Origin of the sequence: Bacillus multifaciens (assembly GCF_030756675.1) — a bacterium.
In the GTDB taxonomy this organism is placed as follows: Bacteria; Bacillota; Bacilli; order Bacillales; family Bacillaceae_G; genus Bacillus_A; species Bacillus_A multifaciens.
In genome coordinates this window covers 1-57,671 of record NZ_JAVBXD010000012.1, presented here as the reverse complement: position 1 = coordinate 57,671, position 57,671 = coordinate 1, and the positions used below count along the sequence as shown (strand labels likewise).

Below are 57,671 nucleotides of genomic sequence, written 5' to 3'. Positions count from 1 at the left end.
ACTATACGAGGTACTATACACTTATTTACTCATACTAAAAAAATCATGTATTCAAGAAAAAGGCTCCCTCAAAATACTACTTTTGAGGGAGCCTTCTATTTCTAATCTTTTTGATAATGTAACAATTCTTTTGCGGTATACTGATCTATAATTAACACATTCGCATATCCGCCTCTTAACGCACCATCAATTGCCTTTACTTTTCTAGATCCTCCAGCAACGAGAACAGAGCGTTTTTTTAATCGTAACTCTTCTAAATCAATTCCAATTGTACGCTGATTAATTTCTTCGCTACAAATGTTGCCGTCTCCATCAAAAAAGCGTGAACAAATGTCACCAACAGCTTGCTTTTTCAATAGATCCATTTCGTCCTTATCCAAATAACCTAATCGGAATAATAACGCTTCATCTCGAACAGTTCCGACAGTAAAAATTGCAATGTTCGCTTGTTTTCCCATTGCAATAATATGGTGGATATGTCTATCCTGTTCCACTAATTCCTTTGTCACTGCATTATCAAATATAACTGGGAGTGGTAAATTTCGCGGTGTCGTTTGAAAAGCATCTGCAAATAAAGCAATTGTCTCATTCGCATATGTATTTACACTTGAATGACTGATGCCCCCTTTTAATTGGACAACCTCCACTCCTTTTACATGCTGGGGTATAATTTTTCTGGCGATTTCATACATAGTCGTTCCCCAGCTCACACCAACAATATCACCATTTGCAACGGTCTTCTCCATATACTCAGCAGCAAACTTACTTATATACTCCGTAATGACCGTATATTCTGGTATTGGAGAAAATACGACATGTGCCTCTAACAAATTATATTTTTCTTTAAGTAAGTTTCCTACATTATCTAAATCAGCAAATGGATCAGCAATTTGAATTTGAACAAACCCTTTTTCTTTTGCATATTTTAACAATCTGGAAATAGTCGGCCTCGAAATGTTCAATTTATTTGCAATTTCTTGTTGACTATAATCGGATTGATAATATAACCTTGCGACTTCCACGCTCAATTGTTGTTTTTCTTTATCCATATTCGTTATTTCTATTCCCCTTCCTAACTTATTCTACCTTAATGGCATCATAACATTTCATGTTGTAAAATTCGACTATCTAAATGGGAAATTAAAACGGACTCTTCAATTGAAAAGTCCGTTTTTATAATATTAAACACCATGCTCAATTTGCTCCTTCTTCGCTTTATTCTTATGTCGTTTCCAATTCACCAGCTTCCTGACTGTTCCTAACATCCCTGTTGGAAGACCTAATAAAACGATGATGTACAATAAACCAAGAAAAATTGTCCATCGTTCAAATATTGGGTACTGCGCAGCAAGCTCTGACAAATAGTATTTCAACGATTCAATGATGCCTGCCCCTATGATCCCTCCTACTAATGTTCCAATGCCGCCGATTGTTGTCATTAATAAAGCATTTAGCGTCATGTCAATTGAGAAAACGGTCGTATTTACAAATCGAAGTGTAATAACAAATAGTGCACCGCTCACAGATGCTACAATTCCAGCTACAACACTCGCAATTACTTTATAATGGAGGATTTTATAACCAAGTGCCTCCACACGTTGTTCATTTTGCGAAATCGCTTTCAATACTTTTCCAATTGAAGATTTCGTAAACAGTTGTAGTGATAAAAAAATAATCAAAAGACTCATTAATGTAATATAGTAAAATGTGAAGCGGTCTCGAAATATATCAGGCACACGGAATGTAAAACCATCTCCCCCATGCGTGACGGTTCTCCACTTTTCAGCGAGCACAAAGAATAGTTGAGAAATCGCAAGTGTTAGCATCGCATAAAAGTGACTTTTTAATCGTAAGGAAAGCATACCAATCATATAACTAATAACTGCTGATAAAACGACTGCTACTATAATCCCTATTAAAAAAGTTGATATGGATGCTTCTTGTCGATCGAATAAGAGTGCGACACAATAAGCACCAATCCCGAAGAACATACAGTGTCCAAACGAAACGATTCCCGTATAACCTAATAAAATATCAAAACTCATTGCAAAGATTGCGAAGATGAAAATTTGTGTAAACAAGATTAACATGCTCCTTGAATCGTTTAAGAAAGGAAATATGATAAAAAAGAAAAGAACTGCACCTCCAAAATACAAACTAATTCGATTAGATAATGTGCTCATAACAATCTCACCCCTTTTCACCAACAATTCCTGTCGGCTTAACTAATAAGATAAATAACAGCATTAACATGTTTATCGCAAGTGATAAATCTGGCACATAATACGCTGTAAAAGCTCCTGCCAAGCCAACAATTAATGATGCGATTACCGAGCCTTGCACACTACCTAATCCGCCAATGATTACAACGATAAAAGCTAAAATAGCATACTGCATTCCCATTTCAGCAAAAATAACTCCTGAATAAGGTGCAAGAAGAAACCCACCTAACGCCGCCATTCCGGCTCCTAATAAAAACACGAAAGAAAAGATAGCCTTCACATTAATTCCAAGTGCTTGCACCATTTCTTTATCCATTACACCCGCACGAATCATAAGTCCAATTTTTGTCTTCCGAAGTAACAATACAAATCCGACGTAAACGAATAAACCAATTACAATAACAAATAAGCGATACTTGATTAATATAATCCCATCAAATGTAAAACTTCCTTGTAACCAATTCGGTAATTTAGCTCCAATCGGATTTGGTCCCCAAAATATTTTTATACACTCACTAAGCACAAGCATGCCACCAAGTGTAACTAATAGCTGTCGAACATGATTTCCATAAACAGGACGAATGAGAAACCTTTCTAATAGCAGGCCAAGAAACATGCCAATCACAATAGCACCAAATAATGCAAACATGTAATTGTCTGTTACTTGAAACAACCACACCCCAGTAAAAGCGCCCCACGCAAATAACCCACCATGAGCGAAATTAAGAACGTCCATCAAACCGAAAATAAGTGTTAAGCCAGATGCTAATAAAAAAATAAGTACACCTGTCGAAACACCATTTACAAATAAATTCACTAACACATCCATATCTTTCACCTCACCCATATAAAGGTTAAGAAATCCCTAAATACTTATGGCACGTTTCCTTATTTCCCTTCAGCTCACTCATCGGGCCATTATGCACAATCTTCCCATTATCCATAATGTAAAAATAATCACCAATTTGACTGGCCATCATAAAGTTTTGTTCAACAAGTAAAACAGTTGTTTTTTCCTTCATTTTCAAAATTGAGATCATCAACTTCTCGATCATAATTGGTGATAAACCTTTACTAGGCTCATCAATAAGCAGTAGACCTTCGCTATTAATATAAGCCCTTGCAATAGCAAGCATTTGCTTTTGCCCTCCACTTAATAATCCACTCTTTTTCTGCCAAAATTGTTTTAAGTCAGGAAAAAGATTCAGCATCCATTCCACTTTTTCATCTGTTTCTTCATTTTTTTTCGTTTGCGCAAGAGCGAATGTTTCTTCAACCGTTAAATCGGAAAATATCCCTTGATTTTCCGGTACATACCCCATACCTTTTCGAGAAATTACATGTGTTGATAGCCCATTTACTTTCTCACCACCAAAATAAACAGCTCCGTTAGAAATTGTATAAAATCCCATTATTGAGCGCAGCGTTGTTGTTTTCCCTGCTCCGTTTCTTCCAAATAAGACTGTAATTGTCCCTTTCTCTACTTCAAAAGAAACACCTTGTAAAATATGAAACTGATCTAAATACGTTTCGATATTATCCACTTTTAATAGTGTCACTGTATAATCCCCCTAAATAGGCAGTTTGCACACGCTCATCCTTCATAATCTCTTCTGGTAATCCTTCAGCTAATAACTCTCCCTGAAATAACACAACGAGATGATCAGATAATTGAAGAACCATATCCATTTTGTGCTCAATTAATACAATTGTTTTTTCACGATCATTTTTTATATTTTCAATCACTTGTAGAATTGCGGGAACTTCTTCAATAGAAATACCAGCTGTCGGTTCATCTAACAACAACAGGTCAGTTTTTAGTGCTAAAAGCATTGCAAGTTCCAATTTTCGCTTTTCCCCATGGGCTAAATCTTTTGCAAGTACTTCTTCCTTTTCATTCAGCAATACATCCTCGAGTAAATGACGCGCTTCTTCTTGTTGCTGCTTATATCGTGGTAATCGCGGAAAGAAACTATAGTAATCTTTCGCATAAGACTGTACACCGAGCCGAACATTTTCAAGAACCGTTAATTCTGGAAAAATGTTCGTAAGCTGAAAAGAACGTCCCATGCCAAGACGTGTTCGCTCTGGAACCGTTCGTTTTGTAATGTCACGTTCCTTAAAATAAATCTCCCCTTTTGTTGGAGAAAGTTGACCACTTAACAAATTAAAAAGGGTCGTTTTCCCTGCTCCATTTGGCCCGATAATGGAAATAAACTTTCCTTTTTGTATTATCAAATTTACATCTTTTATAACATGATGCTCTCCAAATGAAACTGACAGGTTGCGAGTCTCTAACAATTTCTCCACACTATGTCCTCCTCACAAAGGATTCCTTTATAAAGTGAAATTTTATCAGCGGTGGTTTTATTCACAACTTAAACTATACTAGTTGTTATTTCCTCTTTATCTATCCGTAAATCTTACGTAAGTTAAGAAGTTATCCATCCCTTTATATAGGAATGGATAACTATCATCCAATAGTCTTTATACTCAATTGACTCTACTAGATAATTTGTATACCTTTATTTTTCTAATTATTCTGATTATTTATTGCGAATTGGCGGTTCTGTTTCTGACATTTTTAATTCCCTCTCTAAAACTGGGACTGGATAATCAATCCCATCTTGTTTTTTCAATGTAATGGAATAAAGCGTTTGCAAAGCTTGATGATCTTGCGCACGGAATTTCATTGTTCCTTTTGGTGTTTCAAATTCCATTCCTTCCATTTTCTTAATGAGCGTATCAGCATCCGTATCACCTTTTGTTTTCTTTAAGGCCTCAACGACTGAAATAGCAGCTGACATCCCCCCAGCTGTAAACAAGTCTGGAACAGCACCGTTAAATCGCTTTTTATGTTCTTCTACTAACCAATCATTCACTTTATTTTTTGGAAGCGTATTATAATACACTGAAAATCCTTGCATGCCAACTAACGCATTCATTGTTTTTAACGCTGCAATATCAGGTGCACCCGTTGAAATTTTAATGCCTTGCTGCTCAACATTCATATCTTTTAATTGCTTCCACGGCGAATTTGCGCCTGCCCAAACAATAAATAAATAATCTGGTTTGGAGCTTATAATATTTTGGATATTTGCTGTAAAATCAGTAGAATTCGCATCAGCATATTGCTCATTTACAATGTTTGCGCCTAACTTCTTTGCTGCATCTTTAAATGCTGCAATCCCTTCTCTTCCGAATGCATTGTCTTGAGCTAGGGTCGCAATTTTTACATCTTTCTTGGCAATTGATGCTGCACCAGCAATTGCATCTTGAGATGAATTTCGTCCTGTTCTAAAAATATATTTATTCCAGTTCTTCCCTGTAATACTATCTGCTACAGCAGGCTCAACAACCATTATTTTTTTATATTCTTCAGCCAATGGTAAAACTGCTAACGTATCACTTGAACTAGATGAACCAACTAAAAAATCTACTTTATCTTCTTCTAATAGTTTCGTAGCCTTCTTAACAGCTACATCTGCTTTTGTTTCCGTATCTTCTACAACAAACTTAATCTTTTTCCCTTCTACTTTTCCTGTTCCACCTGTTGCATAATCAAGACCAAGCTCAAATCCATTTACTGTTTGTTTACCATACGATTCAAGCGGGCCAGTTAACGAAGCAAGTACACCTACCTTAACTGTTTCCTCATTACTTGTACTTGTTTTCTTTCCAGAGCACCCAGCTGATACAAGCAGTGATCCAAGTATACAACCCGTACACACCATCTTTAGCCACTTACGTCTTTTCACTGACATCATAATTCCTCCCCTATCATTTACCTTCCTAGAGAATTGAATACACTGAAGCGAAACACCCGTAATCATGACATTTATCAACCGCTACGATGAAACAAAATTTCTTGAAGTATCTCTAACTTCTCCAACCATTCCCAAATCCCTTCCAGTTCATTTATAAATATTCACTAAGAAAAAGTTTATATCTTAAATAAAAAAGGGAATGACTAAAAAATAAGTCATTCCCTCTTTATTAAAATATTCATCTAAAAACAACCGTACACAAACTTTACAATTCAACTTGTTCCAAAATTTCTAGCTCTTTCTTCAGTTTCGCCTTATCTAAGTTCTCTCCAATAATGACAAGGTTTGTAGGGAACCCAAAATCCTGTTCCAATAAAGATGGAACACCATATGAATATTGCAGCAAAGTTGGGTATTTATCGCCATGAAATTTCACAAATCCTTTTACACGATAAATTCCCTCAGGTAAATTAGAAAGCCATTCGTACAATTTGCCCTGATCAATTGATTTTGTAAATGGATAGGTCATCGTTTGAATATGTAAATGCTGTTTCACATGTAACTTTTCATGATTTTGATTACTAGCGAGTTTTACATCTTCGAAATCCTCTAAAGATATATTACAATACTGCGTTTCGTATAATTTTGCATGTTTATTTATTAACGCTACTTCCTCAACAATCTGTTTCTTCTCTTCGCCCTTAAGCAAATCTGATTTATTGATCAAAATATGACTTCCATATTTCATTTGTTCGTTTAGAAGTTGTTGTATGCTTTTACTTAATGTTTCCCGATTTAACCACCTAATTGCATCTAATACAACAATAATGGACTTCACTTCAATATAAGGAGCTAAAATAGGCGAAAGACAAGCGTCTAATACTTCAATCGGATGAGCCACTCCAGTTGTTTCTATATAAACTACATCCGGTCTTTCCTCTTGATATAAAGAATGTAACTGAATTTCTAATTCATCTTTCATCGTGCAGCAAATACAGCCTTTTAAAAGTTCTCTTAAAATATTTTCGCGTCCTACAATATCTGTATCTACGGAGTATTCACCGATTTCGTTCATTAGTACTGCTACTTTTCGATTTTTCTTCTTTTCCGCTAATAGAAGATTTTGAAGCAGCGTTGATTTCCCGCTCCCTAAAAATCCACCTAAAATATGAATTTCTACTTTGTTCATATGATCAACCATCCATTTCCATGTTTCTTACTATATAAATCCAAATTTTAAAAACGACAGGCCGTTTTTAATAAAACGGCCTGTTTACTATAAATCATTGAATTTCCTTACTTATTGCACGTCATATCCTTGATCTTCAATAGCTTCTTTCATTTTTTCTACATCTACTTTTGCTTCATCATATTCAACATTTACAGTTCCTTCTTGCAAGTTTACTTCTACTTGTTGTACTCCTGCTAACTCTGAAAGTGCATTTGTTACTGCCATTTTGCAATGATTACATGTCATTCCTTGTACGTTTAATGTAGTAGTCATATTAAATTCCTCCATATTTATATTTTAACGCGTTTCAAGCGAAGTGCGTTCGTCACAACCGATACAGAGCTAAATGCCATCGCTGCTCCGGCTACCCAAGGCTCTAATAATCCAAATACCGCCACAGGAATACCGATTGCGTTATAGAATAAAGCCCAAAACAAGTTTTGACGAATATTTTTCATCGTCTTACGACTTAACTCAATTGCTTTTGGTATATGTGATAAGTCACCGCCAACTAACGTAACATCTGCAGTTTCAATCGCTACATCTGCACCTGTTCCAATTGCCATACCAATATCAGATTTTGCAAGAGCTGGTGCATCATTAATACCATCACCTACCATTGCTACTCTCTTTCCTTGTTTTTGTAAATCCTCTACAATTTTCGCCTTATCCTCTGGCAATACTTCCGCAAATACATGATCAATATGAACTTGCTTTGCAATCGCCTCAGCAGTACGTTTATTATCACCTGTTACCATGTATACTTCAATTCCCATTTGTTTAAGGGTTTGGATTGCCGTCTTTGAACTTTCTTTTACTGTGTCAGCAACAGCGATGATTCCAGCAAGTTCCCCATCAATTGCGACAAGCATCGCTGTTTTACCTTGAAGCTCTAGTTCTTTCATCATTTCTTCATGCTGTGAAATTTCTACTAATTGTTCATTCATCAACTTGCGCGTTCCCACAAGAACTTTTTTGTCTTCAATGTTTGCTTCAATGCCGTGTCCTGGAATGGCTGAAAAATGCTGCAGCTCTTTTAATTCTATCTTATTTTGTTTCCCATACTCAACTATTGCATGAGCTAATGGATGTTCGGAAGCACTTTCAGCTGAAATCGCATAATGGACCATGCCATCTTGAAATTGTAACACGTCAGTAACTTCTGGTTTCCCTTTTGTTACTGTTCCTGTTTTATCCAACAACACTGCATTGATTTTATGCGTCCCTTCTAGGTATTCACCTCCTTTAAAGAGAATACCCTTCTCTGCTCCTTTTCCCGTACCAACCATAATCGAAGTTGGTGTAGCCAGACCTAACGCACACGGACATGCAATAACAAGAATCGCAATTCCTACTTCCAATGCTTTTGGTAAATCTCCTGATGTTATAAAGAAATACCATACAATAAAGGCAACCACAGCGATCGCTACAACAATAGGAACAAAAATACCTGAAATGATATCAGCTAATCTTTGAATAGGTGCTTTAGATCCTTGCGCTTCTTCAACAATTTTAATAATGCCGGCCAATGCTGTGTCCTTTCCAACCTTTTCAGCTTGAATCGTCAGCAGTCCGTTAGCATTAATAGTTGCTCCAATAACAGGATCTCCTTCTTTTTTATCTACTGGAATAGACTCTCCAGTAATCATAGATTCATCGACAGAAGATATCCCCGAAATGACAATACCATCTACGGGTATTTTCTCCCCTGGCTTTACAATAATCCTATCTCCAATCACGACATTTTCAAGCGGTACTCTTACTTCTTCACCATTCCGCACAACAAGCGCATCTTTCGCCTGTAAACTAAGCAATTTAGAAATTGCTTCAGTTGTCCGTCCTTTTGCCATTGTTTCAAAATACTTCCCGACCAAAATTAACGTAATTAACACTGCACTTGTTTCAAAATATAGATCAGGCACATATTCATGATTCCCTACTGTTTTCAATGTTTCATATAGACTGTAGAAATAAGCTGCTGATGTTCCTAAGGCAACTAACACGTCCATATTGGCACTTTTATTTCGAAGCGCACGATAAGCACCTACATAGAAGTGTCCTCCAATATAAAATTGAACAGGTGTTGCTAATAAAAGTTGAAACCACGGATTCATAAGAATATGCGGCATTGGTAACCCTGTATCAAACGGCATATGTCCAAACATTGTATAAAGTAACGGTAAGGACAAAAGAATCGAAATAATCAATTGACGCTTTTTCGTCTTAATTATTTCTTCTTTTCTATTTGAATGCTTTTCATTCTCGTTGCGTATTTGCGCCTTATATCCAATTTTCTTTATCTTTTCGACAATACTTTCTGTTGAAACTAAACCTTCATTGTATTCGACAACAGCGCTATTGGTAGCTAAATTAACAGTAGCCTGTGAAACGCCTTCCATTTTATTTAATACTTTTTCAATTCGAGTGGTACAAGCTGCACATGTCATCCCTTCAATATCAAGAGTAACTTTTTCTGCGGATACGATATACCCCAATTTTTCAATTTTTACTTTTATATTAGAGATTTCTTGCTGAGACGGATCATATTTAATACTTGCCTTTTCCATCGCTAAGTTTACGTTAGCTTCTACCCCATCCATTTTATTTAGTACTTTTTCAATTCGAGTGGCGCATGCTGCACATGTCATTCCTGTTACTCCAAGAGTAACATGTTTTTGACTCTCCATTGTATACCCCTCCTATTTTGAAAACTGCTTAATTACATTCATTAATTCTTGAATCGATTCGTCTCCATTTCCCTCATGAATTGCCTTTGCAACGCAATGCTTTGTATGACGCTCCAACAAAGAAAAACCGACCTTATTTAACGCTGCATTAATCGCTGAAATTTGAATTAAAACATCAACACAGTAGCGGTTATCTTCAACCATCTTTTGTACACCACGTACTTGCCCTTCAATACGTTTTAAACGTTTTATCACACTTTGAATTTCCTCTTCAGTTCGAGGAACCATTTTTTTATCTATATGATTTCCTTCGCAATGATCCATTACTATCACCTCATGTATTGGAATTATCAATCTTTCTATACATTATACGGGTAGGGGGTATAAAAAAACAACTGTTTAAATGCCTATTTTTTGAAATTTTTTCAAAGAAAATGTATATAAAGTGAAACTTTAATCAGTGGGGGTTTTCTTCATCCTCCACTGATTATTAGTTGAACCAATCGGGCTTCGCTTTCATCTATATTCTGCTTTAGAAGGCATGTTCTCCGGATTGATGGCAGGTATGATGGGGGCTATGATGACGAAAATGTTAAATGCGCAACAAGCACACAGTATACTTCTCACTAGCATCTTGCTCACAATTACTATTACTACGTCATGTATTATTCAATTCCTATCAGAAACTTATTCTTCTTATATTCACCGCCGATTTCTATTTTTTCTTTCAGTTAGCATCGGAATTCTTCTAACCGTTTTCATAACATTCCCAGAGCATACTTCACCAAATTCTTCACAACATGAGCAACATATACATAAACAATAGTACTTACAAACGATTAACGCTCCTTTTTACTTCTCCATAATTTCTTGATAATCATCTATTATACTTAGGGCGTTAATCGTATATTAGAAAGGAAACTAAACATTTGCAGAAATTTCTAATCAACAGTTTAGCTATTACATCCCTCTTGAGATTCTAAAGATCAAATCATATATATTTCACAAAACCCTCAAACTCCAGCTGAAATAGTATTTGCTAGGACTAAGACAAATGTATTTCTTACTACTAATAAAGAGAAAACATGGAAACAAATTAATAAAGGGGCTGACCTCAAAAGGCACCTTTTATCTTAATACATGCAAACGTTCATGGCAGAACACTCTATTCTTTCATTCTTCCTAAATATTTGATTCATCATTATATACATAAATAATCTAACACTTTTTTTCCTAATGTAATATAATTTGCACAAAGGAAAAATTTATGTTCAAATAAAAGAAATATAATTTACGTATTTGTATTAAGAAAATAGAACAAATTGCATCAAGTTAACGAGCAAAAGGGGAAACAAAACATGACAGAAAACACAAAAGAACGAGAACACCTTCCGCCAAATAATAGGACGATGCAATCGGCACAATTAGCTTTAAGCGGGGAAACAAAAGGATTGAAACGATTATTACCTTTTTTAGGCCCTGCTTTCATCGCTTCTGTTGCTTATATTGATCCAGGGAATTTCGCCACAAATATTGCAGCAGGATCCCAGTACGGTTATTTACTACTTTGGGTTATCCTTGTTTCAAATTTAATGGCCGTGTTAATTCAATCTTTATCAGCAAAATTAGGAATTGCTACTGGAAAAAACCTTCCCGAAGTTGCTCGGGAACATTTTCCAAAACCTGTTTCCGTCGGTTTATGGATACAAGGGGAATTAGTAATTATGGCAACAGACCTTGCTGAGTTTATCGGTGCTGCTTTAGGATTAAATTTATTATTTAATATTCCATTGCTACCCGCTGCACTCATTACAGCAGTAGGATCATTCATTATTCTAGAATTTCAACGCAGAGGATTTCGTCCACTAGAAGCAGTCATTACTGGGATGGTCTTTATCGTCGTTATTGCCTTTGGTGTCCAAGTCTTTTACGCAAAGCCAGAACTAAGTCCTCTTCTATCAGGACTTTTCGTTCCTCACTTTCAAGGTGTGAATAGTATTTTACTGGCGGCAGGAATTTTAGGCGCAACTGTAATGCCACATGCAATTTATTTACATTCTGCTTTAACACAGAGGCGTGTTGTAGGAACGACAGAGGCAGAGCGAAAGCAAATTTTCCGATTTGAGTTTATCGATATTGTAATCGCAATGGGCATTGCTGGAGCAATTAACGCAAGTATGTTAATTGTAGCAGCTTCCCTATTCTTCAAAAACGGACTACATGTTGAAGATTTAGATGTCGCTTTTCATCAATTTGGGCATTTAGTCGGACCTGCATCAGCAGCTCTTTTCGGAATTGGTTTACTAGCTGCCGGTTTATCAAGTTCTTCCGTTGGTACGATGTCCGGTGATATTATTATGCAAGGATTTATCCGTATGCACATTCCTTTATATGTGCGACGATTTATTACAATGGTTCCACCTCTTGTTATTATCGCTTTAGGTGTGAATCCAACTCATGCGCTCGTAATGAGTCAAGTCGTTTTATCATTTGGGATTGCATTTGCCTTAATTCCCCTCATTGTCTTTACAAGTAAAAAGAGCATTATGGGTGGTCTTGTCAATCATCGCTTTACAACAGCTCTTGCATCGATAATTGCCGCATTAATTATCGCTTTAAATATATTTTTGTTGTATCAAACATTTGCTGGTTAAAAAAGAGAATACCCTACAAATATAAAATATTAGATTTGTAGGGTATTCTCTTTTTATTTTGCTATTTATCGTTTCCTGTTAACGATCATGTTTTAGATTTTTATTCTTAATCTCGTAAAATATACCTTTCAGGTTTTCTCCATTAATACCAAATTACACCAAACGAATCTCTGCTATTGGGTAATATGCTCTAATAATACTCAAATAATCTCTTCCTTGATCAGCAAGATGCTTACTTCCCCACCTACTAAAATATCCAATAGGACAATCCCTTATTCTATTACAATACGGAATTAACACCGGTTCGATACTGTAAGGATTGGCAATATACTGGTTCAATACCTCATCAACGATATCATCTATTTCCACAAAAGTATTTTTGCCATGATTATAAGATTGATCAAATTGAGCAGAGCTACTAATTGTAAATCCTCTTACAAAATAATGCTCTCTATATATACGATTCAATACAAAAGATGTCATACAAACGATGTTAGCCTTAATAGCCTCTTTTGGCCACGTGGGATAAATTTCAGAAGCGGCTACATTTTTTATATAATCTTTAAATGTCACCCTATATCTCGGAGCTTTTGCGTGAGGATTACCATCATGTACTATAATAAACTCCGGTATTTGGACATTGCTGTAGAAATTTGAAGGAACCCAACTAGGACTATAATACTGCGGGTAAAGTTGCCGTTCTATATATTGTTCAGTTAATTTATGCTTAGGTATATCAATAATTTTTATAGATTGAGGCTCTACTGCCCGAATGATAGGAGTAAGTTCGACTTTTTGTTTTGCTGTAGTATCCGCAAAAATTTGTACACCTCGAATTACTTTAACTCCATAATTAGGAGCTTCAATAGCTAGAATATACTCAAAATAAGGTTTTGGTCCTAAAGGATCTGAAGCATATTCTTTAGGGGGAGCTGGTAATGAAACGACATTAGTTTGACCAATCTCATTCGTTTGAAGTGTGGCAATAATATGTTCGTTTCCCCCTTGCTTACGAATGGATACTTTCGCTCCCTTAATCGGCTTTTCTGTATTTATTTCATAAACGGATACAATCAACTTCCCTGTCGAAGCACGAGACAAATATTCTCTCCTTAAAAAGCACGGATCATACGGATCATATCCAATCAATACAATCCCTCCTTCCTAAACAACTATTTTAATTGATCAACCCCTATCACACATTTAATAATATCAGTAATGAATAAAAGGATAATAATAATTCCCATAATAAGGATATGATATTTTTTGATATATTGATGTATCCGGTATAAATGGTGTAGGAGATGAATGTATAGACGATGAGTTTGTAAACAAATAAGGACTCTGTTGATTTTCATTTTCATTTTCATATGTCCCATTCGGCATCGAACTGTCGGTTACGTTAGGTAAAGAAGTTCGTGACTCCCTTATAGAAAATTGCAATTCCTCAAGAACTCTCCATAATTCTTTCCTTACCACTCCTGTAACAGTAAAGCTCTTAATTTTCTGAAATTCTTTCACTGATTTCTCAGTTCCCAGTCCAAAAACCCCATCGACCTCTCCTGCATAAAATCCAAATCTTTTTAACAGAACTTGCAATATTTTAACACTTTCTCCACTGCTACCTGCTTGCAGAATTGGAAAAGTTCCTGGAAGATTTATCACATATACATATATATCAGTAATTTTATTCCAAGCTAGTTCATCTACAATTCCATTTTCAGCAAGTTTAAAATTTTTCTGAAAGCTTTTTACTGCTTGTATTGTATTCATGTCGAATATTCCATTTATATTTATTTCTGGAATATATTTGTATTTTTTTCTTATGTGATATAAATACATTTGGATTGTGCGAACAGCTTCTTTTTCATCTCCCTCTTTTAAATTAAATCCAGGGAACGGCTTAATAACTTGTATAAATTCAGCTAAACGAATTTCCACATCCTTGTAATAATATTTCAAAATTTCCATATAATTCTTCCCTTGCTCTGCCAGACATGCAGTTCCCCACTGATATAGCATTCCCGGTTGACTCCCATACGGACATGGATTCTTCTTACCAGCACGATATTGTGCAAAAAGCGGTTCAACTTTTCCAGGTTTCGCAATATAGTGTTTAAATATTTCGTCTACTACATTATCCGTTTCTTCAAAAGTATTCCTACCGTGAGTATATTTATGATCAAACTGTGTGATACCTGTAATCGTAAATCCTTTCGCTTCATAATATTCTGTATATATACGGTTTAACGTAAAAGACATCACACAAAGAGCATTAGCTAGAAGTGCTTCCTTTCCCCACGAAGGATACACTTCAGAAGCAAGCACATTTTTTATATACTCCTTAAATTTCACCTTGTATCTTGGCGCGGGAGCATTAGGATGCCCATCATGAACAATAACAAATTCAGGTATAAAAACATCATAACTACCAGTTGGTCTTGTAGAATGCGCTTGCGGCTGTTGTATCTGCTGTGGATATTGCCCAATTAATGTATGTTCAGGAATATCGATTACTCCCACCGACTGCCGCTCTCCCGTCTCACTAACAGGTATCAATTCCATTGTTTGTTTCGCCGTAACATCCGCAAAAATTTGTGTACCACGAACTATTATAGGTACATAACCAGCCGCTTCAATTGCTATCGTATATTCAAAGTACGGCTTAGGACCTAAAGGGTCTAAGGTATGTTCTTTAGAAGGTGCTGGTAAAGCAACCGTAGAAGTCTCACCTAATTCATCAGTATTTATTGTAATAACATTATTTTGTCTCGCAATTTGTCCTTCTTCTGTCATTTCATAAATTGAGATTTTGGCATCCTTAATAGGCTTTTCTGTATCCTTTTCATATATTTTTGCAAAGAATTTACCGCTCGGTTGTCGATACAATGGTTCATGAATATCATTCATATCGCTAGGTCTACTCACAGATTTTATATCGCCATAAACTCCTTCTATAAAGGAGTCTATTATACTGTTCTCTGAAGAAACTTGATTAGACTTATAACTTGTCAATTTTACTCTCTCCTTTCACAAATTTCATTTTCTTTATAAATATTTACTTAAACACACCTCTTCTAGTACATGAACAAAACAAATAAGAGCCTTTATCCAAAATACTATGCTCAAGTGTATTTTAAGTGAATCGTCAAAATGCCTATTTTTATACAAAAAATCTCCTATTATATCTCTTTTGCCACATATACTGTATAGTTTTTAATGCAAAGAAATGTAGACAACTATAGATAGCACCAAATCGCCATCACACTAAACAGTTGAACTCTCTCCAAAACACAATACATAAATATATACATTTAGACAGCAATCCCTTATTTACAAAATCGAAAAGAATCATACACATTTTTATTAGAAGAAAAGATAAACTCATTCAATATTCCACATTAGTTCCAACATATAACAAAAGAAAAAGATAGATAAAAACAGATGAATTCTGTTTTATCTATCTTTTTTGTACTACACGTGACCTCTTTTACAATAACAACTAATCTATCCTTGAATATCAGTGTTCTCGTGATTACATTCTTTTACTGACTTTATAGCATGTCCATTTTCATCTGTACACCAAGATTGTGATTGAAATGCCAAGAATATTCCTATCCATTTCTTTTCTTCTTCAAAGTAAATCAAAATGCCTCCGTCTTGCCAAATTCCATCATCGCTTTTCCATCTTCCAACATTACCTTGATTCATATGAATATCGTGTATACCGTTACCTGGAGAAAAGTGAAAGTACTTATCCGCCTCTGAAACTGGGCCCCACCTTTCTCCGAAAGCATATACCACTGCATCCTTCTCTTGTGCTTGACCTATATAATGTTGAATTTTTTCGTTTAAATCATTATTTTCGCCTTCGATCTCAGCAGGAAGAGGAATCATTTTTTTGGGATTAAATAATCCTCCCCTTATATAATCTAAAGCTATATTCTGATTTTCCTTTGTTATACGAGTATATCCATATTCTAAAGTTGGTAATATCTTGATATTTTGTGATTTAAAATCCTCGCTTACGAAATATAATACCTCTGATGGTTCTTGTTTTGATGCAATGTTAATTGCTATACGATAGTCAACTTCTTTTTCCCCTTTAATATGAACTTCATAATGGGGATTTGATGAAGTTCCCATTTTTGTATCAAATACTCTTCCTTTTAAAACCCCATATCCTTTTCTTAAAGACATTTCTATAACCTCCTGTTTAATAAATTATTTTAAGAACAATTATATTATTGTTTAAAATTTCTTATTTAATGTTTTCAGAAGAAGAAATTTTAAAAGATCATTGACTAGTCAGTTTAAAAAAGTACTAATATTAGCATTCACTTTCTTTCAAAAGGAAATCCAATGGGGGAAAATTTAGTATTATACACTCTAATCATAAAATTAAAACAAAAATTCGCATGATGTAGTTGAATTCACTAAACTAAAATAGTTTTAAAATTCTCATTACAATGCAAAACTGTTACATCACACTAAAAATATATTTATTCTAGTTAGTTTAGCCCATTCGATAATCTTAAATGCAAGATTTTCCCCTTTCCTTTTCTATTTTGAAGAAGTGCATAAAAAAACACAGCTTTATTAAAAATAAAGATTGAAATTTAATTTAGAAAGGAGAGTTCTATGTCTCAATTATTAGACGCTCATACAATACAAAATGGGACAAGATTCCTTATTTATCCGCAAAATAAAAAATTAGATGGATTTGCACAACCAGAAATAGTTTATCTTAACGCAACACCAGGTTCAATTAAAGCTGGTCCAGAAGATGATAAGATGTATGTAATCGATGCTAAGGACAAAAGGGAATACAGATTTGCAAATGAAGGTCCTCCTTACAAAGGTCCTCGTTTTCCACCTGTAAAACCTGATGCACAGGGGCATTTTGATTACATTAGTCCTAATGATCGTGCATTTTCCTCAATGACCATGTTTGCTACGGTTAGACGTGTCTTAGATATCTGGGAAGATTACTTTGGACACCCTATTCAGTGGTTTTTCCATAGAGACTTCCCTAAACTTGAGCTCATTCCACGAGTAGAATGGGATAATGCTCACTCTGGAAATGGGTTTCTAGAATTTGGCTTCGGACGTAACCCTGATGGTAGCATTGATCACAGTAACCCATATTGTGAAAATTTTGATGTACTGGCTCATGAAACTGGACATACAATTAAAAACTCTGTAATTGGGTGGCCACGTACAAGTCAAGAAACTGAGGAATATCATGGACACCATGAGGCGTTTGGGGACATAGTTGCAATTACCTCCTCAATGCATTTTGATTCGGTACTTAATCATCTACTTAAGAACACAAAAGGAAACTTATTCTCTGTTAACGAGCTATCACGTGTGGGAGAATTAAGTAAAGCACGTGAAATCCGAAAAGCTTTTAATAATAAGAAAATGTCTGATGTTGGTAGAGAGGCACATGATTTATCTGAACCATTTACTGGTGGGGCTTTTGATGTTTTGGTGGAAATCTTCCAAAATAACTTGATTGAAAGAGGACTTATTTCACAAGATTTAGGAAAACATGCCTATGATGCTCACTTTGAAGAAGTACCAGATGTTCAAAGAGAATTTGAACATCGTTATCAAGGAAAAGAAACTGATTTCAAAAATGCTTTACTTGATGCACGTGACTATTTTGGTAAACTAATGGCTGGAGCTTGGAACAAGACATCTCCTGAAGGTTTGCGATATTGGAAGGTCGTAAACAGTATGATTGATGCAGATCAGGAATTAAGCAACGGAAAATATAAACAAACAATTCGTAGCTGCTTTGATTGGCGAGAAATCACTGAAACTGCAATTGACCGACCACTTCTGAAAACACACATAGTTGATGAGTTAATAACTTTATCAGTTGCTAACGAAATGGGGTCTCAAGACATTTTACGTAGTTAACGTTCTAAAAATTAGTGAGAGGTTGGAGACCTTATCAGTAGGAACTGGTAGGGTCTCCTTTGTTTAATAAAATCTGCACTTATGTAAAAACGAAAAATAGCCCCTTTTTCGTTTTACAGTTTCTTGTTAGCAATTATGCTTTGAATTTTTACTCTATAGGCAAAAGAACCTTTGTACAATACCGAAGATTCTTTTGCCTATGATACTAATACACACAAACCATACAATTATGAATTTATTATTTTTTTACTTGGAGAAATGACATCCCCTGTCGGTACATCCCTTCCAGCTTCTATACGATTTCCCCCTTTTGGCATAGATGGTCCGTCTATATCACGAAAATATAACGGTAATCCTTCAGAAAGAAACATACTCGTCTTAGATGGATCTTGCCGTTGATGATGTATGTGTAAATGTGGTTCACTAGAATTTCCAGAGTTGCCAACTCGAGCAATTACTGTTCCTTCCTCTATGTGTTGTCCTGCTTTCACTTTGATAGATTCCTGTTTTAGGTGAGCAAGGACAAGGTATGTTCCAGTCTCATCCAAGCGTATATATATATGATTACCTACCATAGACTGAAAATTATCATTTCCTGGTGTTAAATCAACTTCTGAATCTTTTACTGATATAACTGTTCCTGATGCAGGTGCTATTACCTCCACTCCGAATATACCATAATCCTCTAGTTGTGAATTTGTCACTCCTTTTTGCGGAGCAATAAAATCATACGCCCAGCGTTGATTTGGTTCAATAGCATGGTAATTTGTTTGAAGTCGATCTCCTCCCCACCCTACTCGAACAGTTTCATTAAATGGAAGTCGAATTGTTACTTTCGGTGTAGCTGAATTAACATTTACCGGATAAGCGATTTGTCCAATTCCAACAAACCAGCATGCCGGCCAAGCTGCTGCTGTGGATAGAATAAATATCGTAACGGTTGTTTTATGTATTTTACTTCTAGAAAACAATTTACCTACCATTACACATAACGAAATCATTACACTAATAAAACCTACAAAACTAAAGGCTTGCATCCCCCACCAAGCTAGAGCAGAAACAATCCCCTTAGCTAAATAAACAGAACCCCAACCTACTGCTAAAATTGTAATTAACATGATTATTATCCATTTCTTCCACATCGTATTCCCTCCATTTGTAGTGTCTCATATTAAGATCGTACAAAATAATCAATACGACATTTGAAAGAAATACTTACAACTTTCTTACGGTTTTGTTGAAGATTGCGGTAAAATGATTGTAAATACAGTTCCCTTGTCATCGCTGCATACTGTAATATCACCTTTATGAATATTGGCAATGCTTTTAGCAATCGCAAGTCCCATCCCTTTTCCACCAGTATTAGCACTTCGTGACTTTTCACCCCGATAAAATTTTTCAAATATATAAGGGAGATCTTCTTGTAAAATTCTCTTTCCGTAATTTTTAATGTTTATCTTAACATTCCTATCTTCCTGAAAAATTTGCACATCAATTTTCTTTCCAGATTTCCCATAAAAAATGCTGTTACTAATTACATTTTGCATCAACCTTACTAGCAAACTGATATCTGCTTCTATTTGTAAGTCTTCACTACACTCTATATGAAAATTCATTTGAACTGCTTCTAATTTAGGAATAAAATCAAGCATAACTTGTTCTACTACTTGTTTTATCCAAACTATTTCTTTATGTAACTGAATTTCTCTATAATTAATTTGACTATATTCAAGTAAATCATCTATTTGATTTTTCAACTCAAAGCTTTTACGTTTTACAACGCCTACATATTGCTGACAATTTGCTTTGTTCATATCAAGGTTACGTTCTATTAAATCAACATAACCAATTATCGATGTTACTGGCGTCCGTAGATCATGAGAAATATTACTAATCATTTCATTTTTCATCTTTTGTGCCAACTTTTCCTTTTCAATTGACTCTTTCAAACCGTTTGTCATTTTATTAATGTTTATTGCTAATTGTCCAATTTCATCATTCTTCTTCGTCTGTATCTGTACATCTAAATTTCCCTTACTTATTTCTTTCACACTTTGATTAATTTGTTCTAATCTTGTTATCATATTTTTTGATAATAAACAGAAGAAGAATGAAGTGAAGATAAGAAAAATAACAAAATATACAACAGAATATTTCTCCTCTAATTCTGCTATATTTCCATATACATGACTAATAGCACTTTGAAAGAAGACAATACATATGGTTGCTAATACAATACTGCATATAAAAATGAAAAATAACTTCATTCTTAACCCTTGAAATAGCTTAGCTCTCAATTTTATATCCTACTCCCCATACATTTTGGATAAATTTTGATTCTCTTGAATTCGCGTCTATCTTCCCTCTTAATCTTGCTAGATGAACCATAACCGTATTATTGCTTTCATAGGCAGTTTCTCGCCAAACACTTTCATAAATTTCTTCTAATGTAAATACGCGGTTTGGATGTGTTACCATCAGATACAAAATCTCATACTCTGTCTTTGTAAGATTAATATCTTCTCCATATAACATTACCTTTCTAGAGGCTTCATCTATTTCTAATCCCCTAATTTGTATCTTCTTCTCATGCACTTGTTTTGAAGATTGATTTAAATACGTATATCTTCTTAACTGTGCTTTCACTCGTGCTATCAGCTCAATTACACTAAATGGCTTCTCAATATAATCGTCTGCCCCTGTGCTTAATCCAATGACTTTATCTACATCCGTTGATTTCGCACTTAAAAACATAATAAGTATATTATAATTTTCTCGAATTCTCCTGCACACTTCAATTCCATCCATAATTGGCATCATAATATCAAGAATAACCAGTTCAATATCGTTATTCAAAAACAACTGTAATGCTTGTTCTCCGTTGTAAGTTTTTACAACTTTGTAACCTTCTCGCTGCAAGTACACTTCAATCATTTGAGCAATATCCTTATCATCGTCTACGACTAATATAGATTGTTGTTTCATAATCAAGCCTCTTTTTATATAGTTTTGAAATATATTCCATATCCTCATAGTATCATGTTCAAAACATAAAAACTTCGAAATATTCTAGACGTTAAACTATATAAATCTATTTTACTCAACATATAAGTCGCTGCTGTGCAAAACAAGCCCTGACCGCTTCTATGCACGGCAAGATGCTCTCGTCTCCCTCTAAAAAAATGGTTTTTTGTCATTTTTTTAACTTGTATATATAAGAAAAAAAGCTAAGGCTTCTCCAAAGCACTTAGCTACTTGACCTCTTATCTATTTCTCTTTTCCACCTATATAAGCATGTTTATACGTATAAACACCGCCAAATTGATGTTTTGCAATACCTTTTACATATTCCTTTTGAAGGTATGCTGAGCCAGTATGGTAAAGCGGTGCTATAGCAGCGTCTTGTAATAAGATTTTTTCTGCTTCTTGCATAGCTTTCCAGCGTTTTTGCTCATCTAATACAAAATCATTTTTCGCACTATTTATAAGCCTATCATATCCCTTATTGGAATAACTCATTTTATTATTTGGATTATCTGTCGTAAATAATTCTAAATAACTAATCGGATCTTTGTAATCGGGACCCCATACAACCATCGATATATCATACTGTCCTGTTTGTTCAAGTTGTAATTTTTGCTTAAATGGTTGCGGTTTTATTTTTATTGTTAATCCTTGTAAATTCTTTTCAAGTTCTCCTTTTATATATTCTGCCGTTTGCTTCGCTTGATCTTGTTCAAACGTTAAAAATTCAAGTGTTATTTGTTCGACACCAAGCTCTTTTTTCGCATCTTCCCAAAGATTCTTTGCCTTTTCAACATTATATACGGAAAGGTCACCATTTTCTTTTCTGAAATCTTTCCCATCTTTTTCATTTTTATACCCTTCTGGTACAAGTCCTTCAGCTGCTGTTGCACCGTTGTTTAGAAAATGAGTTACTACTGCTTCTTTATTTAAAGCCATAGAAAGCGATTGTCGTAATTTTGTGTTTGCTAGTGCAGAATTCTTTTGGTTAAATCGTAACATAGCTATAGCAGAATCTTCCGTTGTATGAAAATCACTTTTCCCTTTATATTTATCAACAAACGAAGAATTAATTGGCGTACGATCAATACTACCTGTTTCATATAAATTAACTGCTGTCGCTGTATCTTTTACAATATGAAAATTAATTTCTTCTAATTTCACATTATTTTTATCCCAATATGTATCATTTCTCTTCAACTTAAATTCTTGTTCATGTTTCCATTCCGATAATACAAATGGACCGTTGTAAATCATATCTTCTGGTTCTAATCCATATTTACTTCCTTTTCCCTCAACAAACGATTTGTGCTGTGGTAAATAAATAGGAAGTGTCAGTAAATGGAGGAAGTAAGGAGTTGGTTTCTCCAACTGTACCTCTAATGTAACATCGTCAATCGCTTTTACACCTAGTTGATCTACAGCTAAAGCTCCTCTATTTATTATTTCCGCATTTTTTATACAAAATAACATATATGCATATTGTGATGCCGTTTGCGAGTTCATTGTACGCTGCCACGAATAAACAAAATCATGTGCTGTTACAGCATCCCCATTCGACCATTTTGCATCTTTACGCAAATGAAATATATATGTTTTTCCATCTGTACTTTTCTCAAAAGATTTTGCAACACCAGGCACTGGGTTATCTTTCTCATCAAGTACATATAATCCTTCAAATATGTTTTGCATGACATGCGCTGATGTACCATTCATAGATTTTGCCGTATCTAAGGACGGAATTTCTTCTGAGATTGTTACATTTAATACTTGTTTTTCACTTACTTCCTTCGATTTACTCGAATGATTACTACAAGCTGAAATCAATAATGAGGTGGCAAGTATAATTCCTATCAGTAGTCGTTCATGTTGTTTCATAAATCGGCTCCTTTAATGAAATAATAAAGCGCTTTATATTATAACAGAATAATTATCATAAAAGTGTTACATTTCACTGAATTTTTATTCTTCCAAATATATACAAAAACACTATCCTTTCATTAAATGAAAGGATAGTGTTCTCTTTTTACTTACATATTCAAGCCTTGTTTATAACGACTCGCTTCAAAAATAATACGTTCTTCATCTAACGTTTTACACTCACCGTTCCAAACAATATGTTTTCCATTAATAACAACATCTGAAACGTCTTTGCCGCTCGCTGCGTATACAAGATGTGACAATACTTCTTCCGCTGGTTGTAAATGCGGCTTTTTAGATGGATCAATTGTAATAAAGTCGGCACACTTGCCTACTTCTAATGAACCTGTTTGGCTCATCCCGATTACCTCTGCTCCTACTTTTGTTGCTAACGTGAGAAGTGTTTCAACAGGTAATGTTGTCGCGTCTTTATGAACACCTTTTTGTAATAAAGTAGCAATGCGCATTTCTTCAAACATATCTAAATTGTTATTAGAAGCAACACTGTCTGTTGCAATTCCGACTTTTATGCCGCTCTCTAACATTGCGCGAACGTTCGCGATACCCGATCCTAATTTTAAATTACTAATCGGATTATGAGCAACACGTACATCATGTTCCGCTAAGAAAGTACGCTCATTATCATTCAACACAACACCGTGGGCAATTACAGCCGGTCTCTTGAACAATCCACAATCTGCTACATACTCTACTGGACGTTTTCCATATTGCGCTTCAATGTCCTGAACTTCACGGTCTGTTTCGGAAAGATGAATATGAACCATCGTCTTATTTTCCACTGCAATTCGGGCACACTCTTCTAACATTTCCGTAGAACATGCATATGGACTATGAGGAGCAACCATTGTAGTTAACATATCATCCTTATTGGAATAACGTTTCACATACTTCTCCGCTTCTTGAATTGCCTTCTTTTCATCTTCTTTCGTTCCGAAGCTAAATAATGTTCGAGAAACAGCAGCACGCATGCCACTTTTACGAACAGCTTCCATAATAGAATCTTGATCTACTCCAATTGGATTAAACATATCAGAAAATGTTGTTGTTCCGCTTTTCACCATTTCTAATAAACCAAGCTCTGTGCTAGCAACAGCAAGCTCTGGTGTAAATTGACTTTCAAGCGGCCAAATTCTCGTTTCAAGCCATGGCTTTAAGAGCATATCGTCACCTATTCCACGTAAAATGCTCATCAAGACGTGCGTATGCGCATTCACCAAACCTGGCAATACCCACTTTCCATGTAGATTAATGACTTGATCCACTTCTTTTCCGCTCGGTAATTCTCCTGATTGTACCTCTATAATTCGATCATCTTCTACAATGATATATCCATTTTTTAACACTTCATTTTTTTCATTCAAAGTCACGATTGTAGCGCTTACATATGCTGTTTTCACAAATATTTCCCCTCTCGACTCTTTTAGAAATAATCATACCTCTTAACTAAGTTACTACCGTTATAGTAACCTATTTAACAATAAGAGTCAAAAGATAAATTAATATAAAATCTATTCCTTTATTTGGATACGAACCTTTTCCTTTAAAGCATCATATTGCATTTCATTTGTATCAGCAAATGCTTCTTCACTATTTGAAGGAACATCCATATATGTAACTTCTTCTAAAAATTGTGATGCTGTAAAATCATATCTTTTACCATTGATTCTGTTATAAAAATGCCAACCTTCAGGAACTTTCGTTTTCATGATCTCTCCTCCAAAGAAATCATGAACTACTAAGGATGTTACACCACATTGCCCTTTCGCTGGATTATCTAAAGTCCATTTTGAACTTGTCTCTTTTGACCAAGATTGAAATAAAACCTCTCTCATCTTTTCCATTTCCATATACGTCAAACTTAGCATCTCCTAACTGAATTCAAAATATCCGATTAGACTGATTCAATTTGCACATCATAACGAAAAAGTGGCAATAGGCGATTTTTAAAAACAGTAGAAGGTGTTTCTCCTATTAATTTCGCTCCCATTTTTATGTAATACCCTTTCGCATTTGGGTCACTATCGATCGTAAAACTCTTAATGTTTAATTCAACTGCTTTTTGAACAACGCTTTCCCAAAGAATTCTGCCATAGCCTTTTCCTTTATACGCTGGATCTAAATATAAAAAATCAAGGCTGTCTACTTCTTTTCTCTGAAAGGAAAAAAAGCCAATCAATTCCTGGTTTTCTTCTAAAACGTAAACATAATTATCCTTCATATATTGCTGAGTAATTGTTAAGTCTTCCTTACATGCTAATATAAATTCTTCACTATAATTCCAAGTTGCTTTTGAGGATAATGCAAGGTTACTTAGCTTATTTGCTTCTTTTAAAAGCGCTTCCTTAACAATCATTGATTTCCCTCCTTTTGTTCTCTTCTTACATAAAGAATCAAAAATTCTTTTATTTCTGAATTTTCATTGTAACATTATTTTCTCTCCTCGAAGAAAGAAATCTATCTATATCAATAACCGGTTTAATTGCACGGTGCAAAATATAAAATAACACGCTATTTTTTAGTACAAATAGCAGCTAATTCACAAGTAAATCCACACACAAAAAGAGCTTGGAATTTCCTCCAAGCTCTTCAAAAATTCAAATGTCACTTGATAATTATCAACGAACTGAGAATAATCATAAACATTCAGCAATATGAACTACTTCTTTAATAACAGAATCAACTTCTTTACTATCTTTAATTACAAATAAATGGTCTGCTTCACCTTCTACTGGATCTATTACATCTTCTTTTAGGGATTCAGCTTGTTGCCGAACAAGCACTTCCTCAAAATTAGAATAAGCACCCCTAAATATATTGGTACTTCGCCCGCTTTGAATAACTCGTTTATGAAGAACATCATCTGAAATATCAAAATGAACCAAGATGCGGACAAATTCATCTTTATTAAACAACTCTTCAAGCAAATACAATCGTCCATTTCGACTTCGATTTGAGTTACAAATAATCAGATTTAAATCAGTGTGTTCTTTGGCATAATCGACAATTAGCTTTGAAAGAGCATGCTTAAGAGTATTAGGTCCTTGTTTTGGTTGTAAGTTCTTATAATAAGTGTTTATAAATTCAGCGTGGTTATCTTGGTCCATTACAAAAGAGTTATATAACTCTTTTTCTAAAGCTCTTGCAAATGTAGTTTTCCCACTATGCGTTTTACCTACTGTAATAATTACTAACCTTTTCATAACTTCAACCTCCATTGTTACAGCAAAACTTATTCCAAAAAACTGCTCCTTTGATTGAGGAAATAATATTGTATCCTCAATCAAAGGAGCAGTAAAATAAAGTCTTTCATAGTAAATTCCGCTGTTTTTATTTGCCAAACAAATATTTTAGAAAGTTCTTAGAATCGTTACTCTTGATAATCATCTTGTATTTTCTCGGTACACTTTGCTTAAGAAATGATGGCATCGCTTGTTTACAATTCTTTGTTAAACACAACAGCTAATACCACTCACTCCTAATTGTTGAATCTTCATTTGTTACAAACCACTATTTTACATGCTCGTCTAACCAAGAAATCACATCTTGGAACACGTCCTGTCTGTTTACCTCATGAAGCATTTCGTGCCTTCCGTTCTCATATAAACGGATTGTTACGTCATTGACACCACATTTTTTATACATGTCATACACTTCTTGTACACCTTTGCCCATATTTCCAACTGGATCACGGTCTCCCGAAAAAATATAGATAGGTAAATCTTTTGGTGTTTTTTTAAATGCTTCAAGCTTGTTCACAGTCAGCACACCGTTAAATAATTCACGGTAAAAACTCGTTGTACAAATAAATCCACATAATGAATCCTCTATGTATCTATCAACTTGATTCGTATCAGAAGACAGCCAATCAAATTTCGTACGGTTTGGCTTAAAATGCGAATTAAAATTACCAAATGATAAAAAGTTCAGCATCGGGCTTTTCGTTTTTGCACCGCGTAGTTTCATTTCAACTGTTGCCACTTTATGACCGATGACTCCTAAAAGTCCTGGATTCCCTCCTGTTCCTGAAATAAGAAATCCATTATATAATTCACCGCGAATCTGCACAGCACGCCTTGATAAGAAAGAACCCATACTATGCCCTAATAAGAAAAGTGGACAAGTATGTTCCTTCTGAATAAGCTCTGAAACGAAAATTACGTCAGAGATAGCTTGATCCCAGCCCACATTCGGCTCAAAATGGCCATAATCGTCCTCCTGCTTTACTGTTTTTCCATGTCCGCGATGATCATGAGCATATACCCCATATCCAGCATCTAAAAGCGCTTCAATACATTCTGAATATGCACCAGCATGTTCCGCCATACCATGTGCAATTTGAACAACCCCACGAGGCTTATTTTCTGGTAACCATTTACATAAATAAATTTCCGATCCATCCGATGTCATAATAAAGCTTTCTTGTTTATTCATTTTGAATGTCCCCCCCAAATCTCTCATCTATTACTCAACGATCCAAATCTACACCTTCATAAAATGAATCACCATTCATATTTCTTACTATAAATTATATGTAAAAGCTTTCCTTATTACAAATCATAATATTTAAATTTCTTTTACTTCATTCTTGACGAAACCAAAATAAAGTTATATGGTTACTAATATAAAGTAATTAAATTATCGGAGGTAATCAACATGATGCCATCTCTTTTTTTAGCACATGGGTCACCTATGTTAGCCATTCAAGATACAGACTATACAAGTTTTTTACAAACACTTGGGGAGACATATAAACCAAAGGCAATTGTCATTTTTACGGCTCATTGGGAAAGTGAGATTTTAACTATTTCTTCTTCAAATAATGAATATGAAACGATTTATGACTTTGGTGGTTTTCCTCCTGAACTATATGAAATAAAATACAGGGCAAAAGGTTCGTCATCTATTGCAGCTATGTTAGAAGAAAAATTCAAAAAACAAGGGATTCCAGTTCACAAAGATACAACACGCGGATTAGATCATGGTTCTTGGACACTTCTGCACCGTATGTATCCAAAAGCTGATATACCCGTTGTTCAAATCTCAGTAAATCCATTCCTACCTGCGAGAGAACAATATGAAATTGGAAAAGCCCTTCAAGGACTTGGGGAAGAAAATATTTTAGTCATCGGAAGCGGTGTTACCGTACACAATTTGCGAATGTTAAAGTGGGAACAAACTACACCTGAACAATGGGCTGTTGAATTTGACGAATGGCTCATTGATCAAATCCAAAACAACAACACAGATGCGTTATTTAACTGGGAATCTGAAGCTCCTCATGCACGTTTAGCCGTTCCAAGAGCAGAACATTTTGTTCCTCTATTCATTGCAATGGGAAGTGGTAATGAAAAGCCAAAAGTAATTCATCGAAGCTATGAATTTGGAACTTTAAGTTATCTTTGTTTACAATTTTAAAAGTAAAAACCGACACACCTCTTTCTTTTGAGAGGGGCGAGAGCATTTGGCCGCGCATAGAAACGGTCGGAGCCTTTCCCTACCACATGCCATATTTAAAACAATAGGAGTAAGCGAGTGCGAGGGCATATTGTATTCTGCATAGCAGCGACTTATGTGTTGATGTAGGTTTGGAATAAAGTTTGATTAAAAACACCTCATAAACCCTTAATTTATGATAAATAAAAAGAAACCATTTTGAAAAAACTTTGATTAAAATGGTTTCTTTGCTTATTAATTAGTATAGTACTTTATAAAAAAGTTTGATTATTTTTACTCAACTAAAACTCCACGATAGTTGATTTTGAATATAGTTCACTATCTAAAGTGAAAATAGGATGCTTTAAAAGCATGTATAAAGTAGCATTGGATACTTCACCTGCTGACAACAACTTTTACTATCCCATCGTTGTCAGCAGCACCATAATTCCATTAGTTAGACCATGAATGATGACTGGTGCCAAAATTGAATTGGTTCGTTCATACGCCCATGCAAAGACTATACCACTCAAGAAGTTTACAGGCATCGCGTTATAAGTTGGAATGTGGATAATTGTAAAGATTACTGAGCTTAGAAAAATGGCCACTATCATACCTAAGCGTGTACGTAACCATCGATATAAAAAACCACGATAAAATATTTCCTCATATACTGGTGAAATGACCGCCGCAGAAATAAAGGCAATAAGAACTGTAAAGAAATTTACGTTTTGCTGCATAGCCTCAGTTTTGCTGTTCTCATAAGTATTCCCAATAAAGCTAGTAAGTGCCATCACTATTACATCACCAACCATTAATATAATAGTTAGTAAGACAATAATTTTCCAATCCTTCATAGACAATGACCTGATTCCTGATTCCTACTTCACTCCAAGAAAGCTTCTTTGGACGAAGAACGATAAAATATACACCTAAAGCTAAAACAATCGCTATTGTTAATCCTATTAAAGTTCCTGAATATAACTCATTATCAAACCACTGAGAATAAATAGGCTTTACTAAGAATTTTATGCATCCTATAACAAATACAAATTCAAGTAGCATCATTAATAAAAATTCTTTTAATCCCCAATGGTCTTGCTCCTTCCAATTCATGTCGCTTTTCTTCATTCACCATTCCTCTTTCTTTGTATTCTATATCCTAACTATAATAGATCACGTAACGTCACTTACAACCTTCATTTTCATGAGGAATTAAATAAATCGATGGATTACAGGAAGACAGGTATCCAAGCGACATAATTTCACTTCTAGAATAAAAAACACCCCTTTAGATATAATTACCTAAAGGGATAAAGCATCGCATCTTTTTTATAAACATCATAACTCTATTTCAATCATATATCAAAAAATAAAAATACACATATATAGTCATATAAAGTCAAAGAAGTCCAGCATTTCATCACTGGACTTCTTCTTTATTTTCTAATCGAAACTTCCTTATCAAAGCGAGCAAATTTACTCTGCACTTTCATTCTAGCTGTTTCGTATACGCGAGGTGCGCCTGTAATATTCTCAGAATCTACATGTAGATAAACTTTTGAAATTCCTTCTTGTTGCAATTGACCAAATACATGATGTAATAGTGCCAATCCCAATCCTTGTTTACGATGAGAACGGCGCACACCTATATGTGTAATTTCAGCTTTATTGTCAGTATCCTTTTTACTAAAAATAAAGCCAACCACTTCCTCCTCATCCATCGCAAGTGACCATAATGAAGGATGGAAACCCTCTCTTTCGGTACGTTTCAAAAACTCTTCTAACGTAGAAGGATGCGAATTCCAGTGGTCTGCAAAGGATTCATTAAAAGCTTGATGCAACTTCTCATCATCCACACCTGGTATGTAATGTCGTATAGTAATACCTTTTGGCCATATTGGTGATGGAACATTTGACTTCAATTCAATCCCCATCTTTAAATAGCTATTATTATGACATTGAATATTCCTTCATTTTTTGATACTTTGCTAAAAATTTCAATTTTGTTACTTTCCATAAGATCCATTTTCATATAAAGTTATAAGTAGAATTATAGATTAATAAAAATCTAGTTTATTAAACACCCTCATTGCTCTAATGAAACCTCTCGAGTTACCTTACTATTTAAATCACTAAAAATTAATATTTAAATGTATTTCAAAATTAATATCGTTACATACTATTAACCTTATAAAGAAAGGACTACTTATGAAAATTCGCAAAAGAACATTACTAAAACGTATTATAGTATTAGCTGTACTTTTTACCCCGATAATTTTATTGATTAACTATGCGCTAAGTTCAGAAACGAAAAACGAGCAAAATACAGGAGTAAAAAATAAACAAACAGAAAAGGCAAAAGGAAAAGAACAAACAAAAAAACCGAAAGAAGATCCTGAGATTACCCTTACATTTTCAGGTGATACAATGTTTGATTGGCAATTACGCCCTGTTATTCAAAGTAAAGGTGCTGATTATCCATTTCAGCATGTAAAACCGGAAATAGAAAAAGCAGACTACTCATTTATTAATCTAGAATCTGCGTTTACAACTCGCGAGAAAAAATATCCTGGCCAACTATTTTGGATTAAAAGTGATCCCTCTACGCTAAAAGCTATTAAAAATACAGGCTATGATATTGTTAATATTGGAAATAATCATACACTCGATTATTATCAAGATGGATTATTGGATACAATTTCCCATGTTGAAAAAATGGGATTTCCGTACATTGGGGCAGGAAAAAATGCAAAAGATGCATACACAGCAAGAGAAGTTACAATTAAAGGTAAAAAATTCAAATTCCTCTCTTTCGTTCGATTTATGCCTGATACTGCATGGATAGCTACAGATAATAAACCTGGGGTTGCAAATGGTTACGATTTAAACCTAGTCACAAAAACAATTAAAGAACAAAAGAAAGATGCCGATTATATGATCGTGTATATGCATTGGGGAGTCGAAAAAACAAATCGTCCTGCTGCTTATCAAAAAGAATATGTACAAAAAATAGTAGATGCAGGTGCAAATGCGATTGTTGGAAGTCACCCTCACTGGTTACAAGGCTTTGAATATTACAACAAAGTTCCTGTTGCATATTCACTTGGAAACTTCCTCTTCCCTGATTATGTAAAAGGACATAGTGCAGAAACTGGTGTACTAACAATTAAATTTAAGGGACAAGACGTCCGTATGTCATTTAACCCTTATATGATTCGTAATAATCAAATTACCCCGCTTCAAGGTACAGAAAAACAAAACATGCTGCAATATTTACAATCGATTTCAAACGATGTACAAATTAATCAAAATGGGGATATTATGAATAAACGAGCACAATAAATTTTTTTATTCTTCCTGACTTTTCTCTTGCGATGATACAAAACATATACGATACTAGATAAAACATATCAATTTAGGGGGATTAATTGCGATGGAAGAAAAACAATATGAACTTGCAACTTTTGCGGGCGGTTGCTTTTGGTGTATGGTCAAACCATTCGATGAACTAGCTGGTATACACAAAGTCCTTTCAGGCTATGCAGGAGGACATGTTGAAAATCCAACTTATGAAGATGTAAAATCGGGGGAATCTGGACATTTAGAAGTCGTTCAAATTACATTTGATCCTACTATATTTCCTTATCAAAAGTTATTAGATTTATATTGGCCACAAATCGATCCAACAGATGACGGTGGACAATTTTTTGACCGCGGTCCATCTTACCGTACAGCAATTTTTTATCATAATGAAATACAAAAAGAGCTAGCTGAAAAATCAAAGCTAACATTAGCAGACAGCGGTATGTTTAAAGACCCAATTGTAACAGAAATTTGCCCAGCTGCCCCCTTTTACGTGGCTGAAGAATATCATCAACATTTTTATAAAAAGAATCCAGAGAAATATGCACAAGAACGGAAAGAGTCTGGTCGCGAAGACTTTATTAAAGCAAACTGGCAAAAGAAATAATACAATAAGGATAGAAGGACACAAATAGCAGTGTCCTTTTTCTTTTCCCAATTCACATCTTTATCTATTACTTATTTTCTCACTCTCTCAATAAAATCATATAATTTATCGAGTGAAGTGATGTTACAATTACACACTGTACTATCCCGACAAATATAGTTTCCCTTTTTCACAAAAGTACCTGGTACATCACCTTTTATTTCAACAAGAAACATTCCCACTTCTTCATGTTTGTGGCATAATGAACAAATCCCTTTTTTATTTATACTTTGAAATGTACCTTGCACACCTACAAACTTGTTATTATTCCGAATTATAATAAGTTTCCTATTTGTTCCTGCATCAATCCAACTTAAGTAAGATGTTTCTTTCATATTGATTTCTTCCATTTTAGGCAGTTTAAGCTTTTTTGCCTTAGGGAATAATTTTTTTAATGTCTGCTGAGTCACCTCATGAAACGGTATGACATATGGCGATAACTTATGCAAAAATGATTCTGCATCCTCTCTATTGTCAATCATCAAAATCATGTCCATTAATTCTTTTTGTTCATCGGTCAGATCCTCAAACAGATGTAGTACTTTTTCTATCGCTAGTGATTTCAATGCAGCAATAACTCCCTTATCATTGGCAGTTGCATGTCCATTCACTAAAATATAAGCTTGTGATTTTATAAAGTTGTATTGATCACTTCTAATAAAAGCATTCATTCCTATCACTCCATACAAAATTGTTTATCTATTTTTTATTTTATACGATTAATTTTTTTTATAAAATGCAGAAGATAATTTAGAATCAAACTCTACATAAAAAAGCACTGCATATTTATATAAAGTACGCAGCGCCATCAATTTATCTTTATTTATTTTGAGTACACGATTTTTTTAATGGTTTCAATGGAGAGAAAATATTCTTCAGCTAATTGACAAATTGCTGTTCCGTTTTTAAAAGCATATTTAATTGCTTTATTTCGATCATCAAGTTGCTTTCTCCCTCCAGAGCGTGTACCCCACTTATGATAAGCATCTTCTTGTTTTGGAATATAAATCGTTTCACCTTGTACATACTTTTGAATTTCTATAATTAACTGTTCAGGTAAAACAGTCGCTGCTTTTACATATTTCATTTCCGCTCGCCCCTTATTTTTATGTTTCATTTAAATAAGGTGCAAAGCCAAATATAAGAGAAATGATACAAATCCATTTAGGCGATTGTATGTTACATCTCTACCTCACACAAAGTATCGCCTTTTCCATACTTGGCTTTGCATGAGACGCTGCAGTATCTAGCAATTTCATTGTAATTGCCATATCCACACCCCCTAATATCTCTTTTGAATTACCCTTATTATATGATAAATTTTTCCTAATTGCATCTTCATGTTCTGTAAACGATTGTATTATTACGAATACCCAAACCATCTATTAAAATTCCCCAAACAAACACACTTTGTAAAAATTCTGTAATAATAAATTGATTATTTTACTTTATAAAATACTAAGACAAGTTTATAGTAGAAAAAGATGATTCTTAAGCAACCAGAGTAGGAGGAAGTATTTTGTCTACTTCAAAAGTATTGAAAGGCACTGCGCTGCTAAGCGGTGCGACAATGATTTCACGTATTTTAGGTTTTATTTATTTCTTCCCATTCCAAGCTTTAGTTGGGAGCGAAGGAGTTGCTTTATATTCTTATGCGTACTCCTGGTATGGGATTTTACTAAGTTTTTCAACGGCAGGTATTCCGATCGCCGTTTCAAAATTTGTTGCCAAATATAACGCTTTAGGAGATTACAGTACAAGTAAAAAATTATACATCTCAAGCTTAAAAGTAATGATGTTTATGGGATTCCTCGGTTTCTTAATTTTATTTTTCGGCGCACCATACGTATCAGAATTAATTATTCGCTCTAAAACACCAGAGCCTGGATTCGTCGAAGATGTAACATTAACAATGCGTGCACTAAGCTTTGCACTTATTATTGTGCCAGCAATGAGCGTTACGCGCGGTTATTTCCAAGGTTTTCAATATATGAAACCAAGTGCTGTTTCACAAGTTGTGGAACAAATTGCACGTGTTATTTTTATTTTAGTTGGAAGCTTTATCGTTTCTAAACTATTGGGCGGATCAGTCGCATCTTCTGTAGCAGTTGCAACATTTGGCGCTGTTATTGGAGCAATTGCCAGTGTTTCCATGCTCATTATGTACTGGAAAAAATACAATGGACTTCGTGCGCCAGAAGGAGAACGAAAAACACGCTCTTCTTCATTCTCCTTAACAAAGATTTATATGGAACTGCTTCGATATGCAATTCCAATTGTCTTTGTAGGTATTGCCATTCCACTTTATACATTAGTGGATCAATATACAGTTGCTGATGCACTGCGAGCAATAGGCACACCGCTTGATAAAGCAAACGCTGTGTTCGCTTACATTACGAACTATGCTCAAAAGTTGATTATGATACCAGCATCACTAGCAACAGGATTTTCACTTTCAATCATCCCGGCAATTACACAGTCCTTTACGGGTGGTAAATTAGATGAACTGCAAAACCAAATTGAAAAGATTTTTACAGTCTTATTATTTTTCACAATTCCAGCTTCATTTGGGCTTGCGAGCATCGCATACGATGCATTTCGCATGGTATACTTTGATCACAATACAGCATTAGATGGGTCACAATATTTAATCTCGTATGCACCATCCGCTGTAATGAGTGCGATCTTCACCGTATCAGCTGCAATTTTACAAGGCATTGATTATCAACGTAAAACAATGATTGCTTTTACTGCTGGTATTATTGTAAAAGTTGTTGCCAACACACCGCTTCTATACCTACTCGGTGGGCACGGCGCTGTATTAGGAACTATACTTGGTTACCTCGTTTCTGATGTCATCATGTTATACTGCATTGTGAAATATACAAAGTTTAACATCGTAAAGACTGGTAAAACAATATTACTTATTACCATTTACTCGGCTGCGATGTCTGCTGTAGTAGTTGGTGCAAAAACGTTATTAAAATGGTTAATTCCTGGCCAATCATATATGGAGTCATTATTAATTGTGGTCGTATGTGGTGCCCTTGGAGGACTCGTTTATTTCGCTTTTGTATTTACAAGCGGACTTGCTTCTGACATTCTCGGTGATCGTATTAATCGACTACCATTGTTGAAAAAATTAAAGCGATAACTATTAAAGAGGTGTAACTTGAAATATAAGTTACACCTCTTTGTATGAATATGAAATAAATATACCTCTAGACTCTTTTCATCTATTTACGGTCATTTGGCAATAACCATGATGATAATCCAATTAACGGTAACATACTGCATAGTATCATAATAAAGTTAAGGCTATATATATCTGCCAATTTCCCAAGTACAACTGCTCCTAACGCTCCAAGTCCAAATGCAAGTCCGACAATTAATCCAGATACCATACCAACCTTCCCGGGAACAAGCTCCTGGGCATACACAACTATCACACTGAAGCTACTCGAACTAATAAACCCAATGCAAATAAACAACGGAACAACCCAGACGAGTGAAACGTGCGGTAATAACAGTGCTAATGGGGCTGAACCAAGCATAGAAAAAACAATAATATTTCGCTTTCCAAACCGATCTGCTAACGGTCCGCCAAAGAACGTACCAAGTACGCCGGCAATCATGAAAGCAAATACGTAAAACTGTGCATTTTTAATAGATAATCCGTAATGCTCGATCAAATAAAACTGATAAAAGTTTCCAATCCCTGCTCCGTACCATGAGCGAACAAACGTTAAGAATACAAGTAATACAATAACAAACTTAATTCGGCTGCTTATTACTAAACTGTCAGCTTCTAATGCAGCACGTTTCTTCCTTCTTACGGCCCCGCTTGCTAACTCTCCTTTATACCACGTTGAAACAAAGTACAGTAAGATAATTCCAACCATCGCAAAGCCCGTAAACCATACTGCTCCAATTTGTCCAAGCGGAACAAATACAAGTGCCGTAAAAATTGGCGCAAGCGAATTTCCTGTATTTCCTCCAACTTGATAAATGGATTGTGCTAAACCACGCTTTGCTCCTGCTGCCATATAAGCAACACGTGCGCCTTCTGGATGAAAGACTGCGGATCCAAGTCCAATGAATAAAACAGATAAGATAACAATAAAAAAGTTCGGTGCAAACGCTAGCCCAATCATCCCAAGCATGCTTGAAAACATTCCTAGTGGCAGCAAATACGGGGAAGGCTTCTTATCTGAATACATCCCAAACACCGGCTGCATAATTGATGATGTCATATTAAGAGCAAAGGCAATCCATCCCACCTGCATATAGGATAAATTCATCGACTTTTCTAAAATAGGAAACAGCGCCGGTACAACTGCCTGCATCGAATCATTAAGAAAGTGCCCTAAACTAATCGCAAATAAAATACGGTAAATCGTTGGTGCCTCCACCGCATTCGGCTTTGTTATTGTCTGCATCCTACACGCTCCTCTCCTCTTGTGCTGAAAACAACCTCTGCATATGTTTCACACACTTTTATTTTTCTGACTTTTTAAACAAAACCTATTCTATACCTCTTCTTCCTTTTTTTCCACTTCTCTGCTTACAACATTTCAAAATAAACATAATTCCTAAAACCTAGTAAAACTTTATTTTTATTAAAATTCAGAAAAAACATTTACCAGATACATCCATTCATGTATCATAATATAAAATAACAAATAAGGAGCGTTTCTTATGAATCCACTGCTATTAAATTTCCCTTCTGAGTTCTATACGGAAAGACTTCTCATAAGGATGCCAAGACCTGGAGATGGAAAAGAAGTATATAACGCTATCAATGAATCTATCGAAGAATTAAAACCTTGGATGCCTTTTGCTCAAAAAGAACAAACAGAACAAGAAGTAGAAGCAAATATTAGAGATTCTCACGTGAAATTTTTGGCACGTGAAGATTTACGATTGCTCGTTTTCCTTAAAGACACAGGGGAGTTTGTTGCCTCTTCAGGGTTACACCGCATTAACTGGGATATTCCGAAATTTGAAATTGGTTATTGGATTCACTCTCGTTTTAGCGGAAAAGGCTACATGACAGAAGCTGTTACAGAAATTGTAGATTTTGCTTTTCATGAATTACAAGCAAATCGAATAGAAATTCGTTGTGACTCAAGAAATGTCAAAAGCCGTGCCATACCCGAAAGATTAGGTTTTAAATTAGAAGGTATTTTAGAGAATAATAGTGTATCAATAGATGGGGCTGAATTAAGAGATACATGTATATATGCAACGAAAAGATCATGAAAAGAAGAGCTACTTTCCAGCAGCTCTTCTTTTCCTATTTCATGTGAACTTTTTAGCGTATTGCATACCTTTTATACTTTTCGAAATCACTTATTTTACATTCCACGGTAATCCTCGTGCCTTCATTTTCATAGTCTGTCAATAAAACGTTAGCATGCTCGTTAAAATAAGAAATTAGGTGTCCTTGATCATAAGGAATTAACATTTCACACTTTGTATAATCTTTATAAATTTGCGTGCGAACCATATGCACAAGCTCATCAATACCTACTTTTTGTTTCGCAGACAAATATACACGATCATCTTGTACTTTTGGAATTTCAATATCAATAACGTCTGCTTTATTATAAGCATAAATTGCCCGGATATTTTCCACGCCGATTTTTTTTAACGTTTGATTCGTAATCTCAATCAGATGCTCATAGTTCGGATTCGCATAATCCACAACATGAATCAATAAATCTGCCTCCGCCACTTCTTCTAACGTCGAACGGAACGCTTTCACAAGATGATGCGGCAATTTACTAACGAATCCAACGGTATCTGTTAATAAAAACGATTTGTTATCTGGCAATTGAATATTTCGCACAGCTGTTTCAAGCGTCGCAAACAACATATCTTTTTCAAATACTTGTTTCTCTGCAGATCCGTTAAACATTTCAAGCATCGCATTCATCGTTGTTGATTTCCCGGAATTTGTATATCCTACTAACGCAACCACAGGCACTTCATTTTTCTTGCGCTGTTTACGCTGTGTTTGACGCTGTGCAACAAGCGCTTCTAACTCTTTATTTAACGCTGCAATTTGCTCTTCAATCTTACGGCGATCAAGCTCTAATTTCTTTTCCCCTACACCTTTGTTTTTCGTACCAACACCGCCGCTTTGTCTTCCTAACGATTCACGAAGGCCTATTAAACGAGGCATCATATATTGCAAATGAGCTACTTCAACTTGTAATTGCGCTTCTTTCGTCTTTGCACGCTGCGCAAAAATATCTAAAATTAAAATCGTACGATCAATCACTTTACAATCTAAATCTGCTTCTAAATTTCGAATTTGCGAAGGCGATAACTCATCATTGAAAATGACCAAATTTGCATCCGCTTCTTTCACGAACGCTGCCACTTCTTCAATCTTACCCGTTCCAATATAATGAGATGGATTTACACGATGTAAATTTTGTGTTACTTTCCCTATCACTTCTACATCGCACGCTTCCGTTAAATTCGCTAACTCCTCCATTGAATATTCGAAATCACTTTCGCTATTTAAATTCACTCCGACTAATATTGCTCTTTGTACTACCTGTTCCATATATTTATTCCTCCATTTCGATTACGCGCAAACAAAAAACACCTACCTGTGTTTTTCATAAACGGACGAAAACGCGACAAATAAACATAAAAACATCGCTTCTTGCTTGTTCAATGGTCGTCAAATCCAGCACCATACTACACAAAAATGTTAGTATACATGCATCTCATCATTCTGTTTTAAAGGCAAAACAAAAAGAGGGCGTATTCGTCCTCCCCTCTTTTCACATATAAGTTCAATTGGGTTCCTTTAAAGAGACAGACCAATCCCGTTTACTCTGTACACAGACAGAGCCTTTGAGCGCTATTCAATTATTGGCACAAAGTATTGAGACGTAATCTGATTAAGATCAAAGGAGACCCCTCCGTTCATTAAAAGTTATATAAATTTTAGCATAGTTATAGAGCTGACACAAGAATAAACCCCATTTATTAACATAAAGAAAATCGCTATTTTTCTATTTTATTCATCATTTTTTGCACCTGTTTCTCATTTATTGTGTCCAATTTCTGCAACAATAATATGAATAACCACTTTCATTCATACACTTTAAACAAACCAAAAATCCAAAAGTTATTAATAATCTGATAAAATCATTATAAAGTAGCAACCTTTCTTAATACTAGAAAATATGGTTTTCTCAAAAAAACATACAAATCATCAAGCACAATTACTAATGACTCCAAAAATAATCCGTGATTTTGAGAGAATAACATTTTTTTCGCTCACAGATAAAAACGAAATGGCATCTACCGCGCTCCACTTTGATACATACTAAATTATATTATGGGGGAATATGTTTGAAGTATAACAGACTAGGAAAATCTGGTTTAAAAATTAGTGAAATTAGTTTAGGGAGTTACTTAACATTTGGAGAAAATGGGACAGAACAAGATGCTGTACGAACGATTCATAAGGCATTTGATGTAGGAATTAATTCATTTGATACTGCAAACGTGTATCAAAATGGTGAAGCTGAAAGAATTTTAGCATCTGCTTTAAAATCATTCACTAGGGACGAATATGTGTTAGCAACAAAAGCATATTGGCCTACTGGAGAAGGTCCTAACAGCAAAGGGCTATCACGTAAACATGTTATTGAGCAAGTACATACCAGTTTAAAAAGAATGAACCTTGAATACATTGATATTTTTTATTGTCACAGTTACGACTATGAAACTCCAGTAGAAGAAACGCTAAGAGCAATTGATGATTTAATTAAGTAAGGTAAGATACTATATGCTGGGGTAAGTAACTGGAGCTCAGAACAAATTAAGGAAGCAGTACATATCTCTGATAGGCATTTAATAAATCGAATTATTGTGAACCAATGCGAATACAGTTTGCTGAAGCGGGACATAGAGGACAAAATCATCCCTATCTCTGAAAATTTAGGCATATCACAAATCGTTTTTAGTCCCCTTGCTCAAGGTATCTTAACTGGTAAATATAAAAAGCAAATTCCTGAGAAAAGTAGAGCCAACAATCCAAATGTAAATAAGTTCTTTAAAAAACTTTTTACAAAAGAATTACTACTCACGTCACAAAGATTAGAAGAGATATCTAAAACTTGCGACATGTCTTTAACTGAATTAGCAATTGCTTGGGTACTACGGCAAAAAAATGTAGCAAGTGCGTTAACAGGTGCTTCCACTCCTCAACAAATTGAGGAAACCGTAAAAGCTGTTTATAAACAAATCCCTGAAGAAGTTCTAATAGAAATTGAGAATGTACTTTTAAAATGAGGAAGCCATAAAAAGGATTTTTAATGATATGAACTATCTTCAGTGCGCACCTTAGAAAATTATTGAATTATAGTGTTATTTTCATAGGTTATTCTTTCAACAATCCAGCTATATTAAGAGTACTAAAGACTGAACAATCGTGCTACGGTATTTAATTAAATATCGTAGCACGATTGTTCCATAATGACCGTTCCTAAAATATAAAGGACTGTCCCATTAAAATAAGACAGTCCTTTATATTACTATATTATTTTCCTTCCACTATCTCCTGCACCACTATTCCCATCTTTAACAGCTTACATCTTTATTTGTTCGTCTTCCTCTTCCTTTTCTTCTTTCATTTCATGATAGTATGATGGCAGTTCTATACTATGTTCTAAGAAATAATCTTCAATTAATGAAATGATCACTTTCAATGTTTTCACACGCGCATACAACTTATCATTGCCAGGTATAATATGCCACTTTGCATTTGGTTTGTCTGTTTTTTCAAACATATCTTCCATAGCCTCGACATATTCATCCCATTTTTCTCGATTGCGCCAATCTTCATCTGTAATTTTCCATTTTTTAAGAGGATTTTGCTCTCGTTCTTTAAATCGTGCTAACTGTTCATCCTTACTAATATGATAGAAAAACTTTGCTACTATGTAACGATCATCCGTTAATAGTTTTTCAAAATCATTAATTTCACTGTATGCCCTAGTCCACTCTTCCTTTGTAGCGAAACCCTCTACGCGTTCAACCAGTACACGACCGTACCATGAGCGATCAAAAATAGTAATTTGACCATATTGCGGAATTTTCCGCCAAAATCGTTGCATATAATGATAGCGTTTTTCATGAGGAGCAGGTGCACCAATTGGATTTACTTGAAATCCGCGCGGATCAAGATGCTCAGTAATTCGCTTAATTGCTCCGCCCTTCCCAGCAGCATCCCAGCCTTCCATAGCCAAAATAACAGCTATTTTTTCTTTTCGTAAAATCTGCTGCAACGCAAGTAAACGCATTTGATATTTTTCCAGCTTCTTATTATATATTTTTTTTGATTCCATTCTTTTCGTTAAATCTATTTTTGCAAGACGATCTTTTTTCACAATAAAATCCTCCTTTTCAAGCAATTAACACTATTTTAACATAATTTTCAGTATTTTGTGTATACACATCTCGAATATCGACACGTAATACCTAATTACTATCATAGAAAGGACCGTCCTACTAAAAAAACGGTCCTTTCGTTTACTATGTTACTTTTCCAATTCGATAACGATATCTTTTAATAGGAGGTCTTCTTTTTGGCTACCGATTTTCTTTAGTATATTAAATTTACTTCCTCCACTTCCAGTCCCTCCCGCTTCTCCATAGTTATCAGCATTGTGATTACTTAACATAACATGAGGAGTTATAATAAGTTTTGTTGCATTCGGATTAATTTTTTGAAATGTTTTACTTCCATTCAAAGTATAAGAACTTTCATCACGTATACTCCCATTTCCTTCTCCAGCATAACTATTCCCTAAATCATCTTTAACTCTCAAATCAACATTTACTTCATCCCACCTATTTTTCATAAACTCGGAAACTTCTTGTTTATACGAAATGATAAATGACATCGGTGATATGGATAACTTCTCAATAAATACTTTTACTCCATCTTGTTCTACACTACTATGGATTAATTTTTCTTTACGTTCTGTTGACTTTAAAGTGAAGTCAAATTTCCAGTTTCCTTTTATTTCTTTCTGCGTATCTAAGTTTTTAATACTATCTATTATCCATTGCATATTTACACTCTCTTCTTTAGTAGCCTCCAAAGCACTAGCAGTAACTAAACCTACATACTTATAGTTATCTATTTTTTTAATCCCATTACTTCCCGATGTACCTTCAGCCCCTTTTATTTTTAAAAAGTCCAAAGTAAGTGGATTGTCACCTAAATCTTGATCACTTTCAATAGAATACGTTACAGATACTGTCTGCCCATCATAAATCGCATCATGTATAGTGAATTTAATTCCGTTACTCTCTTGAGTAAGATTGAGTTCATTCGAGTACTTCTTATACTCATGATGAAGTCCTGGTCCCTCCTCTTTATTAATTTTAACTTCGTTATGAAGTTCAACTCTTTCGCTATCAAAAAATCTAAAAATATCTCTTATAACAGGAATACTTACCGCAGAAGCAGGAAACGTTAATCCAAATATAGTAGCTACTAAACAAATTACGACAGAGGCTATCGCAACATACTGTTTCCAGACGGTCATTTTTTTCTTCTTACTATGTAACAGTTGTTCAATATTTACGTGCCGTGGAAATGAAGTTCCATTCGCTTTTTCATGAAATGCCTCCTTTATTTTTCGATCCATACACTCACCTCCGTATCACGGTCTAAAAAAATAGTATGTGCTAAATAATCCTTCAGCTTTTCTTTCGCTTTATAAAGACGCGATTTTACTGTCCCTTCTTTTACATTTAACACTTCCGAAATTTCTAAAATAGATAAATCTTGATAGTAAAAAAGTATAATAACAATTTGATGCTTGCTAGATAATTGCTGCACCGCATCAAGGATCATCTGCGACTCTTCTTGTATGAGATAATTATGTTCAGGTGTTTTCACATCTTTTATACGAAACCATGTTTCAGGTTGCAAAAAACCAAAACGTTTTTTTCGTTTCTGTTTTAAAGTTGTATGAATCAAAATTTGATGAAACCAAGTCTTAAACGAAGCAATCTCTCCATTAAAACGATGGATAGATTCATATGTTTGTATAAGTGATTCCTGTACCGCATCTTCTGCTAACCCTTTGTCATCTACTATGAGATAAGATGTTTGGTATGCTTTTTGTATATACGGTTGAAGTAGTTGATTAAATGCCTCTTTGTCTCCTTGTTTTACTTGTTGAATTAACCGTTGTTCCTCCAAACTCTTCCCTCCTTATTTTTTATTCTATATATTTATTACCATTAAACTAGAAAAAAGTTCACTTTTTCCCATTTTTTATCTCCCACTCTCTTTTTTACCATTTAATGATTGACACTCAAAAATAGTCAGTTATACTGATTATATGTAAAGATGATTATTAAAGGGGATGATACATTGAGCAGAATCCTAGAATCATACGGATTCCTTACAGGAAAAGTAGAGCAATTACTAGAACTCGACTTGATTGAAAAATTAAAACCTTACGACATTAATGCCAGACAATATGGCGTTTTAATTAAAATCAATGAAAAACCGAACCTTTCTCAAAAAGAAATTGCTGACGAATTAAGAATCGATCGGACAACAATGGTAGATTTTATTGACCATTTAGAATCACTACAATACTTAATTCGAATAAAAAATCCAAAAGACCGCAGATCATATTGCATCCAAATTACAGACAAAGGTCAGGACGTATTAGAAAATTGTTGGGGATTGTTAACACAATCGGAGATGGAGATTTTATCTCCTTTAACGAAAGAAGAACAACACTTTCTAAAAACTTGTTTGTTAAAAATCTTAAAAAACGCGGAGGAATGTTAATATGCTAAAAATGGAATATTTTAAAAGTCGTATTGCTTCTACATTTAGTCCAATGGATTTTTTACAGGTCAAAAAGTTAAATCCTGATGCTTACATGTTAGTTGATGTGCGAAATGGAACGCGGGAGTTAAAAAAAGAAGTCATAACAGGAGCACTGGAAATTCCACAATCTGAATTAGAAAATCGGTTATCAGAGTTACCAAAAGACAAAATAATCATTTTATATTGCTGGGACGTATGGTGTAATACAGCTGCGAAATCAGCTTTATTCCTTTTAGAAAATGGATATAATGTGAAAGAACTTGCTGGAGGTATTGCCGCATGGAAAACAATGAATTTACCAACTTCATCTTTATTTTTTGAAGAAACTAGTAATTCATCATGCGGGTGCTAATATGCCAATGAACGAGATCAACTATTGGATCGGTGTCGCTTCAAGGGATCATGTTTTAAAAGGTGTGGAAGGTGGATTCGCCCAACTTTGCCATGGCAAATCCTTCCCTTTAAAAAGAATGAAATTTGGAGATTGGATTATATATTATTCTTCTAAATATAAATTAAATGAAAAGGCACCATGTCAAATGTTCACAGCTATTGGTAAAGTAATTGATGACCATATTTACGAGTTTGATATGGGGAACGGCTTTATTCCTTTTCGTAGAAATATCAAATTTTATCCATGTAAAGAAATAGACATTCACCCTCTTATTGATCAACTATCTTTTATTCAAGATAAGAAAAAGTGGGGTTATCCATTTAGATATGGGCATCTCAAAATAAGCAAAGAAAATTTTACATTAATTGCACGAGAAATGGGTATTGAAACGATTGAATTCCATATTTAATAAAGTAAAATCACATTCTTTTTATGAAGTAAAAAAGTTATTCTGTCACTGTTTTGTCAATTTATTATGAAAGAAGTAAAAATTCATCATAAAAATATCTATTCACTCGCTACCAATTGTGATATTCTGTTCATTGGAAAATTTACTTATTGGTGGTGCATCCATGTTTTCAGTATTCAAAAGGTTTTTAATTGGTAGACCTCTTAAATCAAATGCATTAGGTGAACAAAAATTAAATAAATTAAAGGCATTAGCCATTCTATCATCTGATGCTCTTTCTTCTGTTGCATACGGAACTGAGCAAATTTTAATCGTTCTTGCAACAATTGGATCAATTGCTTTTTGGTATTCTATTCCAATTGCAATTGGCGTTCTCGTTTTGTTAACGGCACTTATTTTATCGTACAGACAAATCATTTATGCCTATCCACACGGCGGAGGAGCTTACGTTGTTTCTAAAACAAATATAGGAATAAACGCTGGACTTATTGCCGGGGGATCCTTACTGGTAGATTATATTCTTACCGTAGCTGTAAGTGTGTCTGCAGGGACAGATGCAATTACATCAGCATTTCCAGCATTACATCAGTACACAGTAATAATTGCTGTAATACTTGTTATTTTCATTACAATTCTGAACCTTAGAGGAGTAACAGAATCTGCTTCTATTCTAGCTTATCCTGTCTATCTCTTTGTACTAGCACTTATCGTATTAATTTCTGTTGGAGTCTTTAAAATTGCCACTGGACAAGCGCCGGCATCTTTACATACACCTATTGGTACGGTAGCGCCAGGAATTACATTATTCTTTTTATTAAAAGCATTCTCATCTGGGTGTTCTGCATTAACTGGTGTAGAAGCGATTTCAAATGCAATCCCTAACTTTAAGGCACCAGCTGCTAAAAATGCAGCCACTACTTTAGTGATGATGGGAGCAATTCTTGCAGTCTTATTTACTGGTATCACCGTTTTAGCATATTGGTACGGTATTGCTCCGAAACACAATGAAACTGTTGTTTCTCAAATTGCTTCGGATATATTCGGAAGAAATTATGTGTATTACTTTATTCAAGGAACAACTGCACTTATTTTAGTATTAGCTGCTAATACAGGATTCTCCGCTTTCCCATTATTAGCTTACAACCTAGCATCAGATAAATACATGCCTCGCATGTTTTTAATGCGCGGTGATCGATTAGGATACTCAAATGGAATTATGACCCTGGGGATTGCTTCCATTATTTTAATTGTTGCGTTTCAAGGAAAAACAGAACAATTAATCCCGCTGTACGCAGTTGGTGTGTTCCTTCCTTTCACTTTGTCACAAACGGGAATGATTATAAAATGGTTGCGTGAAAAACCAGCAGGTTGGTTGCCGAAATTACTAACAAATTTAGTAGGCGCACTTATTTCATTATCTGTATTACTTATTTTCTTTATCACAAAGTTTACACAAGTATGGTCTGTTGTTATCTTCCTGCCAATTATTGTGTATATCTTCCATTGTATCCATAAACATTACGATGCAGTTGGAGAACAATTACGTATCGATCCAAATGAAATTCCGCACAAAATCGAAGAAAACATTGTCATCGTACCGGTTGCTGGAATTACAAAGGTAGTCGAACAATCCATTAATTATGCTGAGGCTATCGGTGATACTGTCATCGCTGTATATGTAGCCTTTGATAAAGAAAGTGAATTAAAGATGCAGCAAAAATGGAAAGAATGGAAACCAGATGTTCGTCTTATTACAGTCGTCTCTTCATACAGAAGCTTAATGAGACCTATCACAAAATTAGTAGCAATGATTCAAGAGAAAGCACAAGAAAAGCATCATTCCGTTACTGTTCTCATTCCGCAGTTTATTACAAAGAAAAGTTGGCATAACATTTTACACAACCAATCTAGTGTTTTATTAAGGATTTATCTTTTATATAAAAAGAATGTTATTGTTTCAACTGTTCCGTATCGATTTAAAAAATAGAGTTTGGAAATGTTATAAGATTCTATTTTTCTATAAAACGAGACCCCTAACTATAAATAAGTTAGGGGTCTCGTTTTTGTTCATCTTGCTTATACAATATATTTAGCAGGAGTAGTGTTTTAAGTAAAATGAATACGTAGGCGATGTGAAGTCTCTTATTCATTAGTTTTCGCATCACATTATTAATATGATTACAGACAAGCCTTCTTTTTATTAAATAATTCATCTTCCCCCCTCACCTTTTGGATGGAAATATTGGGATTTTTAAATTAATAATCAATTTGTATTAACATATACAATGTAGCATATAGTTTTGATCCAAACTTAAAAGCCTCCCTAATTAATTAGGAGGCTAGGAGGCTATCAGTCTTTCAACCATCTAAAACACACTTCCAAATAAACCCCATATTTAGAATGATTAACTTCTTCTCTGGTACTAGCTATATAAAATGTTACTGACATAGTTTATGCCTCACTCGAAAATTAATTTTTTATTATTTCATTAATATTTTCTAACTGTTTTTAAGCTCCATTAAAATGGTTTTAAATACTCGCTGAACCAGTTTGCTCCTTGTTCAGCCCAATCTCATCTAGATTGTTCAAAGCTATCCTGGATCTAGATTATCAAATTCATATTCAAAACGACAACAAAAGCATATTTCGTAAAAACGATTTCCAGCCTCATCATAGGGTGGCTCTTCTAAACCATCTTATTCGCAAACTAGACATATGTAAGCCATTCATTTCCCTCGTTCTAATTAACCTAAGCTCCGTTACCCAAGGTTATTCTTCCTCATAAAAATCTATCAGAACACCAACAATTTGATCACTTTCATCACGTTGAATGTGAACTGGATACCAACCGTCTCCTAAACCTGAAACTGATACTGCACCACCTATTATTATTCCTGCCTGATCATCTTCAGCAGTTATATCGCTACAAGCTACATAAAATTTAAGTCCTTCTTCATCCATATCTATATCGAAAGTGTTTTTTACCTCATATGTAATCATCTCATCTTTTCCATAAATGGTTGAATCGAAAATTCCCGCTTGTGCAGCATCAACTCCAATACCTTTATCCAGTCCTATCCAAGCACTATCTTCATTTGCTTCAACGTGAGCAGCAACGAGCTTTGTAACGACTTCATCTTCGGAGTAATATACAGTAGCTTTCCAGTTGCCCTGTTTTGCGGGAGTTAGCATTAAAGATAAATCCTCATCCTCTACATATTCATCTTCAGTAACTGCAAATTCTATTGGATAACAAGGGTCACTCACAACAATCTTATTACTTTTTATTTCAAAGATACCTAATTCTTTTAATGCCATATAAAACACTCCAATTAAAAATTAATTACTTTAATAATACAGCTTAAATCCCATTTTATAGTGTATGTCTATGGTGTACAAGAAAGCATTACGAACTACTCTCTTTTCACATAATCAGTGAAAGCGGAAGTAAATTATTTGTCCAAAAAGTTAACCGCTCGCTTGGAATTAGCATTGTTTACTTTTCGAATATATAATTCATATTAAAGAACACTTCCACCAAATTATATTTAGACTTAGTTTTTTGGTGATTGCAGCTTATCAATTTTCCAGTGTGTTTCTAGAGGGTCTAAAGAGCTTTCAATATAAAACATATATTCATCTGCGGTACCTGGTACTTCAAAAGCTATTTTCAATTCTACCGTTTCATTTGGTTTAACTTGTATGTCATAAGGAGAAGGGTTTTGGTCAAGCACCTTTCCTTCATACGCCTTACCGTTTTTTTCATCTTTTAAGGTATATTTTAATTCTGATAGTCCAATCATTTGACCTCGTACATTTTTTACAGAGACATTAACAACGATAGAATCGTTGCTATCATTTAAATATGCACTTTGAACGGTGGTCAAGTAATAGCCTCCCTTAATACTCTCACCAACTAATAAAATACCTTGTTCCAAGCGGCTCATAGTTTCTTTTTCTTCAAAATTTATTAATTCTTTATTTTCATTTTTTGCAGTTGATTCTTCTATTGAACCATTTTCAACTGCACTATCTTTTTTATCTTGTGTGCAAGCAGCCGTAACACTGACAAATACTAGACTTAAAGTAAGTAATATGGATAATTTTCTCATAAAATTTATCCGTCTCCTTAAATTTCTCGATTTTGTGCAACTATACATATTATAAAGCAATTCTATTTATAAGCTCATTTATTTTTTCCTCTGTCAATAAGCCATTTTAAGATTCCTATTATTAATATAAGGAGCGGTATTGCCTGAATAAAGAGAAACCCTCCCCAAAAATCAAGTTCAGTACTATCTGGAGAATCTGTTGCCATCACACCTATAAAAAAAGCCACTGGAATTGTGAATAGATTTACCCCTAAACTGACCATTATGAATGTTAGATTTTTATCCTTAGTTTTTGGTGAATCAGAATTGAAGAATGAGAATATTGCAATACCGATTATAAAATACAGTATTACATAAAGCTGATTAAGATATCCCATAATATTCCTCCGTTATCTTAATTGTACCATCAGCAAAGCCCTAAGCCATAAATACGAGTTAGTTTTTGAACTAAATTCAAAGTTTCTCACCTGCAATTTTTCATATACATTTTTGTTTAATTTTAACAGAATATATGATACATCACATTTTTTGTCACTAATATCAATGCAATTCTCAATAGAATTCTCTAATTAAATAACAATAATAAACGCGGAGAAGGGATAGCTTAACCGCTATCCCTTCATCTTAATTTCACTATCTAATCCCGTTGGTTGAAGAAAATTGTTGTCTGTTTTTATTAAGTGTCTTCGTCGCTTTTGTACTCCAAAATATCACCTGGTTGACAATCCAAAGTCTTACATATCGCTTCTAATGTTGAAAAACGAACCGCTTTTGCTTTCCCATTTTTCAGAATGGAAAGATTCGCCATCGTAATCCCAACCCTCTCCGAAAGCTCCGTTACGCTCATTTTTCGTTTTGCTAACATCACATCAATATTAATAATAATTGCCATATCCTCCACCTCAGACCGTTAAATCATTTTCTGGTTTTATATTAATAGCTTCTTGTAAAAGTCTTTGGAGAACAGCAGCAAAAACGGCAATCACCATAGAAGCGAAAATAATGATCAATCCGATTGGTATGAAACTTGGAGGGTCAACTTTTTCCGCCATGAGATAGTAGAGTGGCATACCTAGCAGGTACAAGCTACTAATCGTGATGGCACAGCATTTTATATTCTTTAAAGCCTTTACCGATAATTCCGAGAACGCTTGGTTCTTATCAATATAGCTTAAAAGTTTAAAAGCTTGATACAGAGCAAAGTAAAAAGGTATCGCTGCCGCATACATATCGATTAAAACGAGAGATTTCATATAAGTAATATCTGGATACAATTCTCCAGCAAAATTCCCGATCTTAGGCACCAAAAATATGCACAATGCAAGAACTGGGATTCCCATAAAAATAACAGCTAGCTTTAAAAAGAGTGTCGTAACTTGTTTCATAAAAAGCACCTCGCTTATTTAATAACAACATAATATTATTATATTATTTATCGTTTTACAATAAAATAGTATTGTTTCTTGTTATATTATTATTGTTATTGAAATATCCTTTTAATTTTAACAAAAATAAAAAGCATTTCTCATTACAAAGAAATGCTCTTACTTTACAATGTTAAATTTACAACTTGTTCAACAAAACTTCCAAATAGTTTAATAAAGTAAATCAACAACGAAAGATAACAGAACCTACTTAAAATAAATAATATCCTTCATCGTAAATTGTTTATCGGCAATCCCCATCTTTGAGCTGGTGTAGCCTTCACTTTATCCCATGAATTGTATGGCAAACAGAAGTTGTAGAAAGTACGAAGGATAGTTAAAGCGTATTGAGCATAGTATTTAACGATTGCTCTGGTGTGTTCAGACACTATCAATTTAACTTTTCGTCCTTCATTCCAATCATATCTATATCAAAACCACATTCTTCAAAAATGTCTCGAGGTAATTTTCCTTTTTCATTTTCTTCAATAAAAATGCGTTTAAATTCATCTGTATAAGTAATTCCTTTCTCACTCACAGATTTTACGTATGGATTCCTTGATAGAGTTTGGATTCCTTTTTCTGTAAACAGCTTTTTCGTCATTTTGAAATTTCTCCGATTCTAATTTTTCTCCTATTTATATAAGAAATACCCTATAGAATAGACTTTTTTTAAAGTGTCTATTCTATAGGGTACATTTTACGAGAAGACTACTCTTATTTTCTGCACCATATTAAAGCAAGCGTAACCTCTAAAAGCCATGTAAAAGAATCTTTTGGATATATTCCCGATATAAGTAATGCCACCGAAAAACTTACACACAACATTTTATAAAGATAAACAGATACTTCACTTTCCCCAGTATTTTATTTCTTATTCTATTAATAACATACATCCAGCCAAAACAGGTGTCATAATCATCGAAAATTTCAAAATAACACGAGGTGCATAATTTGTAAACTTCGCTCCTATATATGCTCCGAGCATTGTTCCCATTAAAACTTGTACTAATAACATGTAATCTAAATATCCTGCTGAAGTATATCCAACTCCTCCACCAATTGCAATTGGTAAAATAACAAGCATTGTAGTCCCTACTGACTGACGAATTGATAAACCTAGTAACACCATTAATCCAAGTTGAATGAACGGTGCTGAACCAATTCCAAATGCTCCTGCTAATATCCCAGTTGCAATTCCTAACAGAGCTCCTTTTCCCAATACATATGAAGATAACTGATCTGATAAACTAGCAGACAACTCTTTTTGATTTTGCACAAAAAACAAACGAATTAACATACATATGGCTGATAAAAATAACATACTAGCCGTAAACCAATGAAGAAGTTGTGCAGGGATCCCAGCACCAATTTTAGATCCAACATATGATCCAAGCGCACCAAATCCTCCTACAACACAACCAATTTTCATAACAACATTTCTTTCTCGATAATGACTTATCACTCCAGAAAATGTTGTAAATGCCATCGCTGTTAATGATGTTGCGAGCGCTGCATGAATTGGCACATGAAATACGAGAGTGAGCACTGCAATAATAAACCCAGCTCCACCTGCCCCAACAAAACCTAACAAAATACCCATTAGAAACATTGTAATAATAATAGCCACTTTCTTTCCCTCCAATAGCCCTATTATCGAATATATTTCTTATTTTAAGCAAATAAAAAGCATCTACACAGGATGCTTTTGGCACTGTTGAAAAACGGATTTGTCAATTATGAAGTAGTGAACTCAGTAAGTTTTAACTTCCACATTTGAGTTTTTTAATGAACCCTCCCTAGATAAGACTAAATTTATTAGTAAATCCCAAAGAAAAAAATCAGCTTTCTGCTAACAATTGACTTTTTCAACAATGTAACAAGAAAGGTGGAATCGTCATCTCTCTTATTTATGTATATCCTGCAGTGCAAAATTTGTATCAAAATCACTATATTCCTAAATATGGAATTATAGTATAATAGAAGAAAATCACAAGAAAAAATGGGGGTACGGCTATGATTACATTACAGCATAAGCTGGAGCAGTACACACACATATATGCACAATTGAAAGAAGAACTAAGATGGAAAACTGGTGATTCCCGAACATGGATGATGATTGCCGCTATGTATGCAGGCAGTAATAAGCCGTTTCATCTTGAACGTTTTTTGCAAATCAGCAGCTATATTAAGGAGCAGGTAGGGATGTTTTCATATTTGAAGTCCTATCATCGCTTTGTGATTGCAGCAACATTGGATATTCACTTTATACATTACGAGGAAGCGTTTCAGCAGTTTCTCGACGTATATGAACGATTGGTCGCGGGTGGCTTTAGCCGCAGCATCTTTACTTATCTGGCGGCAGCAACGCTTTTATCGGAAGGAAATGAACAACATGAAGAACGCATTCAGCGGTCGTTGCAAGTATATAAACGTATGAAAGAGAAGCACTTCTTTCTCACAAGCGCATCTGATTACCCACTCGCTGTTTTGCTGGCAGGACAACCCGAGGAAGTAGGGGTGCTAATGGATCGAGTGGAACTCCTCTATCGCAAACTGGCGGTAACCGTCTTTCACAAGGGGAATGACCTTCAGTTTTTAAGTCATATTCTTTCTCTAAAGAAGGATGTCAGTGAAGATATTTTAGTAGCACGCTGCACAAATATATGGAACCTACTGCGACAAGAAGGGGTAAAAGTTAAGCAGATGCATTACGCCGCTGTCGGGCTACTAGCGTTGCTTGAAGATGGAGAGAACGAGGTCGCTTCTTTGAGGGCATTCATTGATAAATTGCAGGGGGACAAGCTATTCCGCTGGCATGCGGATGCAAATATTCTTGTTGTTATCCAACTATTCATGAGTGAGCAAGGCAAGGAAAATCCTGCTACCACTGGATTGCAAACAATGATAGAGGTCCTCATACAAGCACAACAGGCCGCTATGATAGCTGCAATTACCGCTTCCTCAGTAGCAACTTCTGCTAGTAGTAGTTCATAATGTGCAATGGTACTTCCATACTTGTTCATTGTCATTATTCCGCTGTCCAATTTGCTACATGAATGCAGGCATAACGTCCCTGCATGCTTCTTGAACTAAAAAGAGGCTGCCTATAAGTCAGTGAAACCAGTTTATAGGACAGCCTTTTGGGTTACATATATACAAGAAGCCGAGAACTAGTTCTCGACCCTGTTTTTGATTACTCACCTGTCTTCTCAAATCTCTTAATACGCGCACCATATATAGGGAACCTGAACTATTTTGTAGAAACAAGAATTATCAAATGACGTGCTCAACCAGGAGATTTACTATCCTTCTTCTTTATAAAATACACAATAAAAGCTCGAAGAAACGCTTCTTCAACTTTTATTGTGTCGTATGATTCATTTCCAAGTTTGAGTGGGGATGTTTTTTGGTCATGAGACATCACCTCATCCCCAATATATGCAAGAAAACATTATGGACTATCCTTCTTTCACATAATCAGTGTTATTGGAAGTTGTCTGATTCGTTTTTTTACCATTCTAAATCTAATAAAAGCTGAATTACTTGAAATACCATTTGAAAGCATTCGTGTATAAGATTTTATCAGTAGCTTGTTCATCAAATAGCTGTTGAATCAATTCAATATCTGTATACTCAAAAGATCTTTTTGCTCTTGTAGATGGTAAATCTGTTCCAAACATAAGAGCATCTGGATTAATTTCATAAATCGCTTTTAAAGCATTCTTAACATTCAAATCTACACGACCAAAACCAGTAGCTTTTACATGTATCCCTTTGTCAACTAGCTTTAATAAATGTGGTAGTCCTTCTTCAGATAACCCTAAATGGTCGATTGATATTGTTGGTAATTTTTCAATAGTTGATGCAATTTCGGGCAACTCTTTTGCATCAATATAAAGCTCGCTATGCCACCCTACTAGATTATGAACTCTTCTAGCAAAGTAATCCAACTTCGATAAATCTTCTGAACCGCCTCTTTTAATATTAAAGCGTAATGCCTTTACCCCATTTTCATTTAAATTTAGTATTTCTTTGTCCGTTACTGTAAAAGGTAATTGTGTTACGCCACAAAATGTTGAACCCATTTGTTTAAGTACCTTTAATAAATATTCTTGGTCAAATCCTTGGAATGACCCTGATACAATAGCTCCACCTAATACATTTAAATCAGCAGTTTCATTTTGATAATCTTCTACAACATAACTGGAGGGCAAATATCCTTGGTTTTCGATAATTGGAAAGTCAAAATCAATAATATGAGATTCATTTTATGCAGTAACTTCTTTGATTTTTTAGTAAATACCTATCTCTTTTTCTCTGTCAGTACAAATAAATCTGCAACACTTTCTAGACTATTTTATTTACTGTTCTCCACCTTTTCTAGACCATAACACAACAGGAATAAGTAATAAGGCTAACGCCCCTCCAGCTAACGATAAAGCTGCATAACTTAAATTCGCTACCACCATGCCGGACATCGCTCCACCAGAAGCCCCTGCCAATGCAATAAAAACATCCACTTTTCCTTGCGTTTTTGCACGTGTTGCAGGTTCTGTTGAATCAACAATTTGAGCCGTACCACTTATTAATCCAAGGTTCCATCCTAATCCAAGTAAAGAAAGGGCGACGACCAGAAGTATTAAAGAATCGCTCGGTGCAATAGCAGCTAACACCCCAGCACTAAGTAATATAACGCCGGAAGCAATACTCATCGCCATTCGACCAATTTTATCAACAAGTATTCCTGTAACGAGTGATGGAAGGTACATTGCCCCTACATGAAATCCAATGACAAGACCCACTTCACTTAAGCCATGACCATGGTGTTTCATATGTATAGGAGTCATCGTCATAATAGCAACCATGACAACTTGCGTAAGTATCATAACGATTGCCCCAACAGTAACGCCCCTATTATTTGTTGTTGATTTTTTAGTTATCGAATTCCCTTTACTTATACGTTTTTGCTTATGTGTTTCTATCACGTTTGCTATAAGTAATGGATCTGGACAAAGCATAATGAAAAGCACGAGGCCTGCTGACAAAAACGCAGCTGCCGATAATATGAACGGACCAGCAAGTTCAGGAATACCTAGAGAAAGAGCAAAACTCCCCATTATCCCCACTAAGTTTGGTCCCGCTACCGCACCAAAGGTCGTCATAACCATTGTCATACTAATAGCAGTTGCCCGTTGCTTCTCATTTGCTAAGTCTGTACCGGCATAACGAGCTTGTAAATTTGTAGCTGTACCCGCGCCATAAATCAGCAATGAAGCAAGTAAGAGAACAATACTATTTGTTAAAGCGGAAATTACCACACCAATAGCCCCGAGCCCTCCTACCATAAATCCTGTCGCGAGTCCTATTCGACGCCCATAACGTTGCGAAAGCCTTCCTACTACAAAAGCGGCTCCTGCCGATCCCATTGTAAGTATAGCGGATGGCAATCCTGCGAATGCATCTGTCCCAAGCATTTGCTGTGCGAGAAGTGCACCAACCGTAATTCCAGCAGCTAACCCCGCACCTCCAAACATTTGTGAAATACTTACGATTACTAACGTCCGTTTATATAACATTCTTTGCTCTTCTTCTGTATACATTTGACTCCTTATTGAACTATCAGCTTTATCAAGCATTTCCTCACCTTCTTTATGAAAAATTCTCCCTTTTTTAAATGTACTATGATTACTGTTTCATATTCAGTAGTATTTCCATTCGTATCGTATACAGGAATACATTACAGCCTACTCTCCTTTCACATAATCAGTGCTATCGGAGGTAGATATCACGGTTGCATATTATCTTATCTTTAAAGAAATAGTAAATAAGATCAAATCCTGTACTTTGGAGGTTAGAATATGCAAAAGATAACTGTTATTCTTTTTTGTATGGTGTGTTTTATATTCAGTAGCAATATATTAGCGGAAGCTTCCTCGTTTAGTAATCTTCCTATATCAAAGTCCTCTAAACATTGGCATTTGAAAATTGATAAAGCTGACGATGACCAAAGGCTTTCGAAACCAAAACCAGGCATAGTAAATACATATAGTCTAGATGTAAAGAACCTAGGAAAAGATGTTTATAATTTAGATGTAGATATATACAGTAACTTTAACGATTCCAAGACTTTGCGGGGAAATATAGACGCACTTGAGACTGAGAGAACCGTCACCACTAATAAGTTTCATTTTTCTAATTTTCCTGTGTCAGTAAAAGCAAAAGGTATTACGGTTATTGTTACATGGCAAGAGGAGTTACCAAAGACGTTAGAAAATGGTCAAAAAATACGAGCAAGAAAATATAAAGAAATATTTGTGTTCGATCAAAAATAAATGATAAAAAGCTCTCCGTGAACTACCCACCACTTAACGGCCTTACGGTCTGTTTGAAGTGGGGGCTTCAAAAGTCAAAAGACTTTCTCTTTTATTGCTAATTCATCCACAAGCCTAGCGGCTCATGTCCAAAGCCTTGAATTCGCGGCGTCCCTACCGCTAATAAAATCGATACAAACTACGCGATTAGATTTTGTTCGTGCA

At 34.9% G+C, this 57,671-nt stretch carries 52 protein-coding genes and 6 pseudogenes (1 of these 58 running past the window's edge); 17 read left to right on the top strand and 41 right to left on the bottom strand.

The window, feature by feature from the left end; translation table 11 throughout:
• Positions 1-38 carry the final stretch of a hypothetical protein gene (locus tag Q9306_RS10135; RefSeq protein ID WP_306197903.1) on the top strand. 325 nt of this gene lie to the left of the window's left edge, so 38 of the gene's 363 nt are visible here — the last part of the coding sequence; its start codon lies off the left edge, out of view; the stop codon is at positions 36-38.
• A gap of 63 nt (positions 39-101) precedes the next feature.
• Here the strand turns inward: Q9306_RS10135 and deoR are convergent, their stop codons facing one another.
• From deoR to Q9306_RS10085, 10 genes are all read right to left on the bottom strand, one after another.
• Positions 102-1,049 (bottom strand): DNA-binding transcriptional repressor DeoR, encoded by a 948-nt coding sequence (gene deoR / locus Q9306_RS10130; RefSeq protein WP_306197901.1) that lies wholly within the window; start codon positions 1,047-1,049, stop codon positions 102-104.
• A gap of 132 nt (positions 1,050-1,181) precedes the next feature.
• Positions 1,182-2,090 carry a branched-chain amino acid ABC transporter permease gene (locus tag Q9306_RS10125; RefSeq protein ID WP_306197998.1) on the bottom strand — a complete coding sequence of 303 codons (909 nt, stop codon included), beginning with the start codon at positions 2,088-2,090 and terminating at the stop codon, positions 1,182-1,184.
• Between the two features lie 100 nt (positions 2,091-2,190).
• A complete protein-coding gene (locus Q9306_RS10120) occupies positions 2,191-3,051 on the bottom strand; it encodes a branched-chain amino acid ABC transporter permease (RefSeq protein WP_306197899.1) in 861 nt (286 codons plus the stop codon).
• A gap of 25 nt (positions 3,052-3,076) precedes the next feature.
• Positions 3,077-3,781 carry a branched-chain amino acid ABC transporter ATP-binding protein gene (locus Q9306_RS10115; protein WP_306197897.1) on the bottom strand — a complete coding sequence of 235 codons (705 nt, stop codon included), beginning with the start codon at positions 3,779-3,781 and terminating at the stop codon, positions 3,077-3,079.
• Entirely contained in the window at positions 3,759-4,532 is a 774-nt protein-coding gene (locus tag Q9306_RS10110) for an ABC transporter ATP-binding protein (RefSeq protein WP_306197895.1), read from the bottom strand. Before Q9306_RS10110 ends, Q9306_RS10115 begins: the two co-directional genes overlap by 23 nt.
• 236 nt (positions 4,533-4,768) lie before the next feature.
• Positions 4,769-5,986, bottom strand: a complete 1,218-nt coding sequence (locus Q9306_RS10105; protein WP_306197893.1) for a substrate-binding domain-containing protein — start codon at positions 5,984-5,986, stop codon at positions 4,769-4,771.
• Positions 5,987-6,254: 268 nt separating this feature from the next.
• Complete coding sequence (locus Q9306_RS10100) at positions 6,255-7,178, bottom strand: CobW family GTP-binding protein (RefSeq protein ID WP_306197890.1); 924 nt, start codon at positions 7,176-7,178, stop codon at positions 6,255-6,257.
• Positions 7,179-7,289: 111 nt separating this feature from the next.
• The gene (gene copZ / locus Q9306_RS10095; protein WP_306197888.1) at positions 7,290-7,493 is read right to left on the bottom strand and encodes a copper chaperone CopZ; all 204 of its coding nucleotides are present in this window, start codon (positions 7,491-7,493) and stop codon (positions 7,290-7,292) included.
• Positions 7,494-7,510: 17 nt separating this feature from the next.
• Positions 7,511-9,907, bottom strand: coding sequence for a heavy metal translocating P-type ATPase (locus Q9306_RS10090; protein WP_306197887.1), 2,397 nt, complete (start codon positions 9,905-9,907; stop codon positions 7,511-7,513).
• A gap of 12 nt (positions 9,908-9,919) precedes the next feature.
• The gene (locus Q9306_RS10085) at positions 9,920-10,231 is read right to left on the bottom strand and encodes a metal-sensing transcriptional repressor (protein WP_306197885.1); all 312 of its coding nucleotides are present in this window, start codon (positions 10,229-10,231) and stop codon (positions 9,920-9,922) included.
• Between the two features lie 178 nt (positions 10,232-10,409).
• Between Q9306_RS10085 and Q9306_RS10080 the strand changes: the two are divergent.
• The 3 genes and pseudogenes from Q9306_RS10080 to Q9306_RS10070 all read left to right on the top strand — a co-directional run.
• Positions 10,410-10,733: pseudogene (locus Q9306_RS10080) on the top strand (hypothetical protein); the annotation flags it as partial.
• Positions 10,734-10,882: 149 nt separating this feature from the next.
• Positions 10,883-11,044 (top strand): annotated as a pseudogene (locus Q9306_RS10075) (F510_1955 family glycosylhydrolase); the annotation flags it as partial.
• Between the two features lie 221 nt (positions 11,045-11,265).
• A complete protein-coding gene (locus tag Q9306_RS10070; RefSeq protein WP_306197883.1) occupies positions 11,266-12,561 on the top strand; it encodes an Nramp family divalent metal transporter in 1,296 nt (431 codons plus the stop codon).
• A gap of 153 nt (positions 12,562-12,714) precedes the next feature.
• On the opposite strand, the gene Q9306_RS10065 is transcribed toward Q9306_RS10070, so the two are convergent.
• The 3 genes from Q9306_RS10065 to Q9306_RS10055 all read right to left on the bottom strand — a co-directional run bounded on the left by Q9306_RS10065 (position 12,715) and on the right by Q9306_RS10055 (position 16,761).
• Positions 12,715-13,710, bottom strand: coding sequence for a SpoIID/LytB domain-containing protein (locus tag Q9306_RS10065; RefSeq protein WP_306197882.1), 996 nt, complete (start codon positions 13,708-13,710; stop codon positions 12,715-12,717).
• A gap of 63 nt (positions 13,711-13,773) precedes the next feature.
• A complete protein-coding gene (locus Q9306_RS10060; protein ID WP_306197996.1) occupies positions 13,774-15,471 on the bottom strand; it encodes a peptidoglycan-binding protein in 1,698 nt (565 codons plus the stop codon).
• 597 nt (positions 15,472-16,068) lie between these two features.
• The gene (locus Q9306_RS10055; RefSeq protein ID WP_306197880.1) at positions 16,069-16,761 is read right to left on the bottom strand and encodes a YukJ family protein; all 693 of its coding nucleotides are present in this window, start codon (positions 16,759-16,761) and stop codon (positions 16,069-16,071) included.
• 441 nt (positions 16,762-17,202) lie between these two features.
• Between Q9306_RS10055 and Q9306_RS10050 the strand changes: the two genes are divergently transcribed.
• Positions 17,203-18,489, top strand: coding sequence for a gluzincin family metallopeptidase (locus tag Q9306_RS10050; protein WP_306197878.1), 1,287 nt, complete (start codon positions 17,203-17,205; stop codon positions 18,487-18,489).
• A gap of 227 nt (positions 18,490-18,716) precedes the next feature.
• On the opposite strand, the gene Q9306_RS10045 is transcribed toward Q9306_RS10050, so the two are convergent.
• From Q9306_RS10045 to Q9306_RS10005, 9 genes are all read right to left on the bottom strand, one after another.
• Positions 18,717-19,631, bottom strand: coding sequence for a M23 family metallopeptidase (locus Q9306_RS10045; protein WP_306197876.1), 915 nt, complete (start codon positions 19,629-19,631; stop codon positions 18,717-18,719).
• Positions 19,632-19,715: 84 nt separating this feature from the next.
• Positions 19,716-20,756: a sensor histidine kinase gene (locus tag Q9306_RS10040; RefSeq protein WP_306197874.1), complete on the bottom strand. Its 1,041-nt coding sequence runs from the start codon at positions 20,754-20,756 to the stop codon at positions 19,716-19,718.
• Positions 20,757-20,775: 19 nt separating this feature from the next.
• Complete coding sequence (locus tag Q9306_RS10035; protein ID WP_306197872.1) at positions 20,776-21,474, bottom strand: response regulator transcription factor; 699 nt, start codon at positions 21,472-21,474, stop codon at positions 20,776-20,778.
• A gap of 282 nt (positions 21,475-21,756) precedes the next feature.
• The gene (locus tag Q9306_RS10030; protein ID WP_306197870.1) at positions 21,757-23,391 is read right to left on the bottom strand and encodes a peptide ABC transporter substrate-binding protein; all 1,635 of its coding nucleotides are present in this window, start codon (positions 23,389-23,391) and stop codon (positions 21,757-21,759) included.
• Positions 23,392-23,543: 152 nt separating this feature from the next.
• Positions 23,544-24,851: a bifunctional S-methyl-5'-thioadenosine deaminase/S-adenosylhomocysteine deaminase gene (locus Q9306_RS10025; RefSeq protein WP_306197868.1), complete on the bottom strand. Its 1,308-nt coding sequence runs from the start codon at positions 24,849-24,851 to the stop codon at positions 23,544-23,546.
• A 111-nt stretch (positions 24,852-24,962) separates the two neighbouring features.
• Positions 24,963-25,301 carry a YunG family protein gene (locus tag Q9306_RS10020; RefSeq protein ID WP_371932370.1) on the bottom strand — a complete coding sequence of 113 codons (339 nt, stop codon included), beginning with the start codon at positions 25,299-25,301 and terminating at the stop codon, positions 24,963-24,965.
• Between the two features lie 44 nt (positions 25,302-25,345).
• Positions 25,346-25,807, bottom strand: a complete 462-nt coding sequence (locus Q9306_RS10015; RefSeq protein ID WP_306197863.1) for a GNAT family N-acetyltransferase — start codon at positions 25,805-25,807, stop codon at positions 25,346-25,348.
• A gap of 280 nt (positions 25,808-26,087) precedes the next feature.
• Entirely contained in the window at positions 26,088-26,654 is a 567-nt protein-coding gene (locus Q9306_RS10010; protein WP_306197861.1) for an AAA family ATPase, read from the bottom strand.
• A 307-nt stretch (positions 26,655-26,961) separates the two neighbouring features.
• The gene (locus Q9306_RS10005) at positions 26,962-27,885 is read right to left on the bottom strand and encodes an alpha/beta fold hydrolase (RefSeq protein ID WP_306197858.1); all 924 of its coding nucleotides are present in this window, start codon (positions 27,883-27,885) and stop codon (positions 26,962-26,964) included.
• 222 nt (positions 27,886-28,107) lie between these two features.
• Here Q9306_RS10005 and Q9306_RS10000 point away from each other — a divergent pair, with 222 nt between their 5' ends.
• The gene (locus Q9306_RS10000; protein WP_306197856.1) at positions 28,108-28,869 is read left to right on the top strand and encodes a DODA-type extradiol aromatic ring-opening family dioxygenase; all 762 of its coding nucleotides are present in this window, start codon (positions 28,108-28,110) and stop codon (positions 28,867-28,869) included.
• A 437-nt stretch (positions 28,870-29,306) separates the two neighbouring features.
• On the opposite strand, the pseudogene Q9306_RS09995 reads toward Q9306_RS10000, so the two are convergent.
• A pseudogene (locus tag Q9306_RS09995) lies at positions 29,307-30,018 on the bottom strand (CPBP family intramembrane glutamic endopeptidase).
• A 292-nt stretch (positions 30,019-30,310) separates the two neighbouring features.
• A pseudogene (locus tag Q9306_RS09990) lies at positions 30,311-30,824 on the bottom strand (GNAT family N-acetyltransferase); the annotation flags it as partial.
• Positions 30,825-31,098: 274 nt separating this feature from the next.
• Between Q9306_RS09990 and Q9306_RS09985 the strand changes: the two are divergent.
• Together Q9306_RS09985 and msrA are read left to right on the top strand one after the other, a co-directional pair.
• Positions 31,099-32,232, top strand: a complete 1,134-nt coding sequence (locus tag Q9306_RS09985) for a CapA family protein (protein WP_306197854.1) — start codon at positions 31,099-31,101, stop codon at positions 32,230-32,232.
• A 91-nt stretch (positions 32,233-32,323) separates the two neighbouring features.
• Positions 32,324-32,860 (top strand): peptide-methionine (S)-S-oxide reductase MsrA, encoded by a 537-nt coding sequence (gene msrA / locus Q9306_RS09980; protein WP_306197852.1) that lies wholly within the window; start codon positions 32,324-32,326, stop codon positions 32,858-32,860.
• A gap of 71 nt (positions 32,861-32,931) precedes the next feature.
• Here msrA and Q9306_RS09975 read toward each other — a convergent pair whose 3' ends face one another.
• The 3 genes from Q9306_RS09975 to Q9306_RS09965 form a co-directional block, all read right to left on the bottom strand.
• A complete protein-coding gene (locus tag Q9306_RS09975; RefSeq protein ID WP_306197850.1) occupies positions 32,932-33,570 on the bottom strand; it encodes a FusB/FusC family EF-G-binding protein in 639 nt (212 codons plus the stop codon).
• A gap of 152 nt (positions 33,571-33,722) precedes the next feature.
• Complete coding sequence (locus Q9306_RS09970) at positions 33,723-33,986, bottom strand: CD3324 family protein (RefSeq protein WP_306197848.1); 264 nt, start codon at positions 33,984-33,986, stop codon at positions 33,723-33,725.
• Between the two features lie 100 nt (positions 33,987-34,086).
• Positions 34,087-34,281 carry a hypothetical protein gene (locus tag Q9306_RS09965; protein ID WP_306197846.1) on the bottom strand — a complete coding sequence of 65 codons (195 nt, stop codon included), beginning with the start codon at positions 34,279-34,281 and terminating at the stop codon, positions 34,087-34,089.
• A gap of 137 nt (positions 34,282-34,418) precedes the next feature.
• Here Q9306_RS09965 and Q9306_RS09960 point away from each other — a divergent pair, with 137 nt between their 5' ends.
• Entirely contained in the window at positions 34,419-36,053 is a 1,635-nt protein-coding gene (locus Q9306_RS09960) for a putative polysaccharide biosynthesis protein (protein WP_306197844.1), read from the top strand.
• An 82-nt stretch (positions 36,054-36,135) separates the two neighbouring features.
• Here the strand turns inward: Q9306_RS09960 and Q9306_RS09955 are convergent, their stop codons facing one another.
• Positions 36,136-37,338, bottom strand: a complete 1,203-nt coding sequence (locus tag Q9306_RS09955; protein WP_306197843.1) for an MFS transporter — start codon at positions 37,336-37,338, stop codon at positions 36,136-36,138.
• 259 nt (positions 37,339-37,597) lie between these two features.
• Between Q9306_RS09955 and Q9306_RS09950 the strand changes: the two genes are divergently transcribed.
• Positions 37,598-38,161, top strand: a complete 564-nt coding sequence (locus Q9306_RS09950) for a GNAT family N-acetyltransferase (protein ID WP_306197841.1) — start codon at positions 37,598-37,600, stop codon at positions 38,159-38,161.
• A gap of 52 nt (positions 38,162-38,213) precedes the next feature.
• Here Q9306_RS09950 and hflX read toward each other — a convergent pair whose 3' ends face one another.
• Positions 38,214-39,476, bottom strand: a complete 1,263-nt coding sequence (hflX, locus tag Q9306_RS09945) for a GTPase HflX (RefSeq protein ID WP_306197839.1) — start codon at positions 39,474-39,476, stop codon at positions 38,214-38,216.
• 800 nt (positions 39,477-40,276) lie between these two features.
• Between hflX and Q9306_RS09940 the strand changes: the two are divergent.
• A pseudogene (locus Q9306_RS09940) lies at positions 40,277-41,221 on the top strand (aldo/keto reductase family protein).
• Positions 41,222-41,517: 296 nt separating this feature from the next.
• Here the strand turns inward: Q9306_RS09940 and Q9306_RS09935 are convergent.
• From Q9306_RS09935 to Q9306_RS09925, 3 genes are all read right to left on the bottom strand, one after another.
• Entirely contained in the window at positions 41,518-42,318 is an 801-nt protein-coding gene (locus Q9306_RS09935) for a polyphosphate kinase 2 family protein (protein WP_020060510.1), read from the bottom strand.
• A 150-nt stretch (positions 42,319-42,468) separates the two neighbouring features.
• Positions 42,469-43,587 (bottom strand): DUF4179 domain-containing protein, encoded by a 1,119-nt coding sequence (locus tag Q9306_RS09930; RefSeq protein WP_306197830.1) that lies wholly within the window; start codon positions 43,585-43,587, stop codon positions 42,469-42,471.
• Complete coding sequence (locus Q9306_RS09925; RefSeq protein WP_306197829.1) at positions 43,572-44,147, bottom strand: RNA polymerase sigma factor; 576 nt, start codon at positions 44,145-44,147, stop codon at positions 43,572-43,574. The genes Q9306_RS09930 and Q9306_RS09925 overlap by 16 nt, the downstream gene beginning before the upstream one ends.
• 174 nt (positions 44,148-44,321) lie before the next feature.
• On the opposite strand from Q9306_RS09925, the gene Q9306_RS09920 reads away from it, so the two are divergent.
• The 4 genes from Q9306_RS09920 (at position 44,322) to Q9306_RS09905 (ending at position 47,582) form a co-directional block, all read left to right on the top strand.
• On the top strand, positions 44,322-44,750 hold the full coding sequence (locus Q9306_RS09920; protein ID WP_306197828.1) for a MarR family winged helix-turn-helix transcriptional regulator: 429 nt from the start codon (positions 44,322-44,324) through the stop codon (positions 44,748-44,750).
• 1 nt (position 44,751) lies between these two features.
• Complete coding sequence (locus Q9306_RS09915) at positions 44,752-45,144, top strand: rhodanese-like domain-containing protein (RefSeq protein ID WP_306197827.1); 393 nt, start codon at positions 44,752-44,754, stop codon at positions 45,142-45,144.
• A gap of 1 nt (position 45,145) precedes the next feature.
• Positions 45,146-45,595 carry an EVE domain-containing protein gene (locus Q9306_RS09910; RefSeq protein ID WP_306197826.1) on the top strand — a complete coding sequence of 150 codons (450 nt, stop codon included), beginning with the start codon at positions 45,146-45,148 and terminating at the stop codon, positions 45,593-45,595.
• A 163-nt stretch (positions 45,596-45,758) separates the two neighbouring features.
• Positions 45,759-47,582 carry an APC family permease gene (locus tag Q9306_RS09905; RefSeq protein WP_306197825.1) on the top strand — a complete coding sequence of 608 codons (1,824 nt, stop codon included), beginning with the start codon at positions 45,759-45,761 and terminating at the stop codon, positions 47,580-47,582.
• A gap of 783 nt (positions 47,583-48,365) precedes the next feature.
• Here the strand turns inward: Q9306_RS09905 and Q9306_RS09900 are convergent.
• The 7 genes and pseudogenes from Q9306_RS09900 to Q9306_RS09870 all read right to left on the bottom strand — a co-directional run bounded on the left by Q9306_RS09900 (position 48,366) and on the right by Q9306_RS09870 (position 52,762).
• On the bottom strand, positions 48,366-48,914 hold the full coding sequence (locus tag Q9306_RS09900) for a DUF4241 domain-containing protein (RefSeq protein ID WP_306197823.1): 549 nt from the start codon (positions 48,912-48,914) through the stop codon (positions 48,366-48,368).
• A gap of 236 nt (positions 48,915-49,150) precedes the next feature.
• Positions 49,151-49,708: a DUF4352 domain-containing protein gene (locus tag Q9306_RS09895; RefSeq protein ID WP_306197821.1), complete on the bottom strand. Its 558-nt coding sequence runs from the start codon at positions 49,706-49,708 to the stop codon at positions 49,151-49,153.
• A 74-nt stretch (positions 49,709-49,782) separates the two neighbouring features.
• Positions 49,783-50,085 (bottom strand): hypothetical protein, encoded by a 303-nt coding sequence (locus Q9306_RS09890; RefSeq protein ID WP_306197819.1) that lies wholly within the window; start codon positions 50,083-50,085, stop codon positions 49,783-49,785.
• A 299-nt stretch (positions 50,086-50,384) separates the two neighbouring features.
• Complete coding sequence (locus tag Q9306_RS09885; RefSeq protein WP_016114251.1) at positions 50,385-50,600, bottom strand: helix-turn-helix domain-containing protein; 216 nt, start codon at positions 50,598-50,600, stop codon at positions 50,385-50,387.
• Between the two features lie 10 nt (positions 50,601-50,610).
• Entirely contained in the window at positions 50,611-51,093 is a 483-nt protein-coding gene (locus tag Q9306_RS09880; protein WP_306197808.1) for a DUF2975 domain-containing protein, read from the bottom strand.
• A 448-nt stretch (positions 51,094-51,541) separates the two neighbouring features.
• Positions 51,542-51,736, bottom strand: a pseudogene (locus Q9306_RS09875) (HTH domain-containing protein); the annotation flags it as partial.
• A 270-nt stretch (positions 51,737-52,006) separates the two neighbouring features.
• Entirely contained in the window at positions 52,007-52,762 is a 756-nt protein-coding gene (locus Q9306_RS09870; protein ID WP_306197790.1) for a sulfite exporter TauE/SafE family protein, read from the bottom strand.
• A gap of 386 nt (positions 52,763-53,148) precedes the next feature.
• On the opposite strand from Q9306_RS09870, the gene Q9306_RS09865 reads away from it, so the two are divergent.
• A complete protein-coding gene (locus Q9306_RS09865) occupies positions 53,149-54,129 on the top strand; it encodes a DUF4003 domain-containing protein (protein WP_306197787.1) in 981 nt (326 codons plus the stop codon).
• 545 nt (positions 54,130-54,674) lie between these two features.
• Here the strand turns inward: Q9306_RS09865 and Q9306_RS09860 are convergent.
• Together Q9306_RS09860 and Q9306_RS09855 are read right to left on the bottom strand one after the other, a co-directional pair.
• Positions 54,675-55,391: an amidohydrolase family protein gene (locus Q9306_RS09860; protein ID WP_306197994.1), complete on the bottom strand. Its 717-nt coding sequence runs from the start codon at positions 55,389-55,391 to the stop codon at positions 54,675-54,677.
• A 105-nt stretch (positions 55,392-55,496) separates the two neighbouring features.
• Positions 55,497-56,771 carry an MFS transporter gene (locus tag Q9306_RS09855; protein WP_306197785.1) on the bottom strand — a complete coding sequence of 425 codons (1,275 nt, stop codon included), beginning with the start codon at positions 56,769-56,771 and terminating at the stop codon, positions 55,497-55,499.
• Between the two features lie 222 nt (positions 56,772-56,993).
• Between Q9306_RS09855 and Q9306_RS09850 the strand changes: the two genes are divergently transcribed.
• Positions 56,994-57,467, top strand: a complete 474-nt coding sequence (locus Q9306_RS09850) for a hypothetical protein (RefSeq protein WP_306197783.1) — start codon at positions 56,994-56,996, stop codon at positions 57,465-57,467.
• Positions 57,468-57,671: the final 204 nt, after the last annotated feature.

Excerpts from the sequence above, each read along its gene's own strand:
- deoR (WP_306197901.1), bottom strand. The coding sequence starts at position 1,049 with ATGGATAAAGAAAAACAACAATTGAGCGTGGAAGTCGCAAGGTTATAT.
- Q9306_RS10125 (WP_306197998.1), bottom strand. The coding sequence starts at position 2,090 with ATGTTAATCTTGTTTACACAAATTTTCATCTTCGCAATCTTTGCAATG.
- Q9306_RS10120 (WP_306197899.1), bottom strand. The coding sequence starts at position 3,051 with ATGGATGTGTTAGTGAATTTATTTGTAAATGGTGTTTCGACAGGTGTA.
- Q9306_RS10105 (WP_306197893.1), bottom strand. The coding sequence starts at position 5,986 with ATGTCAGTGAAAAGACGTAAGTGGCTAAAGATGGTGTGTACGGGTTGT.
- Q9306_RS10100 (WP_306197890.1), bottom strand. The coding sequence starts at position 7,178 with ATGAACAAAGTAGAAATTCATATTTTAGGTGGATTTTTAGGGAGCGGG.
- copZ (WP_306197888.1), bottom strand. The coding sequence starts at position 7,493 with ATGACTACTACATTAAACGTACAAGGAATGACATGTAATCATTGCAAA.
- Q9306_RS10090 (WP_306197887.1), bottom strand. The coding sequence starts at position 9,907 with ATGGAGAGTCAAAAACATGTTACTCTTGGAGTAACAGGAATGACATGT.
- Q9306_RS10085 (WP_306197885.1), bottom strand. The coding sequence starts at position 10,231 with ATGGATCATTGCGAAGGAAATCATATAGATAAAAAAATGGTTCCTCGA.
- Q9306_RS10070 (WP_306197883.1), top strand. The coding sequence starts at position 11,266 with ATGACAGAAAACACAAAAGAACGAGAACACCTTCCGCCAAATAATAGG.
- Q9306_RS10060 (WP_306197996.1), bottom strand. The coding sequence starts at position 15,471 with ATGAATGATATTCATGAACCATTGTATCGACAACCGAGCGGTAAATTC.
- Q9306_RS10055 (WP_306197880.1), bottom strand. The coding sequence starts at position 16,761 with ATGTCTTTAAGAAAAGGATATGGGGTTTTAAAAGGAAGAGTATTTGAT.
- Q9306_RS10050 (WP_306197878.1), top strand. The coding sequence starts at position 17,203 with ATGTCTCAATTATTAGACGCTCATACAATACAAAATGGGACAAGATTC.
- Q9306_RS10045 (WP_306197876.1), bottom strand. The coding sequence starts at position 19,631 with ATGTGGAAGAAATGGATAATAATCATGTTAATTACAATTTTAGCAGTA.
- Q9306_RS10040 (WP_306197874.1), bottom strand. The coding sequence starts at position 20,756 with ATGAAGTTATTTTTCATTTTTATATGCAGTATTGTATTAGCAACCATA.
- Q9306_RS10035 (WP_306197872.1), bottom strand. The coding sequence starts at position 21,474 with ATGAAACAACAATCTATATTAGTCGTAGACGATGATAAGGATATTGCT.
- Q9306_RS10030 (WP_306197870.1), bottom strand. The coding sequence starts at position 23,391 with ATGAAACAACATGAACGACTACTGATAGGAATTATACTTGCCACCTCA.
- Q9306_RS10020 (WP_371932370.1), bottom strand. The coding sequence starts at position 25,301 with ATGGAAATGGAAAAGATGAGAGAGGTTTTATTTCAATCTTGGTCAAAA.
- Q9306_RS10015 (WP_306197863.1), bottom strand. The coding sequence starts at position 25,807 with ATGATTGTTAAGGAAGCGCTTTTAAAAGAAGCAAATAAGCTAAGTAAC.
- Q9306_RS10010 (WP_306197861.1), bottom strand. The coding sequence starts at position 26,654 with ATGAAAAGGTTAGTAATTATTACAGTAGGTAAAACGCATAGTGGGAAA.
- Q9306_RS10005 (WP_306197858.1), bottom strand. The coding sequence starts at position 27,885 with ATGAATAAACAAGAAAGCTTTATTATGACATCGGATGGATCGGAAATT.
- Q9306_RS10000 (WP_306197856.1), top strand. The coding sequence starts at position 28,108 with ATGATGCCATCTCTTTTTTTAGCACATGGGTCACCTATGTTAGCCATT.
- Q9306_RS09985 (WP_306197854.1), top strand. The coding sequence starts at position 31,099 with ATGAAAATTCGCAAAAGAACATTACTAAAACGTATTATAGTATTAGCT.
- msrA (WP_306197852.1), top strand. The coding sequence starts at position 32,324 with ATGGAAGAAAAACAATATGAACTTGCAACTTTTGCGGGCGGTTGCTTT.
- Q9306_RS09975 (WP_306197850.1), bottom strand. The coding sequence starts at position 33,570 with ATGAATGCTTTTATTAGAAGTGATCAATACAACTTTATAAAATCACAA.
- Q9306_RS09970 (WP_306197848.1), bottom strand. The coding sequence starts at position 33,986 with ATGAAATATGTAAAAGCAGCGACTGTTTTACCTGAACAGTTAATTATA.
- Q9306_RS09965 (WP_306197846.1), bottom strand. The coding sequence starts at position 34,281 with ATGGTTTGGGTATTCGTAATAATACAATCGTTTACAGAACATGAAGAT.
- Q9306_RS09955 (WP_306197843.1), bottom strand. The coding sequence starts at position 37,338 with ATGCAGACAATAACAAAGCCGAATGCGGTGGAGGCACCAACGATTTAC.
- Q9306_RS09950 (WP_306197841.1), top strand. The coding sequence starts at position 37,598 with ATGAATCCACTGCTATTAAATTTCCCTTCTGAGTTCTATACGGAAAGA.
- hflX (WP_306197839.1), bottom strand. The coding sequence starts at position 39,476 with ATGGAACAGGTAGTACAAAGAGCAATATTAGTCGGAGTGAATTTAAAT.
- Q9306_RS09930 (WP_306197830.1), bottom strand. The coding sequence starts at position 43,587 with ATGGATCGAAAAATAAAGGAGGCATTTCATGAAAAAGCGAATGGAACT.
- Q9306_RS09915 (WP_306197827.1), top strand. The coding sequence starts at position 44,752 with ATGCTAAAAATGGAATATTTTAAAAGTCGTATTGCTTCTACATTTAGT.
- Q9306_RS09910 (WP_306197826.1), top strand. The coding sequence starts at position 45,146 with ATGCCAATGAACGAGATCAACTATTGGATCGGTGTCGCTTCAAGGGAT.
- Q9306_RS09905 (WP_306197825.1), top strand. The coding sequence starts at position 45,759 with ATGTTTTCAGTATTCAAAAGGTTTTTAATTGGTAGACCTCTTAAATCA.
- Q9306_RS09900 (WP_306197823.1), bottom strand. The coding sequence starts at position 48,914 with ATGGCATTAAAAGAATTAGGTATCTTTGAAATAAAAAGTAATAAGATT.
- Q9306_RS09895 (WP_306197821.1), bottom strand. The coding sequence starts at position 49,708 with ATGAGAAAATTATCCATATTACTTACTTTAAGTCTAGTATTTGTCAGT.
- Q9306_RS09890 (WP_306197819.1), bottom strand. The coding sequence starts at position 50,085 with ATGGGATATCTTAATCAGCTTTATGTAATACTGTATTTTATAATCGGT.
- Q9306_RS09885 (WP_016114251.1), bottom strand. The coding sequence starts at position 50,600 with ATGGCAATTATTATTAATATTGATGTGATGTTAGCAAAACGAAAAATG.
- Q9306_RS09880 (WP_306197808.1), bottom strand. The coding sequence starts at position 51,093 with ATGAAACAAGTTACGACACTCTTTTTAAAGCTAGCTGTTATTTTTATG.
- Q9306_RS09865 (WP_306197787.1), top strand. The coding sequence starts at position 53,149 with ATGATTACATTACAGCATAAGCTGGAGCAGTACACACACATATATGCA.
- Q9306_RS09855 (WP_306197785.1), bottom strand. The coding sequence starts at position 56,771 with ATGCTTGATAAAGCTGATAGTTCAATAAGGAGTCAAATGTATACAGAA.
- Q9306_RS09850 (WP_306197783.1), top strand. The coding sequence starts at position 56,994 with ATGCAAAAGATAACTGTTATTCTTTTTTGTATGGTGTGTTTTATATTC.